We start from the raw sequence: 56,624 nt of genomic DNA, 5'->3' as shown, positions 1-56,624 counted from the left end.
AGCGGCACGTCTGCGTGAACAACGGGGCGGTGATGCCACCCAAGATTCTCTCAATGCTTCGCGGGTGGCCAGGTTGAGCGCCGCGCCAAGGTGCCAGGAGGCGATCACTCTCGATGAGCCCGGCTTGACCCGTATCGCCGACGAGCTTCGCCGGCCCGAGAAGGCGGTGGTGGACAAGATCATGCGTGACGGCGTCGCTGAGCCACCGCAGCCCACTTCATTGCGGTGATGACTCGGTCCGAGATGGAGGGCTCGGCATGCTGGTCGGGCGGGTCGGCTGACGGTTGATCAGCAGGTGCCTGCCGAGCGAGCACGAGGCCGGCGCTCGGCTCGGTCTGTAGATGCAGAGTCCGCGGTTCCGGGAGCCATCGGATCGTCGTCGTGCCGCCGGCTGGTCAGGAGGCTCCAAGGTCGGTGATCCGTCTCTTTGCACGGCGCATGCTCTGGTCCCAACCCCGCTGGAACGCCACTGTCTCCTCCTCCCCCGGAAGGTGCAGCAGCCATCTGCGCAGGTCGTGAGCGGCGTCCCAAAGGTCTGGGCCCGGTCCGTGTCGGCGGCCGCGAGCTCCGGCAGGGACAGGAAGTCATACGTCCGGGAGAGCTGGTCGGCGCTCTGCTCGACGTCGCGTTGGGACGACGTTGAAGCGCCGACGTCCTCGTTGATGTCGCCGGGGGTGATCACTGTGTTCCCTCCTGCCTCTGGGCCGCCTCGGCCTCGGTGTGGGCCAGTGCCCGGTACAGCGTCGAGCGGCCCACTCCGAGATCGCGGGCGATGGCCGCGACGGACTGGGGCTCGGTACGGCGCAGGTGGGACTGCGCGACGGCCAGGACATCATCGTCGACGTCGCGGGGGCGCCCGCCGAACCGGCCCTTGGCAGTGACGGTCTCCAACCCGTCCAGGGTTCTCGCTGACGGAGTCGGCCGCGAGGACGGTGCCGTCCATGATGCGGGTGTCGGTGCGGGCGGTGGCTGAGCCGGTGGTGTCCTGTTCGTCGCTTTGGGTGTAGCCGCCGGGCAGGGTCTGGGTGGCCAGGCCACCGTCGGCGTCGTAGCGGGCGGTGAAGGTGCCGGCGACCGAGTCGGTGACCGACTCGCGGGTGCCGGTGTCGTTGTAGATGCCGGCGGTGGACAGCAGTTGGGCCCGCTCGGCCGAGGCGAGGTTGCTGATGCCCAGCCCGGTCAGTCCCAACCACACCGTCCAGACACGGGTCCTGCATGCCTACCTGCGCTGGAGCAGCAAGAACGCCCGTCACTCCGACGTCCTCGCGGCCCAACGACGCGAACGCGCCCGCATCCGCAGCGAAAGAGGCATCCGCTGGGGCGGCAGACCCCTGTCCACCGCGGCCTGACCACTAAACCCGGTGAACCTTCCCGCTCACAGGACCAAGCTGCGGGCCGGAACGTGACGGAGCCCGGGAGCATGTCCAGCTCCCGGGCTCCAGCTTGCCACCCATTTGCGCACACCGACGGCGTTTAAGAACCGCGGGTCATGTTGAGATCGACGTGTTCTGCCTTTGAACTACAGCGCCACGAGAGAGGCGCCGAGGGGACTTGAACCCCTATCCGTCGATGTTCGCCCACGCTCGGTCGATCCGGTGTTCGGCGGCGAATACTGAGACTGGAGCGAGAATCTGAGTTTCATGGGGCCGCCTCTGCCAGGCTTGGGCCACCCCCGCACGTGGTGCGGGGAGAGGGATTCGAACCCCCAACTGACACCCCTTCATCAGCTTCAACATCAGTTTCAGCTTGCGCTCATCGCGCACCCTCCGCTCGCGACGGAGGGCGTGTGTGGAGGCTACCGGAACAGGTAGCCGAATACCGCGTCGCCGACCCGCTGGTCGGTGACCTCGGTGTTGTTCGCCTCCTCGCGGGCGAACTTGACGGACTGCTGGAGCTTCTCAACGCGGTCGAGGAGCTCGTTGACCCGCCGGGCGGGCAGCGCGCCGGAGAACTTCACCGTGGTCCAGTAACCGACCGGGACGTCCTCGTAGTACACCTCGACCTGCGCCGGGTGCTTCTCCGTGGCCTCGGCCTTCACGTGGTTGCGCGGAACCTTCTTTGTGCGGATGGTCCGCACCGGGTCCGTCTTCCACGAGTCCGTCGAGGGGTCCAGGTTCCAAGACTCGGAGGCGTCGAGCACTGGCAACTTGCGCACGAAGGTGTGCAGGTCGGTGAGTTGCTTCTCCAGGAACAACAGGTAGGGGACGGGCACCTGGGGCAACAGCACCGTACCGTCGACCACCACGTCCGCGACCGCAGACCGGTTCGCCCAGTCCTTCGTCGCGGTCACGTCGAAGAGCCGCGTCAGCGTCCCGGCGGTCGCCCGCAGAGCATCCTCGGCCTTGATCTGCACCCGCGTGGACTCGGGCGGCAACTGCTCGCCCTCCTCGTCCTTGGGCTGGTAGGTCCGGGAGATGCCGGCCAGCAGGGCGGGCTTCTGCACGTCCTGGTGAGCCTGGGTGAGCTCCTGGAGGGCCTTGGACTTGACGCCCTTTTCGACTGCGATGATCTGATTCAGCTTCGCCACACGGCGAACCTAGCAACCCCGCGCCGCACGCACATCCGATTAAACGCCTGCTCCGTCTTCTTCGCCTGAGGGGGAGGGGCGGCGAGTGTGAGCCATGACCGGGGCGCGAAGGTCACCAACCGTAAGGAGGCCGCCCGGCCGGCGGCCCGTGCGGTGCATAGCAAGGCGGAGGACCACGGCTCCTGCAGCCGGCGGAGGCACTCGGCACCGTCCCGCAGCAACTCTGCTTGAGGAGCTGGCAGGAAAAACATTCTGTGAAAGAATATCGGTATTCGGAATGGGATGGTGAGTTGATGTTGTTGTTTGAGCAAATCAAAATCAGCATAGTTGAATTTTTGACGGGTGTTGCTGAGGCTGTCCCGGGGCTTCATGCTTCAACCGTCGATGGCCCGTATGTATACACTAGGGATATTGGATTAAATTTGACGACTCAAGTGATCGGTGGAAGGGTTGAAAGTGCCTGGCACCCCACTCAGATAGAGCGTTGGCGTAGATCGGACGGATCGGGGCGTATTCTGCGAAGAAATTACCCTCCCGGGTTTGTCTCAGCTGGTGCACCCCGGCCGTGGGAAGCAGGCGCGGAACACGATGTGCAGATCGTTGATCGACGGGTTCATGCTGGAGAGTTCAGCACGCTCCAGGACGTTTGGGAAGGCGTCATGCCGTTATCTGACGATCCCGAAATCCTTTCTCGGCAGCTGATTTCCGTGACTGATGGAAGCGCGCAGAGGCAGCTCATGGCCGTGAAAGATATCTATTATGATCTGGGGATTGTGGGGGCGTCGCTCCGTACCGCTATTTTGCGTGTGCTGGCAGGGGTGGATGGCCTAATCCTTATGGGAAGGACATCAGATGGATCCGGACGTGCGGTTTTCGGCATTTCTGCGCCAGTAGATAGCCAGGGGGCTCAGTTTACTTTGCTTCCGGATCTGGTGACAGGGGAATTGAATGGGCATCAAGAAGTCCTGGTGAAGCGTTCCGGGAGACTCGATCTGGAGTCCCCCGGGCTTCTCTCCTACGGCGAGCGGCAGACGTGGGGAAGGACTAGGGATACTGGATCGCGTCCTTGAGTAATGGCAGCCCCGTCCTGGTCGTCGTTCCGCTCCCACAACTACCCGGACCGCTGCATCCGGTCCTTCGCCTACACGCTGCGCATCGACCCGATCTTCACCGCGACCGGCAGAGCCGACGCCCACCGCGTCGCCCGCCCCGGTGTCGTGGTCGGCGTCGACCTCGGGATCAAAGCCGGGCCTCCCGTGCCGTGTCCCGCCGCCAGGGCCCCGACCGCAGGACCTGACAGAAAGCGTCGAAGCGCTGGGGAAAGGCCAACGCCGCCTGCAACAAGGTCCACCATCGGGTCGCGAACCTCCGTGCCGACGCCCTGCACAAGCTGACCACCGCCGTGACGGCCGAGTACGGCACGGTCGTGGTCGAAGACCTCAACGTCGCCGGAATGCTCCGCAACCGGCGCCTGGCCCGAAGGATCGCCGACGCCGGATTCGGGGAGATCCGCCGCCAGCTCACGTGCAAGACCCGCCGCAACGGCTGCCGCATCGTGGCCGCCGACCGCTGGTACCCCTCCTCGAAGACCTGTTCCGGATGCGGCGCGGTGATAGCCGAACTGCCGCTGCACGTCCGGACCTACGCATGCGATGCCTGTCACCTGGTCATCGACCGGGACGGCAACGCCGTCAACCTCGCCGCACTCTCGGCAGCCATAACGACTGGTACCGGAGTGGCCGGAGACCAGGACACCGCCAAGGTGTCGAAGCCTCGTGGAGCCGGCCACAAGACCCGCGCCACCCGACCCCGCCGCAAGACGGGGACGGGGCGGGCAGGTGGCGCAACCCTGCCGCACCAGCGGCAGACAGAAGCGGGAGACCGTACTCAAGCCGAAGCCCTCACGCTCTGGTGACGAGAGGGACCATCCGGGCCGAAATGCCCGGATTGCTGAGGGGTGTTGAGGCTCCCAGCAACGGCATCCGCACTGCGTCCGACCGCCGTCCGGGTTCCAGGTCGTGCCGCGTGTGCTTCAGTCCGCCTTGAGGGCGGTGAGGACGTTCAGCCGGGCCGCCCGGCGGGCGGGCCAGAGTCCCGCCACCACGCCGACGAGTGCGGCGCCCACGAGGGCCACGGCGATGCGGCCCCAGGGGACGACCATCTCGTACCCCTGGATGCCGTCGGAGGCGATCCTGCCCGCGGCCCAGCCGAGGAAGATGCCCGCGCCGATGCCCAGAAGGGCCCCGAACAGCGAGATGAGGACGGACTCCAGGTGGATCATCCGTTTGGTCTGCTCGGGCTGGAGCCCCACCGCGCGCAGCATCCCGATCTCACGGGTGCGTTCGAACACGGACATCGCGAGGGTGTTGACGACTCCCAGGACGGCGATCACCACGGCCATGGCCAGCAGCCCGTACAGCATGTTGAGGAGCAGGGTGATGTCCCCGCCGCCGGCGGAATCGGCCAGGTCATCGGTGTTCCGAAGCCGGATGAGGGGGTTCTGGTCGAGGGCGCGCTGCAGGGACCGCCGTACCGTCTCGCCGTCGCCGTCCTTGGTGTGCACCAGGACCGAGGTGTCCTCGACCTCCTTCAGATGGGGCTGGAGGGTGGCGAGCGGCATCATGGTGGCCGGGAGGAATTCGTCGTTGCGGTAGATGCCTCCGATCCGCAGGGTGCCCCGGCTGCCGTCGCCGTAGACCACCGCAACGCGCCGGCCCATGGTCCATCCGTAGACGTCGGCCGTCGAGGTGTCGATCAGCAGGTTCTTGCCGCCTCCGGCGCCCAGTGCCGCGAGCGAACCCGATGCGAAGCTCGGGTCGAGAAGGTCGCCGATGCTCCGGGTGTCCACACCGGTCAGGTTCACCTCGTCGCCGCCGATCCGGACGGTGCTCAGGCGCTGCGGGCTCGAGGAGGTCACGGCCGTGGACTTCGCCAAGGTGTCATGGACCGACGCCGGCAGGGAGCCGCCTCTCCTCGACGAGATCTCGAAGTCGGCCGTGACGGTGCTCTCGGCCCGCTGGCGCAGTGATGCCGTGGCGGACACCGCGACCACCGTGAGGCCGGTGACCATGGACAGCCCGATCATCAGGGCCGAGGCGGTGGAGGCGGTGCGCCGGGGATTGCGCCGGGCGTTGCGGGGGGCCAGCGTGCCCGGGACACCGAAGCGGCGCAGGAGGGGCCCGGCCAGGGCGATGGCCGGGCCGGAGAGCGCCGGGGTCACCACGATGAGGCCGATGAGCAGCAGGGCGGACGGGAAGAGGACGATGGTGCGGCCCTGGTCGCCGCTGGACGCCGCGGCGACCACGCCGAGCACACCGAGCACGATCAGGGCGACACCGATGGTGTTGCGCCTGCGGAGGCTGCGGACCGGCGGGGGTGTGTGGAGCGCGGACATGGCGGCCACGGGAGGCACGGCGGCGGCGCGGCGGGCCGGCAGATAGGCGGCGAGCGTGGTGACGACGACGCCCACCAGGAATGAGACCAGCACGGTGCCCGGAGCGACGACCAACGGCCCGTCGGGGACGCCGGATCCGGTGGACGCGAACAGTTGCCGCATGCTCATGGCCACGCCGATACCGAGGAGGAACCCTGCGGCCCCTGCGCACAGCCCCAGCAGGGCGGCCTCGATGAGGACGGAACGGGTCACCTGGCGGCGTTCGGCGCCGACGGCCCGCATCAGGGCCATCTCCTGCGAACGCTGGGTGACCAGCATGGTGAAGGTGTTGCCGATGACGAAGATGCCGACGAACAGGGCGATGGCCGCGAAGACGAGCAGTACCTGGCTGAGCCCGTCCGCCCCCTCGGCGGCCTCGGCCCGCTGCTGCTCGCGCATCTGCGCCCCCGTGCTGATGTCGGAGTCCTTGGGCAGCAGGTCGCGCGCCTCGGCCGCGAGGCGCTGCTCGGAGGCGCCGCGCTCGGCCTTGAGGGAGAAGCCGTCGTACTGACCCGGCTTCAGAAGCAGTTTCTGCGCGGTGGCGTTGTCGAAGAACACCGAGGTGCCGCCGGAGCCGGAGGTGTCGTCGGTGCGGACGATGCCGACGAGCTTCTTGTGCAGCACCGGTCCGTCGATGGCCAGCCGGACGGTGTCGCCCACCTTGTAGCCGCCCTGGTCGGCGGTGCTGGTGTCCACCAGCACCTCGTCGGGCCCGGTGGGGGCGCGTCCGGTGGTCAGCGGATGGCGTTCGTCCTTGCCGTCGGCCTGGGGGAAGTAGTTGCCCGCCATGGCCACCTTGCCCTCGCCGAGGGGGTGGCCGTCCTTCGCGGCCACGGCGGCGAATCCTTCGACGGAGCCGGTCACGGACGCCACGCCGGGCAGCCGTTGCAGGCGCCGGAGCGTGTCCTCACCCATGGTTGCGGGCTCGCCGGATTCCTCGTCGAACGGCGGTGTGACCTGAACTGAGACATCGCGCAGGGTGGTGAGGTACCGCTCCTTGTAGGCGTTGGCGACGGTGTCGGTGAAGACGAGGGTGCCCACGACGAAGGCGACGCCGAGCAGAACGGCGAGCATGGTCATCAGCAGGCGGGCTTTGTGCGCGAGGACATTGCGCAAGGCGGTGCGGAACACGGGCGGCCTTCCGGGGTGCCGGGGGAGGGGTGCTCGGAGAGCGGGACGCGCGTCAGGCGCGGGGCGTGCACGCGTCGAGCGCGGTGAGCGAACGTCAGGCGTGGCGTAAGAATCAGACCTGGTGCGCGGGTGCCAGGCGTCCCATGCGCTCCAGGACGGCCTCGGCGGTGGGCGCGTGGAGTTCGTCGACGACGCGCCCGTCGGCGAGGAAGACGACGCGGTCCGCGTACGAGGCGGCGACGGGGTCGTGGGTGACCATGACGACGGTCTGGCCCAGCGCGCTCGTGGAGCCGCGCAGGAACTCGAGGATCTCGGCCCCGCTGCGGGAGTCCAGGTTGCCGGTGGGCTCGTCGGCGAAGACGATGTCGGGCCGCCCGGCCAGCGCGCGGGCGACGGCGACGCGCTGCTGCTGGCCGCCGGAGAGCTGGCCGGGCCGGTGGTCGAGCCGGTCGGCCAGGCCGACGATCTGGATGATGCTCTCCAGCCATTCCCGCTCCGGCTTGCGGCCCGCGATGTCCATGGGGAGGGTGATGTTCTCCACGGCACTCAGGGTGGGCAGCAGGTTGAACGCCTGGAAGACGAAGCCGAGTCGGTCGCGGCGCAGCCGGGTGAGCTGACGGTCGTTCAGGGAACCGATCTCCGTGTCGCCGAGGCGGACCGACCCGAAGGACAGCGAGTCGAGACCGGCCATGCAGTGCATCAGGGTGGACTTCCCCGATCCGGAGGGACCCATGATCGCGGTGAACTGGCTCCGGACGAAGCCGACCGTGACCGCGTCGAGGGCCACCACACGGGTGTCCCCCGTGCCGTAGACCTTCGTCAGGTCGGTGGCGTGGGCCGCGTAGCTCCCGGGGGCGGAAGGGGGCAGGTTTACGTGCATGCCGATCCTCGGTGGACGCTCGATGGATTGCCCCTCGTGGCAGAGGGTGTCGCCGCTGATGGCGACTCCATGAGCCTCCCGCCCGGCCACCCGTCGGCGGATCCCCCATACATCCGGCACCGCATCCCCCGATCGGGGGAGATCGACGGGGGACCGCTGTGCCGTCCCGACCACAAGGGCCGCGGGACCGGACCGCTGGTGCGGCCGGACCGCTCTTACGGCGCGATCGCTATTCGGCACGCCCCGAGCGGAAGGCCCAGGCCGCGACCTCGACCCTGTTGCGCAGGCCCAGCTTCGCCTGGACCGACCCCAGATGGGTCTTGACGGTGCTGGGTGCGATGTACAGCTCGGCGGCGATCTCCGGGTTGGTCAGTCCGCGGGCGATGCCCTGGACGACTTCCTCCTCGCGACCGGTCAGCGGTTCGGCCGGCTCGGACGCGCCGCGTCGCCGCGCCTTGGTGAAGTGCTGCAGCAGACGGAGGGTGATCTGCGGGGCGACCATGGCGTCCCCGCGGAAGGCCGCCCGCACGGCCTCGGTCAGCAGCGCCGGACCGGCGTCCTTGAGGAGGAAGCCCGACGCTCCGTTGGACAGCGCCGTATACACATATTCGTCGAGGTCGAAGGTGGTGACCACGACCACCTTCGGCGCTCCGGGATGACCGCCGCCGACCAGTCGGCGGGTGACCTCCAGACCGTCGGGCGGAGGCATCCGGATGTCCACGAGACACACGTCCGGCCTCAACTCGCGGGCCAGCGACAGGGCCGAGGCCCCGTCGGCGGCCTCGGCCACCACCTCCATGTCGGACTCGGCCGACAGCACCATGCGGAACCCGGCCCGCACCAGATACTGATCGTCCGCGACCAGGATGCGTATGGTCATGCCGTCCTGCCCTCCCGTAACCGCAACCCGGATCGCACGGCGTGCCGCCCGCGTGCCCGGGCGTTCCGTGAAGCCCCGTCAGGGTGCAGCGGTACGGAGGCGTGGACACGCCACCCGCCTTCGGGCCGGTGCCCCGCCTCGAAGGCACCGCCGAGCAGCTCGATCCGCTCCCGCATGCCCATGATGCCGAAGCCGCCGCCGAGCCGCCCGAGGCTGCCGCGGTGCCCGGACGCAGAGCCTTGTCCGTCGTCCTCGACAACCAGTTCGGCGTGGCCTGCCGCGAGCCGGGCGGACACGTCCACCGACCGCGCACCGCGCGCATGGCGCTGGGCGTTGGTCAGGGCTTCCTGCAGGACGCGGCCCAGCCCGCCGGTGACCTCCGTGGGGACGTCCTGCGGCAGCTCCTGCCCGAGGTCGAGGCGGACCGGCAGTCCCGTCGCCCGTACCTCGTGCACGATGCGGGTCAGCACCTCGCCCAGGTTCTCCGGATGCCGCGGGCTCTCGTCACCGCGCATCGAACCGACCAGACGCCGCATCGACGTCAGGGCCTCGCCGCCCGCGTGCTCGACGGCCTCGAGCATCTCGTTCAGCATCCGCGGGTCGGGGGTGCCCCGGCCGGTGACATGGCGCAGGGCCTGCACCTGCACCACGATCGCGGTCACCTGATGGGCCACGGTGTCGTGCAGGTCGCGGGCGAGCGCGAGCCGTTCCTCCTGCCGGACCAGTTGTCCGGTGCGTTCCTGTTGGCCGTCGTAGAGGCGCAGCACCAGGCCGCAGACGAAGGCCAGAGCCAGGGCCAGCGCCAGGGCCAGCATGGTGCTGCCGGAGAAATCGCCGGGATCCGAGTCCCGCAGCACCGGGACGGAGAACACACTGATGGCCAAGGCCGCCACGACCACCGGGGCCCACCGGAGCGTGCAGCGGCGCACCGCCACCGTGAGGAGGACCAGCAGGCCCATGAGTTCGCTGCCGCTGCTCTCGCTGGTCACCATGTTCACCGGCAGCAGGTGGTACGCCACCGTGGCCACCAAGGTGCCGGCGCAAGCCACCAGCGCGGCCCGCGTGACCCATCGGGAATCGCGCACCACGGCCAGCACGGCCATCGCCCCCACCAGGGCCCCGGAGCAGACCGGCACCCAGTCCCCGACCAAGGCCTCCCTGTCGAAGGCAGGGTCGAAGACGATCCGTTCCCGCACGTCCCCATAGACGAAGAAAAGGAACAACAGCGCCAGCGCCGAGATCAGGATCCGCCCCGGCCAACTTCGGTAACCGGCACGCCGGCCGGAGGACACAGCTATTCGCACCCGCGCCACCCTACGCACCTACGGTGGCGATCGCCGCCCACCGCCCGCGCGGGTCGGTGAGCACGGGCGCGGGTCCAGGCGGTCGCCGGGCCAGGACTTCAACTCACCGAGGACCGCGGCAAACCGACCCCGGTCGCATGTTCCCAAGACCGCACGGCGCCGAGCCGGACGCCGAAGCCGAGCTGCCGGCTCGCGCCACGACAGGCCATCGCCGCCGCCTCGCGTCGCGGTCCAGCAGTAAGTTCGCCCGGTTGCCGAGGCCCTGGTGTGCAGGGTGGCGGCGGGGCAGGCTAGCTTGCTCCGATGAGTCTCCTTGATGATGTGGCTGAGCGTGACGGCTGGCGTTGCTGGGTGTGTGACGAACCGGTGGACCCTGACGAGTCGGTGAACGATCCGCGGGGGCCCAGTGTCGACAGCCGGACTGCCGACCGGAAGGCCAAGGTCGCCGAGCGGCTCGCGCACCGTGGGTGCAACACCCGTAAGGGCGCGGTCAAGGTGGTCATCGCCTGGCCGGATCGTCTGTATGTGGTCGAGCCCGCGCCGCTGATCACCGTTGCCGGGAGGCTGGAGCGCAAGGGGGGCCGCGAGATGGTGGGCCGTTGTCCGACCAGGCGGGACGCCCAGGAGGCGGCGGATTGGCTGGTGGACCGGTTCTCCCGGCTGGTGCCGGGGCTGGCGGTGACCGCTGACATCGAGGCGGGCGGCGGCCAGTTCCTCGTCATCCTGGCCACCGGCCGCCGCTGACCGCGGCGGCCGGTGCCGGAGCTCGGCTGGCCGATGGCTGGCCGGTCTTCTTCCAGGGTTTGCAGTCGGTGCTCTGGAACGCCTTGTCGCCTGCGGCGATTTTGACGATGGCCGGGCCCTGGGCACCGCCGTCGGCGATGATGGCGTCCCTCCCGCTGGTCGTGTCGCTCAAGTGCCGAGCAGCAGCCGTACGCGTTCTTGCCCTTACTGCCGTACGTGCCGGCCTGGATGTCCTTGCCCACCAGGAAGGTTCCATCGCCCGGCATCCCTCCCGAAGGCGCGACCTCCTGCTGGGATCCGGCGGTGGCAGCGGAGGAGGCAGCGTCCACTGTCTGTCTGCCCCTGTTGCGGCGGCGGTTGCTGTCGCCGTTGCGGCGGGGGAGTCCTTGGCCACTCCCGCCGCAACGATGCCGATCAGGACTCCCACCGGCAATCCACCGGGAGCGACCGCAGTGTGAGTGAACCATGGGCGGCCGGATGGGCGCGGCCGGCAGGGGATGACGTGTGATCCGATGTCGGTCCCGCCGGCGGGCCTACGGGGCCGTTTCCGCTCATGTTCCGCAGCGTGCGCCGGCCTTGAGCGGGGTGCACGACGGCACAGCCACCGAGTCCGGTGCAGGTCCGGCGCCGCGAGCCCCCGGCTGTACAGGGGTGGCCCGGTCAAGTGGCGAAGTGGGCCGTGGCGCGTGCCGGGTGCGGCGGAGGCCTTCCTCTGCAGGAGTGCGTGGTCCCCCTCACGGCCACGGAGTTCACCGGCGGCCAGCTGGTCGGCATCCCGGAGCTGGCAGGGCCGACCGCCGTCACGTCCTGCACGCTGCGCGCCTACATCTCCCCGGGCGAAAACAGCTTCCCTTTGCCCGGGCGAAAGCAGCATCCTTCTGTCCCGGGCCGCGGTGGGCGGGCGTAGCGGTCGCGGTACGACGGTCACCGTGCCCTGCTGCCCGTGAAGGACGGTGTGCCTGGCGTCGTGTTCGGGGTGGGCTGGCGGTGTGGCCCCGGACCGGCTTCCGGGGCTGGCAGGGCTGGTCGCCGGCCAGGGGGGGGTGCCTCTATGTCCTTCGTCAAGGTTGAAGGGCTCAGGCAGGGGCGGTTTCGGGGGTGCGGGGTTCGTAGAAGGTGCTGTCTCGGAGCATGGCGAACAGGACGCTGATGCGTTGGCGGGCGAGGCGGAGGAGGGCTTGGGTGTGGGTTTTGCCGCGGGCGCGTTGTCTGTCGTAGTAGGCGCGGGAGGCGGGATCGGCGTTCATGCAGGCGAAGGCGGAGAGGAACATGGCGCGTTTGAGCTGCCGGTTGCCGCCTCGGGGCGCGTGTTCGCCGTGGATCGAGGTCCCGGACGACTTGGTTGCCGGGGCGAGTCCGGCGTAGGAGGCCAGGTGGGCGGCGTTGGGGAAGCTGGTGCCGTCGCCGACGGTGACCAGCAGGACGGCGGCGGTCCTGACGCCGACGCCGGGCATCGACGTCAGGACCGGGGAAAGAGACATCCGATGCAGTTGATCTGTCAAGCGGCGATGGTGAGTTGTGGGGCCGGTAGGGTCGGGAATGCGGCTTGTTCGTCGTATGGGCTGCGCTTGGTGAGGCAGTAGTGGAGGCAGCCGAGCATGCGGTTGAAGAGGTTCCGCTGGGCGGCTGTGTGGCGGTCTCCGTCGGCTCGTCGCCGGTCGTAGTGGGCTCGGGCGCCGGGTGAGGCGGTCAGGCTGGCGAAGGCCCAGACGTAGCCGACCGAGGCCAGGCGCTGGTTCTTGACCCTGCGGGCCATGACGGCGAGGCTTCTGCCAGATGCCCTGGTGATCGGTGCGGCCCCGGCGAAGGCTTTGAGGCCTTTCGCGTCGGTGAAGCGGGATCGGTCGTCGCCGATCTCGGCGAGCACCCGGGCGCCGGTGACAGAGCCGAGTCCCGGAAAGCTGGTGATGATCTCGGCGTCCGGGTGCGTATCAAATGACTCCGCTGTGGCTTCGGTGAGGTCTTCGACGCTGGTGCAGGCGGCGTTGAGCTGTCTGAGCAGAGCGACGGTCTGGCATCCCATGGCCTGCTCGACCTGATTGGGCTGGCGCATTTGTGGGACGCGCAAAGCGGCGCGGAGCCGTTCGGCTTCCGTTTCGATGCCGCGCTCACGGCCGCTCTTCTTCAGCAGCGTGCGCAGCTGGGGGCGGGTGAGCTTGGCGGCCTGTTCGGGGGTGGGGGCCGCTGCCAACACGGCGCGGGCGACGCTGCCGCTGATCCCTTCGCGCTTGTGCTGAAAGGCAGCGAGGAAACCGGGGAAGTATTCGCGCAGGTGAGAGCGGAGTTTATTGCCGGCTTGGGTTCGGTCCCATACGGCATCCTGCTGGGCGCGGGCGAGGACGGCGACCGCTCGGGCGAGCTCGCTGTCGTCAGGCAGCGGCCGGTGTGCGGCCCTGTCCGTGCGCAGGATGTTCGCGAGCACCATGGCGTCGAGGTGGTCGGACTTCTTGCGGGTGACCGTGTGGCGGTCACGGTAACGGGCGGCGGCCATCGGGTTGATGGCGTAAATAGGCCGGCCGGTTGCGCGGAGGCATGCGACGAGAAGTCCGCGGGAGGTCTCGATCGCGATAGGGACCGGGGCGTTCACGGCGTCGCCGTGGGTGGTGAGGAGCTCGAGTAGCTGGTGCAGGCCGTCCAGGTCGTCGGCGATCCGAGCCCTGGCTAACAAGGTGCCTTCCTGGTCGACCAGAGCGACGTCGTGATGGTCGCTGGCCCAGTCGACTCCGCAGGTGATGGTCATGGCGTCGTGTTCGTCCTCTCACTCGGGAGCTTGGCTGCTGGTCGCAGCCGTGCGGGGGCACGCGTCTCCCTAATGGAAGGGCTCGATGGCCCTGCATCCGATTAGCCGTTCGTGACCCCAGCGGTCCTCAGGGCCCTCGGTCTGCTCCAGAACTCGACGGCTCCAGGCGTGGTGAGAGGTGATCCCTGTGGACGGCTCAGACCACAAACATCAACGATCCGATCATCGGACTGGATGTGGTGGACGCTCGGCCTCGTGGCGCTGGACGGGCCCGGAGGCCGACTCTTGACCAAGGGATCCATGTCCCAGGGGGTGTGTGCGGCTTCTCCGGAACCGACCACCGCCACGAGGAGAGTGATGCGAGGCCCGCAGTCTCTTTCAGGGCCTCGACGGGCCGGGGTGGGCCTGGCGGTGCCCCGCATCACTGCCCATTAGGGTGGGCCTCCAGCAGGGCGTTGATCTGTGTCTCCAGGGCCCGGCGCTGTTCGTGGACAGCGGTGAGCGAGCGGGCCAGGGAGGGCACGACGATGTCGAGGGTGCCGGTCCCCGGGACCACGACGGTCTGCTCGTCCAGTGCCTCGAAGACATCGCCGATCAACCGCTGGGCCATGCGCGGGGCCTTGGGCCGGATGAGCTCGACGAGCCTGCGGCGGCCGGCTTTGCGCAGTGTGGCGGGGGAGCCGTAGCGCTCCAGCAGCCAGGTGACGGCCTGGTGGTCGAGACGGGGGCCCAGAACGCGCTCCAGCGACGGGTGGAACTGGGTGAGCAGGCCGCGTATCCGGTTGGAAGTGCGGGTGGCCTCGGCCGCCAGGTCCTGGTCGAAGCCGACGAGGACCGTGAGTTCGGCGGTGATCTCGTCGGTGAGTTCCAGCGAGCGCAGGGTGTGCGGCATGGTGCGGGCCGCGTCCGCGATGACCGCAGCGTCCTTCGCATCGGTCTTGGCCTCGCCCGGATAGAGGTCGGCGATCCGCCGCATCGCGAGTCCGGGCAGGTAGGCGACCTTGCAGCCGGTGTCCCGGGCGACCGTGAGCGGGAGGGCTCCGATGGAGGCGGGCTGGTCCACGATCACCAGGACGGTGCCGAACTTCGCGGCCAGTTTGTCGAACACGGCCCGCAGTTTCGGCTCGCTGTTGGGCAGCTGCTTGTCGAAGACTTTCTTCCCGGCCGGGGTGAGCCCGTGCCCGTGGTGAGCACTCTTGCCGACGTCTAGGCCGAGGAACACGCCCACGTCTTCGGTATCGAACATCGCGCCCTTCCAGGGAGTTGATCGTGCCGGCCTCGGCAGTGGTGTCGTACGCGCGCATCCACGTTATGCAGACCTGCCGCCCGCGAACTGTCCGGCGTTGCGCCGGACCGGGTGGTGGCCGGACCTCTGATCAGCGTCTCCGACGGCACCTCCCGGGCCCGGTGACACCACCCCCCAGGTCATGCATTCGACAGGGGGCAACAGCCATGCCGGGCCCGGAGGCCAGCGGCCCTCTTGCAGGACCGCGGAAAACATAACGGGGCGGCGGCAGTTCAGGGGCTGAGGGGGGCCTTCGGGAGGGGCTGCAGCGGTGAGGAAGGCGTCGATGACAAGACTGTGGACGTCGCGGGGTGTGTGGTCTCGGGGGGTGGGGCGGGTTTTGGGGTGCCCGGGTGGGTGCGGAGGCGGGGGCTGTCGGGGAGACGTTGTTGGCGGAGGTGCTCGCAGGGGTCAGGTACGGGGCCAGTTCTGGCTGCCTGTGACCTCGTGCGCGATGCGATGCCATTGCTTTTCTCCGCCGGGCAGGGGCCAGGCCCAGGTCGGCTGTTGCGCGGTGTTCAGGTCGTGAAGGAGGCGGACGAGTTGGGGGCCGGCGGTGGCAGTGCCGTCCGGGACGGCGGGGCCGTGGACGGTGCGGAGTTTGGCGAAGCGTGCCAGTTCGTCCTCGTAGAAGCCCGCGGCTTCCTCGGTGCGCGTGGCCAGGTCATCGCGGGGGAGCGTGCGGTGCAGCTGCAACAACGGTGGCTCGACGGATTCGGCGACTGCCGCGGCGAACCGTGCGTGGCCGTCCAGGATCAGATGGCAGTCCAGGCCGCTGACCCACCACAACAGGACGGGTGGGAGTGTCCCTTCACGAGCTTGCTTGCGGTAGGCCTTGACCCGACTGTCGTCGGCATCGGGCATCGGCCGCAGCGGGAGAATCTCCCACGAGTGGGCATGGAGGAACCAGTCGAGGTAGCCGCGTGGATGGCCGTCGACGAGCATCGAGTTCCAGTATTCGGCGTGCGAGGTGTCGGCGTGGCGCCAGTGCCGGAGCGGGCTCTCGCACGAGAGCAGCCACCGGCCCTCGTGCATCGGGCTGCCCGGCGAGTCGGCAAGGTACTGCGCGAAGCGGTGGGCCCACCGTTGTGGGCTGCCCGCCAGGGCGCGGCCCGCATCGGCACGCAGGGGCGGGATGAAGAAGCGGTACCCGGCGGTGCGGCAGAAGTCGACGCCCCCGTGCTGCTCATCGACGACGGCGAGCAGCACAGGCTGCGACATCTGGGAGACCAGCACGTGCGCACCGGCGGTGAACACGCACAGCCCCGGCTGGTGGCGTCCCTGTACGTCCAGGGACAGGCCCACCCACGTGCCGTCGTCCCGCGTGACATCGGTGCGCTGCATGCCGAGAGCGTAGACGGCTGCTGCGTGGGCTCCGACGGCATTGTGACCGTCCGGCATGACCCGCCGAGACCGCCGAGCAGCAGACGCCACCAATGGACTGTGCCTGACAGATCTCGACCACCCGCCTGCGCGAGGGGACGACGAAGCCCTTCGCATCCGGCGGGCGGCGGACGGTCTTGACGGTGATGTAGAGGCAGGTCTTGGCCCAGGTCACCAGCGTGCCGAACAGACGAGGACTCAGCCCGGCGAACAAGGCTCTCCCAGACGGCTGCGACACCGTGACCACACCTGCCACATAAACAACATCTCATCCGTGGCCGACAGTTACCGGACAGCCCGTAGCCTGGACGCAGCGCCGGCAGAGGGAGCGACAGAGCGTATGAACCCCTTGGAGCCGGATCCCTCTCCCGCGTCTGCGGTATTTCCCATCGTGCCCGCGACGAATCCCGACGGCGGCTGGGGTAGGCAGCGGACTCCGCTGCCCGCGCCACCCCTCGATCTCGACCCCACGCAGAGCGACGGAGCCTTCGGCTACGTCGCACTACGCACGTTCGAGATGTCCACGCTGGCGCCCGAGGAACGTCGAGCCCTGCGCGAAGGGCTTGCCCCCGACGACCGGGCCCACCTCACCCCGGAGACGGCGGGCCCGGAAGGAGAGCGCCTCCTCACGGTCCGCGCGGGGCTGCGGCTACTCCTCGGGCAACTGCTGGACGCCGACCCAGGGGCCGTCGTCATGGACGACGGCCCCTGCCCGCACTGCGGTCGCCTCCATGGCCGCAGTGCGTCCTCACCGGCCGGCCGTCGACTGCACTTCGCCTCTGCCGGGCGAGGGGATCTCGTCGTGTACGCGGTCAGTCGCTTCCCCGTCGGGCTCGGGCTCGCCGTGACCGACGGACCCGACCGCGAGGCCTGGCTGCGGGGCCGCAGCCCAGCCCGGCTCGCCGCGTACCACGATGGGGTGGCCCGGGGACGGTGTTCCCGCCCGCGGGACGGTTCGGCGGAGCACATCGTGCGCTACGTCGATACGGCGGCGGAGTACTGCTGCACCGTATCGGTGGCGTATGAGGTGCCTTTCCGTGAGGACGCCCCCCTTTCCCTGGACCCATCGACCGACTGAGGGCTGCCCGCGAGGACTGAGGACCACGGGGCGGATGACCGGGCGGCCGGTGCCAGGTCGGCCACCACCCCCGCCTTCAGCGCACGCCCGGGACCCGCCACCTGCTCGGCGGAGGAGGCGGCGCAGACGGGGACGGTCCGGCCGCCAGTCCTGGAGCTCGCCGCCCCCGCCTGGACCCAGCACCGCCGCCTGCGCCGAACACCGGGGAACGCGTGTGTCTGGCTGGCCAATCACGCGGAGCGCGGTGGCAGCAACTCGTCGGCGAAGGGGGCGACCGGGCCCGGCCAGGTGAAGGCGAAACGGTGGGAGGGCCGGTCGTACGCCACTGTGGCACCGCAGGGTTCGAGCTTGAAGCGGCGGTGGATCCAGCCGTCGAGGGCGAGGGCAGCAACCTCTGAACGGTAGTCGGCGCGGGGGTACGTGAACGCGTCGACGTCGAGGATCAGGGCCCGGCCGCCGGTCAACTGCTCGGCGTGGAGGGAAGCACCGAAAGCAAACCACGCCGCGTCCAGCCAGTACGGGGCCCGGTCCGCAGGAAGCCGCAGGTACAGGGAGCGTTGATGAGGCGGCCGGTCGGGGGCGGGGCGTCGTCCGTCTCGTACGCGTCGGCGCGCAGATCTGCGGCCAGGCCCATGCCGGCGTGGAGGTAGCGGTATTGGAAGGTGTCGTACATGGCGCACATCCTTCGCGACGAACCGCTTGCCGGCCCAGGGCCCTGGCAGTTGCGGACCCGGCCAAAGTTCGGTGATCGGTATTGAGGTGCATTCGCCTCAGCGGACATAGGCTGACTCAACTATCAGCCGGAGGAGCCTCACACCATGGAACCGACCGTCGACAGGCCAGCGCCGCAGGTTACCGTCGCAGACATCCGTACCCTGTTGGACTCTTCCGCTGAGCTCCCCGTTCTGTACATCAACTACGGTCCCGGCGACGACGGAGGCACCGAAGCGGAGCTGGACGTGTGGGCCGCAGGCCTGGTCCACCAGCCCGACATCGTCCTCACCCACGCGAGTGCTCTGGACCAGCTCGGCGAGGAACCCAGTAGCGAGTCCATCACGGCGTTCCTGCCGAAGGTTCAGAAAGCCGTGGACCAGATGATCTCGGTCCGGGGCCTGTGAAGCAGATCCGCTTCACAAGGGACCCTCTCATCCGGCAAGGCGTCACACTCACAGAACGTGAGCGTGACGCTGCTTGTCACACACCCCGGGAACGTGTCACAACGCATCAAATATGGTCCCCTACGTCCGCTTCCAGGGGTCCATGCGCCCCTCCCGAGCGGGATTCAAGGGCGGACCTCGGCTACACCACCCGGGGGCAGGCCTGAGCGCCGGCGAGCTGTCCGGGGTCGACCTGGCCCGGGTCGCGCTGCGGGCAGCGATGGAGCAGGCCCGGAAGAACGGCTGCGGCCAGAAGACGAAGCAGCAGCCGCGCGTGCTCGGTGCGGTGCGCCGGGACGGTCGCGAACCGATGAAACTCGGAGTGGCCACCGGCGCGCTGGTCACCGAACGGGCATGCAAGCTCCCAGCCGCCGGCGCCCCGCTGCGCCAGGGGTGGGCGGCCATCGCCCCCGAACTCTCGGGGCACGTCACGGCTGTGGGGTACGACGCCGACTCCGGCCATCAGGTCCTTTGACAGCGCGACCGAAGCCGGTGACGTCGATACGGTCTGGGGCGGATCAACTTCGTTCGGAGCTGGTTCGAAGCGCCGGAAGTACGCTGCCAGGGAACCGGCTTCTCGTTCGAGTTCCGCGGCTCGTCGGGCCTTGTTGATGACGGTTTCGATCGTGCCCCGGTGTCGGACGATGCCGGCATCGCCGAGCAGGCACTGTACGTCGTCGGTGAAGTCGGCGATCGTGTGGAATTCGAACCCGGCGAAGGCGATCCGGAACCTCTCGCGTTTGGCCAAGATGGTGCGCCAGCTGAGTCTCGGCGTCTGCGACGACGTCGCCGACGACACCCTCACGCCCGACCAGCGCGCCGAACGCGGCGACTACGTGGGCTGCATCGCCGGTGCCCTCTCCTTCTGCGGTGCCGCGCCGGACTCGAAGCCGCCGGGTTCACCGACGTCGAGATCACCCCGACCCACGCGGTCGCCGACGGCATGGACTCCGCGATCGTCCGCGCCAGGAAGCCGGTGACCGCCGAAAGCGCCCAGCCGGCTGCCGAGTCGAGTGATCCCTGCTGCGGCGTCGACGCCTGCTGTACGGCTGCCGAGACCTCCGTCGACCCCAACCTCACCGTGACCGAGACCGCGTCGGGATGTGGTTGCCAGAGCTGACGCCACCGCTGACTCAGGACTCTTCGCGCCAAAGGGTCCTGACCATGCGCTCGGTGGACAGCGGACAGCATCAAACCCTGTCCACAACGTGGGCTCACCCGTCCAGCCCGGTCGCAGATCAGGGCTGGGTACGGGCGTGGCCAGCATCGGCTCCGGCAGAGTCCACGTCGTACCTGATCACTTTCACCTTGCACCACGCATGCCGGGTGACGGATCCGTCGGCAGGTGGCGAGCAGGGCCGTTCGGACAGGTTCCGTGGGTGCGGTGTTGTGCCTGGTGGTGTTTGACCGCGTCGAGGAGGTCGGTGCGCTGGAAGTCGGGCCACAGGGTGTCGCAGAAGTGGAGGCTGGCGTCGAAAGACTGCCAGAGCATGAACCCGGAGAGTCTGCGTTCTCCGGAGGTTCGCACGATGAGGTCGGGGTTGGGCAGTGCGCCGTTGTAGAGGTACCGGGCGACGTGGTGGGGGTCGGCGCCGCCTTCCGGTCCGAGGGCGGCGATGTCGTGGCGTGTGGCGTGGAGGATTTCGCGGTGGCCGTCGTAGCCGATGGCGAGGTTGACCACGCGGGTGGTGGAGCCCGCCCTCCTGGAAGGCCTCAAGCGGGCCTTCGACCTTGCTGAAGCCCGCCCCGACCTGCTGCGCCAGGAGTCTCGGCCAACTCCTGAACGAGGTTCGAACCCCGACCGTCCTTCCAGGGCCGCCCGAACTTCCGAACGACTCCAAGGCGCGCGGCGGCACATCTGCTCGGCGCGGCCTTTGCTGCCGAACGCCGCGCGACAGGGCCCCTGTTCCGCCCCCACCGCCCTGACCTGCACCTATTTACGCGTCAGAGGCAGTGTCAGTGGCACTGCTACGCTCCCCCTCGGCCCCCGCGCCACGGAAGGTCCTCCGTCCCGCCGGGAACCGCCTCCTCTCGGACCTTCAGGAGTTGTCGGCGGGTTTTCCCCATTTTGAGGCGTCGGCGGTGGTGTTCGGGGATCCTGTTGAGGTACGTGTGAAAACCACTGTAAGGAGACCCCCAGTGCGTCGCCCGACCCGGAAAGCCTTCGCCGCCCTCGTCGCCGCAGCCGGCCTCGCCCTCCCCCTCCTCACCCCCACACCCGCCTCGGCTGCCACCGCCACCAGCCGCTTCGCGAACTACCGCTACGGTGACTGCCTGCGCGAGACCTCCGAAACCGGCCTCAAGGGCGACCGCTGCAGCACCGGACGCGGCAGCCTCCTGTGGCAGTGGAACGGCCGCCTCAACACCAACACCACTCTTAAGAACAACTTCTGGGGCCGCTGCCTCGACAGCAACGACCGGGGCGACGTCTACCCCCTGACCTGTAACGGCGGCTCATACCAGAAGTGGCGCACCGTCCAGCCCGCCGCCCGCAGCGCCATCATGCTCCAAAGCGTCGGCACGGGCCGCTGCCTCTACCAGCAGGACGACGGCTACTACCGCACTGCCCGCTGCGACCGAGGCGCCCAGAACCAGCGCTTCACCATCGGCTGAACGGATCTCCCGACTAGTACTCCAGCAGGATTTCGCTGTCTGACCTGGTCTTTCGCCGGGTGGCGGGAGTGTAGCGGGACTTCGGCCGTGCGGGGGCGGTCTCACGGAGACCGCCCTTCGATCGTGCGACAACGCCGAAGGTAGTGACAGCGGCGGGGCAGCCTCCGAGGGTGATCACCGAATCTGCCGCCGCGCAATGGGACCTCGAACTGGATGACCTCTTCCTGACTATCGGGCATGGCTTCGGCCGAGTTGAGCTCCGCCGCCGGATGCGCGACTACGTGCGCGCACTACTCGCCCCGGTAGCCCGCAAAATAGCTGGCAACTTGCCGAACACGTCGGCCACTCCACCCCCGATGGACTGCAGCACCTGCTCTCCCGAGCCCGCTGGAACCCCGACGACATCCGCGACGACCTGCAGACCTACGTCGCCGGACACCTGGGCCGCCCCGACGGTGTACTGATCCGCTGGGCTCACTCGGCGCGCTGCCCGACACGGAGGACGCTCAGGTAACGGCGTGGTGCCCGTTCGCCCATCCGCGTGCGGATGCGCTCGGCGATGGCGTTGAGCAGGGGCTCGCGGACGTCGCGGTCGAGTCTGCGGTATATCGACAACGAGCGAAGGTGATCGGCAAAGCCGTCCCCGTTGAACCACTGGACGGTTGGGTACCAGCGCACGATCGGTGGGCCGAACAATCCTCCGGGATCGTCGACCAGGCCCCAGCCCTTGTCGGTGGTGCGCACGTCGTCCTCCAGGGGAGGATGACCCCAGTCGGGGTTCCCGGGGCAGAACCGCTCGTGCAGATCGGCGGTCTCGGCGTACACCTCCGGCTCTCCCGGCCGGCGGACAACGACGTGGCCGAGCAGTGCCATCCAACCCCCGGGAGAGAGCACGGTGTGCGCCCGCTGCCAGCCGATCGACGGGTCGACCCAGTGCCACGACGACGCGGCCACGAGAACATCGAAGCGTCGCCCGCGGTCGTCCCACTCCTCAAAGGTCGACGTCTCGACGTCGACGTTGCGAAAGGAGGCGATCCTCTGGCGAGCGAGTGCGGCCATGTCTGCGCCCGGCTCGACGGCGGTCACTGAGTATCCGAGCGCTGCCAGCGAGCGCGTCGCCTGACCGGTGCCGCAGCCCACCTCCAGCACCGACGACCGTTCGTCCATGCCGGTGATGGCGCCAAGGTCCGCGAACAGCTCGTCGGGGTATCCCGGCCGGACCCGGTCGTAGAGCTCCGGCACCTCGTTGAACACCCGGCCGAGGTCGTGTCGGTTCGGGCGCGTCTTCGGATCATCTGTCACGAGCGCACAAGCTATGAGGCTCGTCGACGGGGATGCCACTGATTTAACTGGAATGCCTTCAGCTCGATCCGTTGAGAAGCGGCGACAGAGCCTCGTGTAGATCTTCGAGCTGGCGGTAGTGGAGGGCGGTCATCCCGGCTTCGCGGGCCGCAGTGCCATTGGCTTCGGTGTCGTCGATAAACAAGCAGCGGTCGATCGCCGCGTCGAGACGCTCGGCAGCGGTGCGGTAGACACGAAGATCGGGTTTCGCGACGCCGATGCGCGCGGTGTTCACGACGGCATCGGCGAGGTCGGCGAGCCCTTGGCGTTCCAGGTCCCACTCCAACCGGGTGGTTGCGTTGGACACCAAGGCGACGGGCGCGACCTTGCGTACCTTCTCGAGCAGCGCGACGACTTCTTGATCGACGATGGGCAGGAGGGCGGACCAGGCCCGCACCGACGCATCCGCTCGTTGCCTTGACCCGTGGCGGGTGGCGAGGTCGGCGGCGACCTCCGATCGCCACTGTTCGTCGGTGATCTGCCCGGTGATGGCCGGGTGCAGGCGGGCGGGTGCGAACGCTGCGGCTGCGAGCGCGCCGATGGGAAGTCCGTGCTCTTGCTCCAGCTCGTCGGCGGCCGGCCAATGGCGGATCACGCCGTCGATGTCGCAGAGCACGGCGTCGTAGGGCTGAAGAGGCATGTCACTCCTGGGTGCTGGTTCGGTGGCTGACCTCGGCGGCGTAGGCGGCCCAGTCGTCGGCAGCGGCCCGCTGCCATTTGACGGCGACGGTGACGTCGATGCCGAGGGTTCGTGCGAGGACGGCTGCGGGCAGCTCCGTGGCGAGTTGGAAGAGCACGGTTGAGCGGGCTTCCGCGAGGCAGATGCCGAGTTTGCGAAGTCGTTCGCCCATGGCCCAGGCGCTGATCGCGCGGCCGAGCTGGCCTCCGGGGCACAGCCACGGTGAGTCTGTCCGGTCGAGGACAGGGCGGACTGCGACTCGCTGGAGGGCGAGTTCGGCGACGGGTGCCGGAAGTTCGACCGGGACGGCGCCGAGATGGATGCGGACAGCTCTGTCCGTCTCCTCGATGTGGTCGGCGGTGAGTCGGGAGATCGCGGCAGGCCACTGAGTGGCTTTGTAGGTGAAAACGGGCTCTGGCAGCGATCACGGGGAGCCGTCACGGTCGGTGAAGGGGCTGTTCGATTCCGGACTGCACGCCGGGGTGCGCCTCAGTCCGGATCGCCGCATGTGACGCTCCATCAAGTTTGGTGGGTGCGGGCTGTTTCGTACCGTCCGGGTCGATGCCCAGGACATGGACCACGACGAGATCTCCTGGCAGGACGTGCTGTTCGAGGGCGTCGAGGTGCTGATCACTGCCGCAGCGCACGGGGTGAGCGGGCTGATGGTGCGGCTGGCCGGGCGGAGTGGTGAAGGCGTATGTCCGTCCTGCGGCCGGGCGTCGGCACGGGTGCACGACCGCTATGAGCGACATCTGCAGGATCTTCCGCTGGCCGGGCACGCCGTACGGATCCTGCTGTCCGTGCGACGCTTCGTGTGCGCCGGTCCGGCTTGCTCCCAGCGCACATTCGCTGAGCAGATATCGGGGCTGCCCAGCCCGTACGCGCGGTGCACTGACCGGCTCGGCGAGCTGCTGGACCGAGTCGCGCTCGCCTTGGCGGGCCGCGCCGGGTCCCGGATGGCTACTGCCCTGGGGCTGACCGCGGGGCGGATGGGGCTGCTGAACCGCGTCCGGGCGATGCCTGACCCGCTCTACGACACCCCGCGGGTCCTCGGTGTCGATGATTTCGCCACCCGCCGCGGTGTCCGGTACGCGACGGTGATTACCGATGGTGAGACGCACCAGGTCATCGACGTGCTCCCGGGCCGCGAGGCAGGACCGCTGGCCGACTGGCTCACCGCGCACCCGGGCGTGGAGGTCATCTGCCGGGACAGGGCCGGGGCTTACGCGGAGGGCTCCCGGCTCGGCGCCCCGGAAGCGGTCCAGGTCGCCGACCGTTTCCACCTCTGGCAGGGCCTCGGTCGGGCCGTGGAGAAGACCGTCGGCGCCCACCGCTCCTGCCTGCAAGAACCGGCCCCGGCCCCGATACCGGCAGACGGCACCGAGCCTGCGGTGGCGGCGGATCCGACCGGCCCGCGAGCGGAACGCAAGCGGGCCGCTCACGCCCAGGTCCACGAGCTGATCGCGCAGGGACACAGCCTCCGAGCGATCGCCCGACATCTTGGGTGGGGCCGGAAAACGGTGATGAGGTACGCGCACGCCGCCCGCTGGCAGGACATGATCGTCGGGATGCCGCTGCGGCCGAGCAAACTCGATCCCTACAAGCCCTACTTGCAACGCCGCTGGTCACAAGGGTGCACGAACGCCATCGCCTTGCACCGCGAGATCACCGGACAGGGCTATCCCGACGGATACGCCTCCGTCCGCGACTACCTCGCGGCCTTCCGGCGCAAGGCCGGCACCCCGGCGCCCGCGCCACCCAGCGTCCGTCGGGTCACCGGCTGGCTCACCCGCCACCCCACCACGCTCAGCGAAGAAGAACATCAGTACCTCAAGTCGATCCTGGCCCGATGCCCCGAACTGGAGGCCGCTCACCAGCACATCCGCGACTTCGGCGAGATCCTCACCTGCCGCCTCGGAGCCCTGCTCCCCGACTGGATCGACGCCGTCGTCCGGGACGGCCTGCCCGGACTGACCGGCTACGCCCGCAGCATGAACAGCGACTTCGACGCTGTCACCGCCGGCCTCACCCTGTCCTGGAGCTCCGGCGGCACGGAGGGTGCCGTCAATCGCATCAAAAAAGTCAAAAGGCAGCTATACGGTCGTGCCGAATTCGAACTGCTCCGCAAGCTGATCCTGCTTCAGTAACCGACCGTGAGGGCTCCCCGTGATCGCTGCCAGAGCCGAGAAGTAACACCACTGCGAAGTGGACGACGAGGGGAGCCCGTTGAGTCAGCTGGTCACCGCCCGTATCCGCAGCACGGCCGCCAAGCTCGGCCTGCCCCACCTGGCCGAGAGCCTGAACCAGTACGCCGAGCGGGCCGAGGAGGGCAAGCTCGGCCACCTCGACTTCCTTGACCTGGCCCTGGCCGAAGACCTTGCGGTCCGCGATGACCGGCGTTTCCGGCAGGGCCTGCGGCTGTCGAAGCTGCCACACCACAAGACGGTGGACGACTACGACTTCTTCCTTCCAGCCCGAACCCGACCCGCGCAAGGTCAAAGACCTGGCCACCCTCTCGTTCGTCGACGCGAAGGTCAACGCGGCTCTTCTGGGCCCGGGTGTTATCGCTGGGTTTGTTGCTGATACCGCTCGATGTGACTGGCCATGACGTTCTTTCGATCGATGTGAGGTGGTACGGAGGAACTCGATTGCTGAGACATCCAGCAGCGTTGAGAATTGCTTCGTGAGTGATCATTTGCAGGCGGACTTTTCCGTCAAACCTACGCTCGTCGGGGAGAGGGTGCTCCTGCGCCCGTTCCTCCTCGACCAGGACGCTCCCGTGCTTCGCTCGTTGCTCCAGGATCCGGAGGTGGGCCGCCTGACCGGCAGCAGCCATGGGCCGGCAGATCGCGAGCCTTGGGACGAGGCCGCTGAGGAACGGATGCGTGCGTGGTATGGCACCCGCCACGAGCAAGCGGACCGGCTGGACCTGGCCGTCGTCGAGCGGGCGACCGGCGCCTGCGTGGGCGAGGCGGTGCTCAACGAGTGGGACAGCGGCAATCACAGCTGCAACTTCCGGATCGCATTGGCTGAGGCCGGGCAAGGCCAGGGGTTCGGGAGCGAAGCGGCGCGGTTGATCGTCGGTTATGGCTTCGCGGGCCTCGGGCTGCACCGGATCTCGCTTGGGGTGTTCGCCTTCAATCCGCGTGCCCGACGCGCCTATGAGAAGGCGGGGTTCGTCGTGGAGGGTGTCCGACGCGACGCACTGCTGTATGAGGATGTGTGGGTGGATGACATCGTGATGTCGATCCTCGCTCCCGAATGGGAGCGTCACCACGGCCATCCGGAGACTGCCCAGGGATGACGCCGTATTGTGCTTGGCAGGGCATCAGCAGGGCCCGGTGACTCGGGCTTGTGGCGGTGGGGCGTCTCCGCCGCGGCGGGCGAGTTCGCGGCGGAGGTCGAGATTCTCGCCGTGCGCCTGCTCAAGGGCCTCCCGCAGTGCCTCTACTTCGTCTTGGTGCTGCTTCTTGAGGCGGGCTGGCGCGGCCGATCCACTCCAGGGTGATCAGGGAATCTTGGGTGGGTTCGGGGATGGTGGAGTCCTCGGCCCGCCAGGAGCCCAGGGTCTTGCCGGTGGGGAAGTTCGCCGAGTGGCGGCGAAGACGCCGGGTGGCGGCGTCGCGGCCGGTGACCTCCTCGGATATCGGCAGCTGCAACACCTCGGCGGGGTCCCAGCGTTGGGCTCGGGCGGGGGCCAGGACGTCCGGGGCCGCTTTGGGCATGTCGGGCAGGCGCATGCGGCGCATGAGTTCGTCGAGCTCCTCGGGCAGGGCCGGGGCTTGGGGAAACGTCTGTGCGGGCGGCCGGGCCGTCCGGCGACGGGCGGGATGCCGTCGACGAGGGCGAGGGTCTGGGTGACGTCGTTGACGTTGGCCGCGGTAGTGATGGCCTTGAGTGGGGTGCCGCGTCCGTCGCAGATCAGGTGGTGCTTGCTCCCTGTCTTCCGCCGGCCGATCGGCGACGGACCGGTGTCGGCTCCCCTTGTTTGGCGCGGATGTGGGAGCCGTCCACACGCGCGCGGGACCAGTCGAGTTCGCCGGCGGCGTTCAGCTCCGCGAGCAGACTGCGGTGCAGTCGGTCGAAGACCCCGGCCTGCTGCCACCGCTCCAGGCGCCGCCAGCAGGTCTGGCCCGAGCCGAACCCCAGCTCCAGCGGCAGAAGTTGCGAGGCTATGTCGTTGTAGAGGACGTACAGGATGCCCTGCAGACACAGCCGGTCTGCCACCGGCCGCGGCCCCGGCCCCGGCGACTTCTGCGGCCAGGGCGGGAGCAGCGGCTGGATCAGCGCCCACAAGTCGTCGTCCACGATCCACGGCTGAATGCTTACATCATGTCGAACGGCGGAATCGTCACATCGGTCACGCCCGGCCAGGGCACTTCAACAAGATCGTGTTACGAGCTCTTTGGGTCTGGTACAGGTTCCGTGAGCTGCTCACTCCTTGGAATTGTTGGTCGTGTCCGGGCGGTACGGGCGTGGCTGTGGAACCGCTTCTTGCCCGGTGGCAGGCCGGGCAGGAGACCGGGTCGAGGCGGTCGCCTGCGCCGCGCGACCGGGTCGGACGGGCTGTGCCTACGCCGCCGCGAGGGTGTGCAGGGCTTGTGTGATGGTGGTGGGGTCGAGGGGGCCTATGTGGGATGCCTGGGGAAAGTTGTGTACGCGGAAGGGGTTGCCGGGTGTGTAGGTGTCGGCCTCCGCGATCATCCTGTCCTGGAGTGCGGTGGCGATCGTCCGGTCTTTGCCGAAACGCAGGTAGGTGCGGGGAATGCGTCCCCAGCTCTCAGCCCGGCCGGCCGCTCGGCCCGCGTAGGCGGCGATGGGCTCGTCGCTCTGCATGCCGGCCAGGATCCGGCGGAAGTCGGCGTCGGGGTAGTCCGCGCAGATCATCTCTTTCAGGAGGGCCAGTGCATGGCTGTCGCCTGTGCGGAAGTTCAGCCGCAGCACTCCCAGCCGGACCGGGTCACCCACCGTCAGCTCGACGGGGCTGACGGCGGCTGCGTTCTCAGGTGCCGCCGTGCAGGCGTCCGCTGTGGGAAGGGCACGGCTGGGGCAGAAGGCCGCCATGTAGCAGATGTGGTGAAGCAGGTGCGGGACGGCGTTGGCGACCCGGCTGACCGATACGCCCCCCAGGCTGTGCCCGACCAGCACCACCGGGCCGTTACGGGCCGCGCGCTGCACGATGTCCGTGACGCGTGCCTCGTAGTCGTCCAGCCCGAGGTCCTTCAGTGGGGATGGCTCGACCGCCATCGCTGTCAGGTCCTGGCGCTGATACGACTCCGGGACGAAAGCCTGCGCACCATGGCGCGGCTGGTCCACCGTGACGACGCGGTGACCGCGCAGCGTCAGCTCCCGCGCGATCGGCATCCAGAACGCGCCGGCGCTGTGCGTACCGTGCACCAGGACGTAGGTGGTGGGCCCGCGACGTGGCTGCGCCACCGCTGGTGAGGCTCCGAGCCCGCCGGCCAGGGCCATGCCCCCCGCCGCGAGCCCCAGCCCGCGCAGCGCCGTCCGCCTGGTGGTACCCGTTCGTTGGTCGTTCGTGGCATCCGTCATGCTCCGACGCTATGAGCGGCCCGCTGAGCTCACCAGCGGCCCAGCACCCCGGTGGGGGTGGGCCTGGCAACACCTCTGACATTCGGTGGCCGTGAACGAGGAGTTGTCCCGGCTTCGGAAGGTGTTGTTCTCGTCGTTGCGCGGCGTCGCAATCGTTGCCGCGCGTACGGACGGCGGGGCCGCGGGATCACCGACCATGGCTTTCTCGGCCACTGCTCCACCGTCCGCGACCAGGTCCGGTGCCGGTTCGACCCGGGCGACTACCGCGAGCGCCACGCGGTCGAGTGCGGAATATCGGTTCACGAGGCACCGTGCCGTGGCCACGAGATACGACAGGTGGGCAGTGCGCTACGAGGTGACCGTCCTTATCGCAGCCGTCAACGAGTGGCTGTGATCGAAGCATTCGACATGCGGGCCGGGCGCTACGATGCGGAGCATGGAGTGTTTTGACGCTTGGCGTACACGTCACTGAGGGGCCCGGCTCACGGCCGATCCTGTGGCCGGGCGCGGGCCGACCGATGCCCTGTTCCGTGGGTATCAAGCTCTCAGCCTGAGAGGCACCACTTCCATGCTCATCCGCGCGTTCACCCAGCAGGACCTGACACCACTCACCGAACTCACTATCGCCACCTTCCGGCCGTTCTACGAGGAGTCCTTCCGCCCCTTGATGGGCGAGGACGTTTTCACTGTTCAGCACGGCAACTGGCGCGACGACTACCGCAAACAGATTGCCGAACTCCACGCGCCCGATCGGCACGCATACATCGCCGTCGCCGAAGTCGAAGGCACCATCGCGGGCTACGTGGCGTGGAACGTCGACCATGCCCGCAAGAAGGGTGAGGTCACCATCCTCGCCGTCTCGGCCGAGCATCGACGCCACCACGTGGCTACCGCACTGTGTGAGGACGCCTTCGACCAGATGCGGGTCCTGGACGCCGAGGTCGTCGAGATCGGCACCGGGGGAGACCAGTTCCACGCACCGGCCCGAGCCCTCTACGAGGCCCTCGGATGCACTCCTCTCCCGCTCACGGTCTACTTCCGTCAGCTCTGACACCTCCCGAACGGGCGCCCTGGCTAGGCTCGGCACCCATGACAGTTCTGATCACGGTGTGGGGGGCATCTCCCGGTGTGGGCAAGTCGACGTTGTGTGCCGGGCTGTCTCAGTGGCTGGCTGATATGGGACTGCGGGTGGACCACTTCCGCGAGGAGGAGATCTTGACCCGGCCGCAGTTCGCCGGGGTGGCCGAGGAGTTCAAGGCGACAGGCACAGTGGAGCCGGGGACACTGATCGCGGCGACGGCGAGGTTCGTCGATGCGGTTGTGGCGAGCGGCGATGACGTGGTGATCGCGGACGCGCTGATGCCGTTCGTGCCGACGCTGCTGGCCATGGGGCACGGCGAAGAGACGATCGACGCCTTCATGACCGGCCTCACCGAGGTTCTCGCACGGGTCGGGCCGGTCATGGTCTTTCTCGACGGGAATGCCGAGTCCGCATTGTCTCGAGCGGCGACGCGGGAAGGCGAGCAGTGGCTGGACTGGTACGTCGGGAAACTCGCCAGCTACGAGGTAAGTCCTCCCGTGGCCGACGCCGTTTCGGCGGTGGCGTACCTGCGGCATGAGCGTGCAGTGACACTTGGCGCTGTCCGGCGGAAGGACTGGGGTCTCATTGTGATCGAACAAGCTGACGAGCTGCCCCCGGATCAGGTATTGCGGGTCGCGCAAGGGAGCCTGAGACCATGGCTCGGAAGGACCGCCACACACGGATAGGACGGGCCCGACAATGCGACTCGGCCGACCTCAGCTGCGCCAGAACCGTGTCCCAGGTCCGTCAGCTGCCCACCGGCGATGACGCTTCCACACCGTCTGCCAGGGCCCGGACGCTTCGCCGGTAGGTCTCTCCAGGGGATTCCGGTGCAGTGCCGGTAGATGATCCCTTCGATGATGCGGCGGTGATCGGCGAACGGGCGCCCTGCCTTCCCTGCGTTGCGGGGAAGGCGGGGCGCCAGGCGCGCCTACTGCTCGTCGGTCAGCAGGCGTATGCGCCCGCTCGTGGTCACCGCGGCTGGTAGGCGGTGACCAGCACGGAGACGGTGACCTCATCGGGCAGGAGGCCGTCATCGTTCAGGTCTGCACGGCTCACGTGGCGTGCGCTCGGTGTCATCGTCACCAGATCCAGGGCATCCAGCCTGGTCAAGGGTGCGGTGTACTCCACTTGTTCGGTGACGGTGCCCTCGAAGAATGGGTCCAGTGCCCGGTGCAGGCGCTGTTCCTTGGCCGGGTCGATCGTGACCATCGCAGGCAGCCGGTCACGCAGCCGCGGCCAGGTGCCGCTCGGTCGCGAGGGCAGGGGGAAGCGATACGGGCACGAGGCACTCCTGGCAACGGTGAAGGGAAGAGACCGTGCCTGCGCGTGCTCGGAGCCTCACGGCCTCCGGAAGGAACGGGCAGCGTCGGGCGCGCGGTTCATGCAGCAGGCACACCGAGGAGGGCGACGCCGTCCGGCATCGCCCTCAATGTCTTCCGATCACAGGAAGCAGCAGTGCGGGGTGCTCATGAATGCCACGTCATGAGTCTTCGAGCATCCGCGAAGCCCCTGATTCCTCAACGAAGTTGAGAGACACGTCCTAGTTCGCAGAATTGTCCGGGCGGGGTTCACCCGCCAGTCCCCGTTGATATCTCATTGGGCAGGGAACGTTCGGCCTGCACGCCTCAGCGGCGGATCGGCGCACGGTGACCGTCGTCGATGACTCCTGCTGCGACCGAATGGATTGGATGTCCCGGGAGGGGGGTCCAGGGCGCTGGGCCGGGGTGCGGCGTGTCTAGACCGCGGTTATTCCTTCCATGCCGGACTCGGCGAAGGGGGGCAGTCCGGTGGCCGTGGTGACCTTGGTGAGGGAGCCGTTCCTGCCGATACGGAAGCCGTCGATGGTGCCGGAGGTCCCGTTCTGTACGTACAGGAACTTCTCGTCCTGCGTCACCGCCAGGTCGATGACGCCCTGGGACATCGCTGACGGCGGGGTGGCGATACCGACCTCGTTGGTGAGCGCGAGCCTGCCGTGCTGGTTGGTGCGGTAGCCGGTGACGGTCGAGTTGCCGGTGTTGCCGCCGTAGAAGAAGTCACCGGCGCGTTCCAGCCAGCACAGCGTGTTCTGCCCGTTGGCCAGCGGCTTCTGGACGACCTTGAGGCGGCCGTCGGCGAGCACCTTGTACGTACTGACCGTCGATTTCTCCGCTTCGGCCACCAGCATCCGGCCCGCCTTGTCGAAGGTGATCGCGAACGGCACGCCGCCGGCCGAGGCGTTGATCCTCGCCCGGTGCGCGGGGCGTCCGTCACCGCGCATCGGGAACACCTCGATGGTGTTGGCCGACTTCGTGGTGACGACCAGTTCACGGCCCCGGGGAGTGAAGACGACCTGGCCGGGTGAGCTGCTGAACAAGGGCACCTTGTCGTTCTTCAGCCCCAGGGAGCGATACGAACCGCCCAGCGGTTCGATCCCGTTGGCCGTGATCTTAAAGCCCTGGACGCTGCCCTCGCCGCCCGCGTTCATGACGTAGGCGAGGTTGCCGGACACCGCGATGGACGAGGGGAAGTCCCCGCCCGAGCGCACCACCCGCCGGTCCGTCAGTTTCTGCCCCTCGACCCGGAACGAGGTCACGGTGCCACTGCCCGCGTTGACCGCCAGCAGCAGATGCGAGCGCCGGTCGTAGACGAGTGAACCCTGGGAGGCGAGGGAGTCGGTGGGGGCGTCGACTTGGTCCCCGCCCTTGCCGCCGGTCGCGTAGGTGCCACCGGGGGTCAGTTTGCCGTCGTCACCGCGCTTGAAGACGTGGATGGTGTTTCCGGCGAGCTCGTTGCCCTGTACGAAGACGGCGTGATCAGCTCCCGCCTTGGCGCTCTTCGTCGTCACGCTATCGCGTGCGCGGGGCGCTTCTCCCGCCGAGGCGATGGCCACCGTGGTGGCGACGGCCGCCGTGGCCAGGATGCCCGCTCCGGCGATGGTCATACGGACCTGCGACGTCGACCTGCGCCTGGAATGCCTGCTCACGTCGGACTCCTCATGCCTGGCCGCCACCACAGGTCGGTGACGTGCAGAGCCAGAGTTGACCGTGGGACGGGTGGTCCGGTGGTGTTTCGGTGGCGCGTCAGCTTCTCGTAAGAACTTCCTCGGTCGTTTTCACGGTGGTCGGCTTCGTGGTGGGGGCGGCACGGATCACGGTGGCGGGCGTGGCCACGGCAAGGTGCGGGGTGGTGTCGTGGCGTGTGCACGGCCGGTACGCGCGCCGGCTTGCTGACGCGCCCATCGGCGGAGCCTCGGCCATGGTCGAACTCGTGGTGCGACGGTTCAAGTGCCTCAATCCGCAGTGCCCGGCGGTGACGTTCGCCGAGCAGATCGAGGGTCTGACCAGCCCGCATGCCCGGTACACGCCGCTGCTGCGCACGCTGCTCACGTCGATCGCCGCGTCACTGGCGGGCCGGCCCGGGGCACGGCTCGCGGCCGCGCTGAGCATCCGCGTCGCCAAGGACAAGCTCCTGGAACTCCTCCGCGGGTTACCGAAGTTACCGCTCGTCAGCGTGCGCGTCCGCGGGGTCGACGACTTCGCGCTATGCAAGGGCGACTCGTACGCCACAATCCTGGTGGACCTGGAAGAACGGCGTCCGGTCGATGTGCTGCCGGGCCGGGACGCCGAGCCGCTCGCCGACTGGCTGCGCGGCCATCCGGAAGTCGAGGTGATCTGCCGTGACCGGGCCGGCGCCTACGCCGAAGGTTCCCGGAGCGGGGCTCCGCAGGCCCGGCAGGTGGCGGACGCCTGGCACCTGCTGCGCAACCTCGCCGAAGCGGTGGAGAAGACGGTCGGTGCCCATCACCAGTGCATCCGTACGGCGTTCACGACACCCCCGGCCGTCACGGAGTCCGCCACGGCTTTCAAAGGGACGGCGGAGCCACCGCCGGAAGGGATGCCGTTCGTCCCGCCGGACGGCACCCGGGACGTCCTCGGGCGCCCGAGGCGGCTGGTGGCCCGCACCACCGAGCGGTACACAGCGGTGCAGCATCTGATGTCCGAGGGCAAGTCCCTGACCGCGATCAGCCGCCAGCTACGGCTGGACCACTCCACCGTCCGGCGCTTCGCCCGTGCCCGGAATCTCGACGAACTGCTCGTCAAGGCCGTCAACCGGGCATCCATCCTCGACGAACACAAGCCCTACCTGCACATGCGCTGGTCGGAGGGCTGCCACGACATCCCACAGCTGCACCGCGAACTGCGCGCACGTGGCTTCACCGGCGACATCCAGTGCGTCCGCCGCTACTTCCGCCCTTTCAAAAAGCCGCACAGCCCCAAGCCGAAGAACCCGCCCGCGTCCGCTCCCGAGCTGCGGCCCGCACCGAAGCCTCGGCGCGTCGTCCGCTGGATCATGACCAGCCCCGGACACCTCGCCGAGACCGACGCGGCCGAGCTCAAAGAGATCCGGGCCACCTGCCCCCACCTCGATGCCGTGGCACGCCACGTGCGCGCCTTCGCCGACATGATGCGCGATCTGCGCGGCGACGACCTGCCCACGTGGATGGATCGCGTCCTCACCGATGACCTGCCCGCTCTGCACTCCCTGGTCAACGGCATGAAGCGAGACCTAGACGCCGTCACCGCCGGCCTGTCCACGCCCTGGAGCTCAGGCCAGGTCGAAGGCCACGTGACCAGGGCCAAACTCCTCAAGCGCATGGGCTATGGGCGCGCGAACCTTGACCTTCTTCGCCGACGCATACTCCTCGGTTCGTGAGATCACCCGACCATTCAGGTGCCACTGCTATCGTCCGCCGCGTGACTCGTGACGAGGAAATCCTGGACTCGATACGGCGGGACTCCGGTCTCGCCGAGCTGCTGTGGCACGTCTGCGAGTTTGATCTCTCGCGTGACGATCACGGGGAGCCTGTCCGGCTCTCGTCTGGGCTTGCTCTGCAGGGTGTTGCCGGTGATTTCACTGGCGGAACCTTCTTCCTCTGTGGTGAAGGCAGCGAGGGCCGGCCCGTTCTCTATGCCAGCTCCGAAGGACAAGCCGGTTTGATCGGCCAGAGCCTGACCGAGGCGTTGGAGATCATTGTTGGGTTGCCGTCCTGGTGGGACTGCCTGAAGTTCTCTGGATCTGGTGATCTGACGACCATGCAGACTACTGCCGACCACCTTTGCCATGACGAGCTCAGGGACCAACCCGAGTTCGGCGCGGATCGAGTACGCCTGGCTGCGGCACTGGGCTTGGAGCTCGAATCGGTCCCGTCCCTGTTGACTCGCCTGCATACTGCGGTCTCTGGCACGACGCCTGACTTCATCCTCACCGTCGAGACGGGAGAGGAGTACGAGTCGCTCTTCGGTCCCTGGCTGCCGAGCCGCAATCCCTCCTGGCAGTGAAAGACGAAAGTAGGGCTGCCCTTTGGAGCCGGTGATCAAGGTGCAGCCGCGGATGTACACACACGAGCGGATCAGTTCGCAGACCGTCGACGGCAATCATCACAAGATCTCCGACAGAGCCGAAATACGTGACCGTCGACACCCTCGAAATCCGGTTGAGTCTGAGCGGCCGGAAGTGGTTGGGTCCTGTTCAATGCTTCGCTGACACGGCCCGGCACAGTGCGAGGCGCAAGGTCCGAATCGCAGGGCGGTTCAGCCCGCGGGTCGTTGTGTGATGGAGGTTGTCGCGGTGGCTGGTTATGGGGCGCTTTCCGACGTGTACGAGTGGCTGATCGGGGACGACAGGTTGACCCCCGCCACGGCAGCCGCGGTGTACTACAGCGATGTCGTGGGCTCTGTGCCGCCCGACGCACGCGTCCTGGACTGCGCGTGTGGAACCGGCCAGCTCGCCGTAGGTCTCGCGAGTCTTGGCCTTGACGTGGTCGCCGCGGACGCTAGTGATGGGATGGTTCGCCGGACCGAGAAGGTCGCCGACGAGCAGGGTGTCTCGCTTCGAGCCCTGCGCGCGAGTTGGGACGAGCTGCCCGACCACCTGGAGGACTCCACGTTCGATCTGGTGTTCTGCGTCGGCAATTCGCTCGGGCACGCCCAGGGTGCAGCCGGGCGCCTGACCGCACTGGAAGCGATGTCGCGGCTGCTGAATCCGGGCGGACGCCTTGTGCTCCACTCACGCAACTGGGAGCTGGTGCGCTTGGCCGGCTCACGCGTAGAGGTCCGCGGTCGACTCGTCCGCCGCAACGACCGCGATGCGGTCGTCAGCTACTACTGGCAGATCGAGCAGCGCTGGGAGCAGGAACACTTCCTTGAGATCGTGGTCGCCCAGATCGAGCCGGATGGGGCAGTGCGAGCCTGCTCGGAGCGGTTGTCCATCTGGCCCTACCGGTACGAGGACCTCGTGGCGCAGTTGCGGAGCGTCGGGCTCACGGTGCAGTCCACCACCTTCGACCCCGCAAGCGAGGGATACCTGGTGGTCGCCGGCCGCGGCTAAAGGGTGTCCTACCTTTCAAGGCGTGGGTCTGATCTGATCGTTCGTAGGATCAGAGGGGCCCGGGGGCTCCGGGTATGGCTGTAAAGGCTGAGCCGACAGATGGCTTACGGGACTTGGCCGCCCAGAGCCCCGCGACGACTCGACCGCTGATTGGGAGACGCGACTCGATCGCTGCTGTAGGACAACGTCGGCGAGGTCGTCTGCGGGATCAATGTCAGACGAACTGGCGGAGGGGCATATGTCCGAGATCTGGGCCGGGGTGGACATCGGCAAGACGCATCATCACACCGTGGTGATCAATGCAGAGGGCGAGCGGTTGCTGTCCCGCCGGACCCTGAACGACGAGAGTGAGCTGCTGGCGCTGATCGGCGAAGTGCTGGCGATATCCGACGATGCGCTTTGGGCCGTCGATCTCAACCACGGGGGCGCCGCCCTGCTGATCGGCCTGCTCATCGCCCACGACCAGCCAGTCGCCTACCTCACCGGCCTGGCGGTTCACCGAGCCTCGGCCACCTATCGGGGCGAGGGGAAGACCGACGCGAAAGACGCCTTCGTCATCGCCGACCAGGCCCGCGTCCGCCGGGACCTGGGACTGCTCAGGCCCGGGGAAGAGATCGCTGTCGACCTGCGCACCCTGACCACCCGGCGCCTTGACGTGGTCTTCGACCGCACCCGGCAGATCAACCGCCTCCGGGCCCAACTGCTGGAGATATTCCCTGCGTTGGAACGGGCGCTGGACTTGACCAACAAGGGTCCTGCGATCCTTCTGACCGGCTACCAGACGCCGTCAGCGATCCGCCGCGCAGGCGCGAAGCGGATCGAGACCTGGCTGAAGAACCGCAAGGTCAAAGGTGCCGCCGCACTCGCTCACATCGCCGTGGAAGCCGCCCGGGCCCAGCACACCACGCTGCCCGGCGAGAAACTGGCCGCCGCGATGGTGGCCCGCCTCGCGAAGGCGGTGCTGGCCCTCGACGAGGAGGTCGCGGAACTCGACGCCCTGGTCGAGGCCCGGTTTTGCGAACATCCCCACGCCGAGGTGATCCGCAGCCTGCCCGGTATGGGGCCCAGGCTCGGCGCCGAGTTCATCGCCGCGACGGGTGGCGACATGGATGCCTTCGGCAGTGCCGACCGCCTGGCCGGCTTCGCCGGCCTGGCCCCGCAGCCCCGCGACTCCGGCCGCGTAAGCGGCAACCTGCGCAGACCCCGCCGCTACCACCGCGGCCTGCTGCGGGCCATGTACTTGTCGGCGATGGCCAGCCTCAAGTCCTGCCCCGCCTCCAAGACGTACTACCAGCGAAAGCGGAGCGAAGGAAAGGGGCACAAGCAGGCTCTCCTCGCCCTCGCACGTCGACGCATCAACGTTCTGTGGGCGATGATCCGCGACAGCGAGTGCTATCACTCCTCACTTCCCACCACAGAAGCGGCTTGACATAAGCATTGGGAAGTCCCGTAATCGCTGGATGGTTGTTCCAGAAGGGGCTTCAGGGTGCGGTGGCTGACAATCCTGATTGAGTCGGGGACGTAGTTGCCGGGTCTGGTGTGGCCAGCCATCTGTTGATGCGGGTGACCGCGTCCTTCACGCTGGTGCGCGGGGCGCCCGAGGCTTCGAGCGAGGTAGCGGCCATGGCAGCGAGCTGGAGGTCGGTGAGGGCGAGCGCCGTTCGGGCTGTTTCGTACTCCTGCAGCAGACCCGGGCCGAACAGCAGAGGGTCGTCGGCATTGAGGGTGCACCGGACACCTGCTTGCAGCAGCAGCGGCAGGGGGTGCGCGGACAAGGAGGGGACGACTCCGAGGGCGACGTTGGAGGTGGGGCAGACATCCAGGACTATGCCGTCCGTGGCCAGGCGGTGGAGAAGAGCCGTGTCTTCGATGGCCCGTACGCCGTGGGCGATCCGTCGGGCGCCGAGTACGTCGAGTGCGGCGCGCACGCTGGCCGGGCCGGCAAGTTCCCCTGCATGTGGGGCGGGAATCAGCCCGGCATCGCGGGCGATGGCGAACGACTCAGCGAACGACTCGGTGGTCTGGCGGGTCTCGTCTCCGGCCAGGCCGAAGGAAACCACTCCATTACCTGCTCGTCTCGCCGCGAGGCGGGCCGTCTCGACTGCTTTCGACGGGTCCGCGTTGCGCCGTGCGAACACCAGGATGCCGAACCCGACGCCCAGCTGGGCTCCCGTGCGGCGGCCTTCGTCAATCACCTCGTCCAGCAGGTCGAGCGCGGCGTCTGGATCGTCCTGGTAGGTCAGGGGGTTCATGTGCGGCTCGATCCATACCGCTCCGTCTGCGGCAGCGTCCTGGACCACCTCGCGTACCAGTCGCAGAAGGTTCCTGCGTGGGCCCTCACGCACCAGCCGGGCCGCGGCGCCGTGCAAGGCATTGAAGTCCTCGAACGAGGTGAAGCTGTCGCAATTGGGCGGTCGTTCACCACGCTCTCCCGCCAGCTCTGCGAGCGTGGCGGGACGCATCGCACCTTCGAGGTGCAGATGGAGATGAGCCTTCGGTAGACGGTCGAGACTTCGCATGGCACCTCACTTTATGTTCAGCCCCCGTGACGGCCGTTGGGGGATGCAACCATCACGGCGTGGCCGGTGTGATTACGGCGTCGGAGCTTAGTTCGGTCAACACGTCCTCTTCGGATACATCGGCACCCATCAAAGCGGCTTGCAGGTGACGGTCGCCGGCCTCGTCCGCTCGGGCCCCGATGGACGGGACGCGGTGCGCACGGCTCTGAAGGAACGGGAGACCTGCGGTTACCTGGTCCGCGAGCGCCAACCCCGGACGGACGGCGCCCTCGGCGAGATCGTGTACTCCATCACCGGCCACCCCGCCTTCGTGGAGGCCCTCCTGGCGGAGTCCGCCACGGTGCACCACGCCTTTCACACCTCGCAGGCACCTGCGGCTGGCCGGGGCGATGACGGCAGGGGCATCCGCCGTGGCGTGATGGCCGGCGGGCCCAGCGCAAGAAGGCCGCGCACGTCCTGGTCCACAAGCTGCTCGTCCAGGGCCACTCCCGCCGGGCGATCGCTCGGCATCTGGGCTGGGGGCCCAACACCGTGCTGCGCTACGCACGTGCTGCTACCTGGCAGGACACCCTCCGGGAGAACCGTCCCCGGCCCAGTCGTCTGGGCCCCTACATGCCCTATCTGGAGCGACGGTTCGCTGCGGGATGCACGAACGTCACGTGCCTGCATCGCGAACTGATCGCCGAGAACGCGCCCGTCACCTACCAGATGGTCCGTGCCTGCATTGCCACCCTGCGCGCCGCGCCGCCGCAGGCGCCGCCTCCTCCGCCGACCGTGAGGCGGGTCACCGGCTGGCTCACCCGTCACCCGTCAACCCTGAGCGAAGACGAGCATGCCGCGTTGAAGGACGTCCTGGCGCGCTGCCCCGAACTGGATACCGCGGCCGAACATGTCCGCGGTTTCGGCGATATCCTCACCCATCGCCTCGGCTCCACGCTTCCCGCCTGGATCGACGCTGTCGACGCCAGCCAACTGCCCGGCCTCACCAACTTCGCCCTCCACCTGCTTCGAGACCTCGATGCGGTGACCGCCGGCCTCACCTTGCACTGGAGCTCCGGCGGCACGGAAGGAGCCGTGAACCGCATCAAGAAGATCAAGAGGCAGCTCTACGGACGTGCCGGATTCGAGTTACTCCGCAAGATGATCCTGCTCCAATAGCGTCTCGCCCCAGGCTCTGCAGCCAACCCTGATCACGTCAGCGAGGGTGGTGGGCTGAGAAGATCGCCGCCAGGCCACAGATTCCGTCGAGACCGCGAAGGACAGGGATGTCGAAGAGATTGCCCATAGACCGGGCCGAGGAGCGACTTCAACATGAGCTGAGCCGTGGGCAGCAGCCTCTGGCCGAGTTGGACTTGGACGAGGCGTGGCTCAGGTTCGTACGCTTCGGCTCCCAACGATTCGACACCGCGGACACGTCGGACGCTGATGGCCTTCTCCTCCAGTACGGGACCCACTCCTTCGAGGGCCCGCGAGTCTTCACGCTGGATCTTGCCCGGCAGTTCGAGATCAACGACGCTTCCGGCGAGCATGATCATTACATCCAGCTCCACTGCGAACTCCGATACGAGCCCGTCCCTCAACTTCGGGCGCTGGGGCACTTCGAGTCCTGGTTCTTCCACGACACGGACGACGAACTCGACCACTGGGCCGACGGCCTGGGACTCCACGACTTCTGGGCGACCCTCCGCAGCTTCCATCCCATGGAAATCAGGGTCTACCAAGAACAGGTGTGATCAAAGCTGCGAAGCGGCCTGCTCAGTAACGCTCCGCGACCGCTCCCCAAGATCTGTGCCAGAACCGAGTTTCGATGTCACTCAGCGGCGAAGCGAGGGCTCGGACTCCGGGGTTGAGGAGCCGTTCGGCCCGGAACAGGGCCGAACGGCTCCTCTTTTGTTGCCGTGGGCGGGGGAGGATGGCGGTGGGGTGTCGGGCTCCGCCCGGACGGCGGGGTGACACGCGGCGGCAGCTCCCCCGAAGTTGTGGCTGCCGCGCTGGGATGCCCTGTCGGGGAAGCCGCGGCGGGGTCGGTGCCGCCGAGGCTGTGGCCGGTGGTTTGCGGGAGGCCACCGGCTGCGTGCCCGCGCGGCCAGCCCGCGCGGGCACGTCCTTTAGATGAAGCGGGCGTTCTGGCAACGGTGGAGTGTGGCGGCCGCCGCCCGTCGGTGAGAGCGGCGGCCGCCGGCGCGAAGGCTCGCGTCTTCCCAGGGCGCGAGACCTCGCGCGGGATCGTCCTCACGGCCGTTGGGGCGAGCGGGAGTTCGCCCCGCCGGGCCGCAGGACGAGGGACCGGGGCCGCGGACCGTTCGCGGGATGCGGGCTCCGGTTTCCCTGCCGGTTCGGTTGTCTCTCCAGGCCCGGGGGCTGGGGGCCAGAAGGCGGGCCCGCGGTAGCGGGCCAGGCCGGTTCCCGAGAACGGAACCGGGTCGTCTCTTGGGAATCCTAGAACGTGCTGACGGCCTGGCAATAGCCGGTGATTCAGCCGGTGGTGGCTTGTTCGGCCCGTGCCCGGGTCTGGGCGAGGCGGTTGGAGTCGGTGTCGGTCTCGATGATGGCCGCGTCGAAGGTCAGGCGGTCGACGATGGCCGTGCAGAGCCTCGGATCACTGAACGTCTTCGTCCAGCCGCCGAAGCTCTCGTTGGAGGCGATGGCGACGCTGTTCTTCTCCTCCCGTTCGGTCAGGACCTGGAACAGCAGCTCGATCTGGCCAGTACCGGGAGTAATGGCAATCTTTCGCCCCTATGCGGCCGACTCGATCGACTTCGACGTGGACCTTCGGGAACTCCAGGGCCAGGTGCGACTGAACGTGTTGTGCGGGTTCCTGCGGGCGATCGGACGTTCCTTGGACAAATCTGTAGTGCTCGCGCCGGAGACTGACCCCGGGCACCCGGTGCTCGGCTTCGATGTCGCCGGGGGTGGCGGGTCGTAGTCCGGCGACGGACTGGGAGAGCCAGGCGGCGACGGCGCCGTAGGCGTAGTGGTTGAACGACAGCATCATGCCCGCATTCTCGACGTCGATGGTGCCGTCGGGCTGGATGGCGTCCCACCGTTCCCACATGGTGGTGGCACCGCGTTCGACCTGGTAGAGCCAGCCCGGGCACTCCGGGTTGAGCAGGAGTTGGTACGCCTCGTCCGTGTGGCCTGTGCGGGTGTGGGCGGGCAGTACGAAGGGTGTGCGGAGGAAGCCTGTGGCGATGCGTCCGCGGTTGGCGCGTACCAGCGCGGCGAGGGCTTCGCCCACCGCGGCGCGTTCGGCGGTGGGCACGATGCCGAACTGGAGGGCGAGGGTGCATCCGTTCTGGGTGGTGCGGGCGTGGTCGCCCCACTTGTGCCAGGCGGTGTCGGCGGTACGCCGGTGCAGGGCGGCGTACCGGTCGGCGTCGTCGGCGTGGCCCAGTTCGCGGGCCGCGTCAGCGAGCAGGTGGGCGCTGTGCGCGACGAAGGCGGTGGCGACGAAGGAGGAGTCGGTGGTGGCGCACGACGGGTCCTTCGGGGGAGCGGCCGGGTCGAGCCAGTCACCGAGTTGGACACCCTGAGGAGAGGGAGTCGACTGCCTCACACAAGGGCTATGTCGTAATCGCTGGAGGATGTGAGGCGCGGTTTCTATGCCCAGCGCATGCCGATCGCGGACAGCTGCTCCACCCGCTCCGGCGTCAGCGTCGCGGCCCTGGTCCGCTGATTCCCGATCCAGGCCCCCAGCTTGTGCTCCCGTTCCTCCTGGTCCTCGGTGACGATCCGCTCGATGTGCTTCCCCGGGACCTGAAGGTGCCCCTCGCGCTCGTAGTACTGCTTGGCGGCAAGGAAGTTGAGCGCCCACTTGTCGGCCTGCGTACGGCGCGGCGGCGGCTTCTCGTCCTCGGTCGCGTGCTCGATCCCGAGGGCCTGTTCGCACATCCACTGTTGGACGGTGGTGAGTTGGTCCCATCCGAGTCGCACCGACTTGACCCACCGCCCGAGGTCCTCGCCTTGGCGCAGGACTTCGCCCGCCTCGGTGGGCAGTGCCTCGCCCGCGTCCAGGTGCATCCGGACCAGGTGGAAGCAGCGCTGCCACGTCACCGGCCAGCTCGGGCACCAGGACGCGTCGATCTCCTGCAGCTGCTCGCGCCGTTCATCCGACAGCGCCCCCGCCGACGACTCCACCGGCAGCCCCTCGGCACCTCGCTGCTCGATCTCGGCAGCCTTGCGCGCAGCGGCCCGCGCGTTCTTCAAAAGGATGCCCACCCGGTACCCCTGGTAGGTGGCGTCCAGCGGGACCAGGAGGTGCCCGTGTTCGGCGGCCCACCCGCGCGCGGCGGACAGGCCCTCCTCCCACGCGACGTCGAAGTGCGACCAGACCATGCCCAGCTTTTCCAGCTGGGCGATGCGGTCCTCGTCCATGTCCCCGCGGGCGTAGAAGCGGCGAGCGTCGGCGGTCCACTGCCCAAGCGGGAATCCGGCGAGCGAGGCCGGCCACCCCTCGCCTTCCGCCTCCTGGTCGTCGAAGGCAGGCACGCGGAACGTGAACGGCACCTTCAAGTCGCCGTGCTCAGCCGCCTTTTCCTACCAGCACCTTGATGCGGCAAGGATTTGTGTGTGATCAGCTCGTTGTCCACGGCGGTCTCCATGATGGCCTTGAGGAGCCGGTATGCCTTGGCCGTCATCGTCGGCAGCAGCTGCCCGCAGGCGCACGGATGACGGGCCGTTCCGTCCGGTGCCCCGTACGCGGAGAGGGGGCGCCGAACGGAACTACGCCGTCCGGGAGGTGGGCACCGCTCAGGAGGTGAGCAGCGAGAGGTTCACCGTGTTGGCCATGGCCTGCATGCCTGCGCTGTTGGGGTGCAGATGGTCGCCGCTGTCGTAGGCGGGGAGCAATCGCGCCGGGTTGGCCGGGTCCCGGAGCGCCGCGTCGAAGTCGATCACCGCGTCGAAGGCGCCGCTGGTGCGGATCCAGTCGTTGACCTGGGCGCGGATGGCGGCCTTGGCTGCGGTCTGCGTGGAGTTCGGCAGGATGGTCCCGCCGATGATTCGGACACCGGCCGTGTGCGCCTGGTCGATCATGGTCTGGTAGCCGGCGATGATCTGGTCGGCGGTGGTGGGGATGGCGGTGTTGTTGATGTCGTTGATGCCCTCCAGCAGGATGACGTCCTTCACGCCCGGCTGGGTCAGGACGTCGTGGGAGAACCGGGTCACGGCCGCGATGCCCTGCTGCGCTGTCGGGCTGTCGGTGACCACGCGGTTGCCGCCGATGCCCGCGTCGACCACGCCGAGGCGCTGGCCGCCGGTCTGGGCCTGCAGCCGCCGGGCGAGGTAGTCGGGCCAGCGCTGGTTGGCGTTGTCGGTGGCACTGGAGCCGTCGGTGATGGAGTCGCCGATGGCAGCGACGGTTCCCTTGGCCGTGGGTGACACGACGTCGAGTCCGGCGACGTAGAACCAGCGGGCTGTGGTGGTGGTGAAGTTCGTCGCGGCCTCCTCGGCCGCGTGGTTGCCGGTGCCCGCGGCGGACAGGTAGGAGGTCTGGTGGGCGTCGTTGTGGTAGGTCGAGGCGCCGGTGGTGCCCGGGAGGTAGACGCTCACCAGCAGGTTCTGCTCCGCGACGACCTGCATCGGGATGACGTCGCTGGTCATTTCCTGCCCGGCGGGGATGGTGGGCGTGGCCGAACGGCCGAAGGTGACGGTGTGTGTGGTGCCCGCGACCGGGGTGGCGCCGCTGGACTGGGCGGCCACCGTGACGGCGCCTACCGAGAGGGCGGTCGTGCTGCGGAGGTTGGACAGCCGGATGCGCAGCCCCGCGCCGGAGGTGTTGTTGTGGACGACCATCCGGATGGTCTGCTGGGTGAAGGTCTGGCCGCCGCTGACCATGGCCGGGCCCCAGGTGGCGGAGCGCGGGCGCTCGGTCAGGCTCCACTGCTGGTTGGTCGTGTTCTTGCAGGTCCACTGGATGATCGCGTGGTCCTCCGCGGTGGAGTTGTCGGAGACGTCCAGGCACAGGCCGCTGCGGGCGGAGACGATCGCCGAGCCGCTGAAGGTCCAGCTCTGGTTGCTGGAGCCGGTGCAGGTCCATTGGATGATCGGGGCACCCGCGGTCGTGGAGCCGTTCTGGACGTCCATGCACTTGCCGCTGTTGAGGTTGACCAGCGAGAAGGTGCCGTCGCCGTGGTCGACCGCCTCCCACAGCTGGCCGGGGCTGCCGGAGGCGGTCTTCTGCACGACCGCCGCTGCGTTGGCCAGGGAGTTCGACAGCACGGCGGCGTTCTTGCCGCTGTTGGCCGCTGTCAGCGCGTAGACGTGGCCGCCCTGCGGCGCGCCCGCGGCCGAGGCGTCTGCCGCCGGGGCGAGGGTGAGTCCGACAGCGGCCAGACAGGTGGCGGATGCCGTGGCCGTGAGTCTGGCGGCGAGTCTTCGGGAGGTGTGCATGTGCGGCCCTTTGCTGGGTGGGACGTGCGGCTCTTCCGCGTGGGGACGTGCGCGTCTTCTTCGTGGGGACGTGCGGGTCGGAGGGGCCCCGGCCCACAGCGGCCACGCAGGAGGCATGTCGTGGCGCTGTGGCCCGGGAAGAGGTACAGGCGGCGGGGCCGTGACGGGTGGTCAGGAGGTGGGCTGGAACGTCCACAGCAGGTTGTTGTTGGTCACCCAGGTCCACTGCTTGGTCACGGACCCGGAGGGGACCTGTCCGCCGCCGTCGAGGACGAGTCCGGTGGTGCGGTTGGCGATCGAGTACTGGCCGTTGCCGCGGTCGGTTATCTTCCACTGCTGGTGGGGGCCGCCGTTCCAGGCCGCTTGCTGGGCTGGAGCGCCGTTGCTGGTCGAGCCCCAGCCGTCGGCGACCATGCCGTTGGCGCGGTTGACCAGCCTGTAGTAGCCGTCGCCGAGGTCGACGGCCTGCCAGTGGAGGTTGGGGTTGTCGATCGGCGTCCACTGCTTGAGGTTCGAGCCGCTGGCGACGTTGCCGCCGCTGTCAAGGGCCAGACCGTCCGTGATGTTGATCAGACGGAAGTACGCGGCGGGATTGAAGGTGACCTTCAGCGAGACGATGGCGTCGTTGTTGCCGGTCACCCGCAGGTCGGGATTGTCCGCGGTGAACGTCCAGGCCGTGCCGGTGAAGTTGTCGCCGGAGTAGCCCGTCACCCGGTAGCCCTGGGGCACCCTCAGCGAGGAGATGGTCGCGGACCCCACCCCCGCGGCCGACAGCTGGGAAGAGGCGTAGCTGCCCAGCGTCAGGACGGCGCTCGCCGAGGAGTAACTCACGTCCTGGAACACGGTTACCCGGGCTGCGCCGGCGGCCGTGGGGATGCCGCTGACCTCGACGCAGACCACGGAGTCATTGGCGTCCGGGGCGGTAGCCGGCACGGTGACGCTGATCTGGCCGCCGCTGACGGTGTAGGTGAGCGAGGCCGAGGGGTTGTTCATCAGGTAGACGCGGCTGATCGTGTTGGTGACTGCCGGGATCTGCAGCACGCCGCCCGCGGGCCAGGTGAAGACGTGGGCGAACAGCTTGCCGTCCTTCTTGGTGGCCCTGCCCCAGGTGGGGTCGGTGGTGAAGGGGCTTGCCGTGGCTCCGTGCACGCTGTCGCCGTACGTCCCCATCCAGGAGGCCAGGCCGCGCAGGATGGTCACGGATCCGGCGGTGACCGAGCCGTCGCTCTTGGGGCCGATGTTCAGCAGGAAGTTGCCGTCCCGTGAGACGCAGGTGACGAGCTCCTGAAGGAAATCCCTGACGGGGCGGTAGGAGTTCTCTTGGCCCGCGTTGTAACCCCAGGCGCCGTTCATGGTGTCGCATCTCTCCCACTGGCGGTCCAGCGGCGCGTTGGGGACACCGAACTCCGCGACCGTGTAGTCGCCCAGACCGAGGTCCCGCTTGACCCGTTCGTTGACGACGAGTCCGGGCTTGCGGGCGATCAGCCAGTTGTAGAGGTCGACACCGTCCGACCGGAGCCACCAGTCCTGGAGGGTGGGGCTGGAGGGTTCGCCGAACCAGTCGCCGTCGAACCACAGGAGCGCCGGGTCGTAGCGGTCCAGCAGCTCCTGCAGTTGGGCTTTCATGTCCGCGATATAATCCGTGCGGGCAGCCTGCGAGGCCATCGTGGTGAGACCGCTTCGGATGGTCTGGGAGGGGTGGTTCCAGTCCAGGATCGAGTAGTAGAGCCCGAACTTGACACCTCGTGCCTCGCACTCGGTCTTGAGCGCCGCCAGCAGATCACCCTGGACACCGGCGTAGTCGTGCAGGTTGTACAGCTTCGTGCCGGTGGTGTCGGTGAAGCTGGGGACGTTGGAGTCCCACATGGCGAAGCCTTCATGGTGCTTGGCAGTGATCACCAGGTACTTCATGCCGGCGTCCGCCGCCAGTTGGGCGATGGTTGCCGCATTGAACGCGGTGGGGTTGAAGTGCGCGGACACCTGGGTCTGGTAGTTGGCCTTGGACCAGCTCTCGGAGCTGAAGGCCCACTCACCGTGGCCGAGGTAGGAGTAGGACCCGAAGTGGATGAACATCCCGAACCGGGCCTGGTACCACCAGTCCATCTTCGAGGAGACCGAGTACGCCTCGGCGGCGGTGGGCCACAGGGCCTGCGGCAGTCCGAAGGCCACGGTGCCGCCGGCGAGGGCGGCGGCCTTGATGAGGGAGCGCCTGCTGAGGGGAGCGGAGGTCATGTGCGGCTCCAGAAGGGGTGAAGAACACGGGGCGTGCCGACAGTCGTTTGTCCGTGACGCAGCCTGGACGGCGGGGAACGGCGGCTCGTGTCCGCTCAGGCCACATCTTCTCGGACATCGGATGTATTTAAGCGGTGCGCCCCCATGTCTTGTCTAGAGCTAGGGACAGAATTGAGAAATCTCCTCGTCGCTCTGCCCCCGATCAGGTCAACACGCGGGAATAGATCGGATCTATCACGGTCGATGCGTGGAAAATGCACACGGCGTCGCAGCGCGGCCACCTGACCGCACTGCGAAACCGTCATGTCCGCTCCGGCGGCTACGCGTCCCCCAGCACGATGATGTCGAGGGTCCTGGGCCCGTGTACGCCCTCCACCCGCTCCAGCTCGATGTCGCTGGTCGCCGAGGGGCCTGACATGAGTGTCAGCGGCCGCGACGGGTCGAGGCGGCGGAGCGCATCGGGCACGTCGGGTGTGATCTGATCGGCCCGGACCAGGCAGATGTGCTGGTCCGGGAGCAGCGTCAGGGCCCGCCGTCCCTGGCCCGGGCCGTGGTGGAGGACCACGGTGCCGGTGACGGCGATGGCCGCGGCGACCGTGGTGACCACGGCGTCCGCCGTGTCGAGCTGTCCGACGGTCAGCGGCGGGACGTGCGGCAGCCGTGGGCAGCGCTCTGAGCCGTACCGGAGCACGTTCCCTGGCGGTGCCGTCCGGGCTTCCCGAAGGCCTGGTCCCGGACGGCCCCTGGTCGCTGCCGGCGGCACCGGCTGCCGGAACACGGACCACTGTGACGCGGTACTCGGCGGCACGCTCGGCGAACAGCCCCACGACGTCCTCTCCCGCGTGGTCGGCGCGGCGACCACGCGGACGCGGCAGATCGTCGGGGCGCTCGGAGCCGGGAACACCGGACAGGGCTGCCCGAACCGCGCTCAGGACGGTCTCGCGGCCGTTCATCACTCGGTGCATGCGCACCAGGGGGTGCCAGGCACCGTCGCGGATATCGCGGTGCCCACCGGTAGGTCCGGGAGGAGCGCACGACCTCGTCGGTGCGGGCGGCGCGCCTGGCCGTGCGCACCCGATGTTCGCGGCGCGGTTCACGGCGAGCGGAGACGTGTGGGCTGCGCCGATGAGTTTCGGGCCGGCGGACGGTCCTATGGACGTATCCGCCGTCGGCCGCGACACGAGAGGCAGAGCCTGATGAACCACCTGACCGCACTGTTGGAGAAGTACGTCGCCGAGGGAGCCTTCCCCGGAGCGGTCGCCCTGGTGGACCGCTCCGGCGAGGTAGAGGTCACGGCCGTGGGATCGACGGAGCCCGCAGGATCGGCGCCGATGCGGGCCGACACCATGTTCCGGCTCTCCTCGGTCACCAAGCCCGTGACCGCCGCCGCGGTACTGGCGCTCGTCGACGACGGTGTGCTCACCCTGGATGCGCCGATCGCGCACTGGCTGCCGGAATTGGCGTCCCCGAAGGTCGTCCGCACTCCCGCGAGCGAGCTGGACGACGTGGTGCCGGCCAGCCGTCCCCTCACCGTGGAAGACGTCCTGTCGTCCCGCTCGGGATGGGGCTTCGGAGCCGACTTCACCGCGCCCGCCCTTCAACCCCTGTTCGCGGACGTGGCCGTGTACAACGGAGGTCCGCGGTCGCCGCTGAGTCCGGACGAGTGGGTCGCCGCCCTCGCCGGCATTCCCTTGCTGCGGCAGCCCGGAGAGGCGTTCCTGTACAACGCCAGCTCTGACCTGCAAGGCGTGCTGGTGGCACGGGCCTCGGGGCGTGGGCTGCCGGAGTTCCTGGCCGAGCGGATCTTCGAGCCGCTCGGGATGAAGGACACGGCCTTCGCCGTACCGGCATCGGAGCGCGACCGCCTCACCCCCTACTACCTGACAGCCCCTGACGGCACCCACACCTTCGCCGATGCCGCCAACGGCGCTTGGTCCACCCCGCCCGCCTTCGCCTCGGGCGCGGGGGGCCTGGTGTCCACGGTCGCGGACTGGCACGCCTTCGGCCGCATGCTGCTGGCCGGCGGCGGCACGATCCTCTCCCCGGAGTCCGTACGCCTCATGACGACGGATCACCTCACCGCGGACCAGCGCGACGAGGGCACCCTCTTCCTCCAGGGCCAGGGGTGGGGCTACGGCGGGTCGGTCGACGTCACCGCCGCGGAGCCCTGGAACACCCCCGGCCGCTACGGATGGGTGGGCGGCACCGGCACCGCCGCGCACATCGACCCGTCGACCGACACGGTCACCGTCCTCTTCACCCCCTGCGGCCTGCCCGGTCCTGCCTTCCCCAGGTGGATGCGCGACTTCTGGACCTATGCCGCGACCGACTGAGTGTCTCCGTGGGTGGTCCTCGGCCGTTCCGAAGCGGTGTACGCGGCCTACAGCCCTGGACGGGAGGCGAGCATGGCAGCGCCGATGCCCGTCCCCCGGGTGCAGGGGGGTTGGCCAGGCTGCGGTCGTGAGCGGGCGTCCGCCCCAGCGGATGCCTCCCGAACGAGCGACCCTGCGGACGCTGCTGATCAAGCCGGAGGTTAAGGATCAAGCTCAGGAAATGCGAGAGTCCTGGTGTCCGTGAGCCAGTACTCGTCGGGTTGCTCCCAGCGCCCCGTTCGTCACGTCAGGCGTCGGTGCGTAGCGCCTGACGAGCGGCTTCCTGAAAGAGGCGATACGGATCCGCTTCGCATCGGCTGCCTCGCGGAACCGAGTTTCCTGATCCTCTTGAGGCGGGCAGCCGACACGGATCGCAGTGCGTGCCCACTCGGAACAGAGAACGTGCCATTCCCGCATGGCGTGATGCAGCAGTTCTGCTTCAGTGGCCACCGCAGTCGGACCGATCATGCTCACCCGTGACGCCGTGGCGCTGAGACCCACCCAGCACTGATGCATCTCGAACAGGCAGTCCTTCCACACCGCGGGGGAGCCCTCCGGGGCGGTCAGCTCATCGAAGAGTTTCCATAGCTGTCCGTTGAGCACGCGGACAGCGGACACATAGGCCGAATAGGCCTCGACACGCACGTCGTGCAGCCACCTGTATCGCTCCTCCTCGAGCTGCTCGCGCTGATGCTGTCTTTGACCGCGAACTGATATCCACCCACCCCCAAGCGCTCCCAAGGATCCGACGACAGTCCCGAGCACCCCCACCACCGCTGCATCCATACGAGGGTTATGGGTACTTTCGACTGCCCATAACCCGATCGCCCGGCTCTAGCCGGCCACACGAATGGGCCCCGACAGCGCCGGTCAAGGCTGGCTTCTGCAACAGCGCCCAACAGATCGGCCATTTGCGACCGGCTACCCGCACGTCCTGAAACTCGCCGCCCGCGTCCGGCGCGCCAGCCTCGCCCGGGCCGCGCACAACACCTTCGTCGCCGCCGCCTGTCCCGTCTCGATGCGGCCGCCCCGGTTTCGGCGCGCTTGCGGACCGGCGCATCGTGCACCTTCGGCGCCGCTGGGATGGCGACGGCGATGAACCCGCGACCTACTTCATGGAGGTCGGCTCCGACGGCCGCAGATTGCGTCAGGTAGAGCTCGCCGCCGACGGGACCGCGCTCAAGAGCGGTCCCAACGACTGGACGTTCAATCCGCCCGTTGTGGACCTCTTTGACCCTGAGTGGGCGGACAAGGAAATCCACCCGGACGAGTTCGAGACAGCATGGCTCCGAGCACGGCACGTCGACAGCCAGTAATAGGGGGCGACGCCACCGTGCAGCAGAGCCAGGACGGACCAGATCAACTGAGACGGCGAGTGAAGCGGACCAGATCAATCGAGATCGGGGCCCGATCACCGAAGACGGGACACCGCCGGGCGCCTCGCACGAGCCTGACCGCCATGTCCTGTGCCACTGGATCTTGACCGTTTGCCATCGGACTTTGACGGACACGAGTTTGTGTCATCGGAGTGTGATCGCCGACCTGCACTTATGTGCAGTGTCCCGTAAACGTGCAGGTCGGAGCGTTGCGATCGTCGTGCAGGCTGCTCGTTTTGTGGGGACGGTGGGGTCAGGAAGGCTTGACCGCCGAGACTGGGGTGACGGTCACCTTGTTGTCGCACTCGGCCCACACCCCGTCGTTCAGGGCGACCTGGTGCTTTCCGGAGTGCGGCAGCCCGATGACCATCGTCGGATACGCCTTCGGGGTCTTGCCCGATACGCAGTAGCCGTCGCCCTCCCCCTGGACCTGGACGAAGGTCAGCTTCACCCAGGCCTTGCCGTGCGGTCGGACCGTCACGGTGGCCGCCCTGCCGGTGGGGGTGACCTTGAGCGGGGTGTTGTGGGCGGGGGAGCCGTTGCTGGCGCCCGCGACTGTCGGGTGGCCCTTCAGGATGCACGTCTTCCGGGAGGCGTTGGTGAACTGCACGACCGCCGCTCCGGTCCCGGTCCCGACGGGCGGGTGGGTGGCCTGCCGGGCGCTGACCTGGAGGGCGGAGGCGGGGCAGGCGGGCGGCGGGGTGGAGGTGGTGGTGCTCGCCGCCATGGCGGTGCCGGGCAGGATGCCGGTCACCGCCGCCGCGACGGCCGTGAGCGCCGTCGTCGCCAGAGCCGCCCTGTGAATGCTGTTGCTGTGCCGCATGCTGTAGTCCCCCTGAGTCGTCGCGTCCGCGGGTTTCGGTCGTCGGTTGTTGCCCCGCGGTACGCGTGGTCGTGGTGGTACGTGAGTGCAGACAGGGCGGGAGAGCGGCAGGGTTCCGTACGGCGACTATCTGTGACGGAACGGTGACGGCAGGCTGCACCCGTGCAGACGGCCGTCAGAGCAGACAGAAGGACCTCCAGCGCGCCCTGGGTTTTGCCACGCCCCGGCGCGCACCGCAGGTGCGCTGAGTCGCTGACCTGCGGTGATCAAACTCCGATGACACAAACTCGCGTCCGTCAAAGTCCGATGGCAAACGTTATTCCAGCAAGATCCACTGGCGAAACTCTCCGCATCCGCGGACAGCGGCGCCCATGAATCATGGTCACTTCGCCACTCAAGATTCCTCATCGCAGGTCAGAGTGACCCCCTCAGGGACGACTCAGTGACACAGGACATCCGTCAACTCAAGCGCTCAACCGCGTTCGATGGTCGATAGTGCGTCACGCTGGTTCGACGGGGAGCCACAGCTCGCACGTCGCGGTGCTGAAATCGTCCGCGCGCTCGAGGACCGCGACGACCGAGGGGCCCGAGCGCAGCCGCCACGGGTTGGAGGGGAACCACTCGGTCGCGGTCGCCGCCCAGGTCGTCTGCAGGGCCTGCGGATGCGGTCCGCCGGTACGGAAGACTGCCCACATCCCAGGTGGTACCTCGATGGTGTCGAGCCCGTCCGGGACCGATGTGTCCCGGCTGAGGGCGACTCCGTGCAGGTAGGTCAGTTCACTGCCCTCACGGCTGTCGGGATCGAGGTCGGCGGTGACCTGCAGCAGTCCCTTCGGTTCGGTGTCGCTGAGGGCCTTGAGCCGCAGATGCTCCTCCGGCGGCAGCGCGGCGATGTGCTCCTGGATGTGCGGGTTGACGCCCTGGTGAATGAGCGGAACCCGGGTTGCGTGTCCAGTCAGCCGGAATGCGGGGCGGTCGACGAGGCGGGTGTCCATGGGGGTACTCCCTTCAACAGTCAGGCGGAACCTGAGCTGCGGTTGTGTGCGCAGAGGGCCTCCGTTGCGGCGCACGTCACCGGGGCCGGCACCGTGGACCGCCCGGAACGCGCGTCCGAACGCCTCGCTGGAGCCGTATCCGTGCCGGACGGCGATACCCAGCAGATCCCCCCTGCCACGGACGACGTCGGCGGCGGCAACTGTCATGCGGCGCCGGCGCACGTACTCCGACAGCGGCATACCGGCCAACGACGAGAACATCCGACGCAAGTGGTACTCGGTGGTGCCGAGCGCCGCGGCCACCTTGCCGACGTCGAGCTCCTCGGCGAGGTGCTCCTCGACAAGATCGACAAGGTGGTTGAGTGCCGAGATCATTAGGAAGCCTCCCTTTCGACTCCCACCCTGGCAGCAGGCACCCTGGCAATACCCGACCGCTGCGATCCGATCCGGTCAGGCGCCTGGACTGACGCGGTTCGCCACTTGATCGCGTCCCGCCGGGTGGTGTAGTCGGTCAGCGGACCGGAACTCGCAGGTCACGCCGGGGACTTTGACCGGCCGGAGCGCTCACGACACCTCACCGGGCCGCTTTGTGCTCCGCGTCCGACGGAGAGGGCATCGCGAGCCGGGTACCTGAGCCCGAAGCGTGTGATCGCTTACACCACCTCGCAGGATGCGACCTCCGCCCCCGTCGGATGCCCTTCTCGCTGAGGATCACCAGGCCTGGTGGCCCTCCGAAATCCTGAAAACCCTCTGGGCAGCGATGTCGGCGAGACACGACCCCCTATGGGCTGGCCGTGACCATCGACGGGAAGGAAACCCGCCGGCAGATCCGGCCCGCGCCCACGGCGTCGACCTGCCGATCAGCCAGCCGGTCGTCGGTGTTCTGTTCGTGCTGTGGAAGCCGTTCCGTATGGCGCCCGCCTGTGCCGATGCGCTGGATCACCGGCATTGCTGTCCTGAGGACCCCTCTCGCCTTTGTTGATCACCGACCGGACGGCTTGTCTCGTGAAGGCGCGGGGTCATTACGACAGTTTGAGGTCGGCCCACTGCAGATTCATGGCCTGCCAGGTCGACGCGTTCGCGGGCTTGATCACTACTGTCCGGCTGCCCGCGGCGGACACCGTGACCGTGCCCTGGACCGTGATGTAGTCATCCCAGTTGGAGGTTCGCGCCACCTCCACCGTGGTGCTGCCCACGCCGGTGTCGAGGGTGAAGGCGGTGGCGCCGTAGGCGGCCGAGACCCGCGCTCGTACGGTATACGTGCCCGCGGCCGGGAACGTCACGGTCCAGGAGGCCGTGGCGCTCGTGCTGGTCCAGTAGCCGATGTCGGGCGGGTCGTTCTCCAGCTTGATGGCGCTGCCGGAGAGGGTGGCGGTCGCGGCGGTGAGGGCGAGCGCGCCGTCGGCACCCGGGGTGAGAGTGATCCCGCGGACGTTGACCGACTGCCAGGTGACGGACTTGTCCGGGCGCAGGTAGACGGTGCGGTAGCCGGATTCCGGGACGGTGATCTTGGTGGTGACCGTGGTGTAGGTCGACCAGGAACCGGTGCTGGGCACCACGATCGCGGCGGAGCCGATGCCCGCGTCCAGGGCGAGCCGGGAGGCGGTGGTCGCGGCCACGGTGGCGGTCGCCGTGTAGGTGCCGGGAGCGTCGAAGCGGACCCGCCAGGTGGCGTTGTCGCTGGAGCTGGCCCAGTAGCCGATGTTCGCGGGGCTGTTCTCCAGCTTCATGCCGCCGTTGTCGAGGGCGGCCAGGGCCGGGGTCAGGGCGAGGGATTTGTCGCTGCCCGGCAGGACCGGGGTCTGGACGGGCGTGGTGAGGGAGGAGGTCGGCTTCGTTGCGATGCCGCCGGAGTTGACCTCGCTGGCCACGGCGATGCTGCCGCCGACCGTGTTCACGGCCACCAGACGCACGTAGCGGGCGCTCACCGCGCCGAACCGCGCCTGCTTGACGTTCTTGTCGCCCGCCCAGCTGCCGGATACGGCCCGGGTGAAGGTGCTGCCGTTGGTGCTGGTGTGGACCTCGTACGAGGTGATGTTGCCGGTGGTGACATACGCCCCGGCGCTGTCCTTGTCCTCCCTGGGCAGGTATTCGAGGGTGTCGAGGTTGGTGAAGGTGGCGCCCAGGTCGAGGGTGACGGACTGGGGCAGCGAGCCTGTGGTCTGCCACAGGGACTGGAACTTGGTGCCCTTGGGGTGGTCGATCAGACCGTCCACGGCGTTGGCGGCGGTGCCGCTGGTGGCGGTGACGGCCGCCGGGGTGACCGCGTGCAGCAGGACGTCCTTCTGCGCGGGCAGCGCCGGCCGGGAGGTGTCCGGGGCCCACGCCGCACCCACCTGGGCGAGGCGGTTCACGATGTTGGTGTCCAGCAACCCGTCAGGGTTCGGCGGGCAGTTGAGGATGAAGGTGCAGTGGACGGGCTCCAGCACCTTCAGGTGGCTGTCGACGATGCTGCTCACGGACAGCGGTGTCGCGGTCGGCGTCGAGGGATGCCAGAACCAGCCGCCGGTGATGGTCTGTCCCTGGCAGCTGGCGTAGGTGTTGTTGGCCGGCGCTTTGACACCGAGCGGTTCCTCGTAGAAGAGGATGTCCTGCTCCCAGGGCTCGCTGTGGCCGTTGATGTCGACGATGAGGAGGTTCGGCTGCATCGCCTTGATGTGCTCGCGGATCTCCCCGTACGGGATCTGCCGGTGCCCCGCCTGCCAGGCCCAGCCGTCGAAGACCAGGACCGGGATGGTGCCGTAGGTGCCGCCGAGCAGTTCGGTGAGCTGGGCCTTGATGAAGTCGATGTCGGCCCGGGAGACGGAGCCGGAGGCGATGCCCTGGTTGCGGTCCCAGATGGAGAAGTACATCCACGGCTCCACACCCGCGGCCCGGAAGGAGTCGACGTACTTGCGCACCACGTCCTGCTTGTACGAACTGTTCATGACGTTGTAGCTCGTCTGCTTCGTGGGCCACAGACAGAAGCCGTCATGGTGCTTGGTGGTGAGGATCGCGTAGGTCATCTTCGCCGACTTCGCCGCCGCGGCCCACTGTCCGCAGTCGAGCTTGGTCGGGTTGAAGGACAACGGGTCCTGGCCGGGCGACACCCACTCGGCATCGTGGTAGGACCCATGTTGTAGTGGATGAACATGCCGAACCGCATGTCCACGAACTTCTGTTGCAGCGCCTGAAGGTTGCCGGCCGTCGCGGCCGAGGCGGTCCCGGCGGTCAGGAGCGAGCCCCCGAGACCGCCCGCCGCGGCCATCGTGCCGACCGTTGCCATGCCCTTCAGCACGTCCCTGCGCCGAAGGTTCCTTGCGTGGTGCTCGTCCACGGCTTCTGCCCTTCCTGGGTGCCTGTCAGCTGACTCGCAGAATGATTGAACAGGTCATGACATTCCCAATTGATCGGAGGGCTGCGTGACCCAAAGCTTCTGGTACGGCTCGATTGCCCTGTTTTTAAAGTGTACGGCTTGACCAATCTGGGGTGGCTCGACGAAAGATAGGATGTTAGTCCTGAGGCGTCAACAGGCGGGGACGTAATCGTCACTGAGCGCTCACCGGCGCGCCGGATGCCGGGGAAGCCGCCATGTCCGGTTCGGCGGGAGGCCGCGCGGGAAGCGACTCGCCCTTGGCGAGCACCTCGCCGCGCAACGCGCCCATCGGTATGGATCATGCTTCGTCGTTGACACCGCTGCCGGCTCCGCGACTGCCGGACGCTGCCCGCCGCCGAAGCCACGATCCGCCTCGCTCGGTCG

General features: G+C 68.3%; 51 protein-coding genes and 11 pseudogenes (1 of these 62 cut by a window edge). 25 read left to right on the top strand and 37 right to left on the bottom strand.

All coding sequences use genetic code 11. The features are described from left to right. Window positions 1–229, top strand: partial view of a hypothetical protein gene (locus OHT57_RS01435; protein WP_328743964.1) — the final stretch only. The gene continues 833 nt to the left of window position 1, outside the view; the window shows 229 of its 1,062 coding nt (coding positions 834–1,062); its start codon lies off the left edge, out of view; it ends in the stop codon at window positions 227–229. A 449-nt stretch (window positions 230–678) separates the two neighbouring features. Here the strand turns inward: OHT57_RS01435 and OHT57_RS01430 are convergent, their stop codons facing one another. Next, window positions 679–891: a helix-turn-helix domain-containing protein gene (locus OHT57_RS01430; protein WP_328743963.1), complete on the bottom strand. Its 213-nt coding sequence runs from the start codon at window positions 889–891 to the stop codon at window positions 679–681. After that, window positions 833–1,189 carry a hypothetical protein gene (locus OHT57_RS01425; RefSeq protein WP_328743961.1) on the bottom strand — a complete coding sequence of 119 codons (357 nt, stop codon included), beginning with the start codon at window positions 1,187–1,189 and terminating at the stop codon, window positions 833–835. The genes OHT57_RS01430 and OHT57_RS01425 overlap by 59 nt, the downstream gene beginning before the upstream one ends. Here OHT57_RS01425 and OHT57_RS01420 point away from each other — a divergent pair. Next, a pseudogene (locus OHT57_RS01420) lies at window positions 1,131–1,349 on the top strand (IS630 family transposase); the annotation flags it as partial. The gene OHT57_RS01425 and the pseudogene OHT57_RS01420 sit on opposite strands and share 59 nt — an antisense overlap. Before the next feature lie 446 nt (window positions 1,350–1,795). On the opposite strand, the gene OHT57_RS01415 reads toward OHT57_RS01420, so the two are convergent. Next, a complete protein-coding gene (locus OHT57_RS01415) occupies window positions 1,796–2,527 on the bottom strand; it encodes a DUF7873 family protein (protein ID WP_201050557.1) in 732 nt (243 codons plus the stop codon). A gap of 254 nt (window positions 2,528–2,781) precedes the next feature. On the opposite strand from OHT57_RS01415, the gene OHT57_RS01410 reads away from it, so the two are divergent. The 3 genes and pseudogenes from OHT57_RS01410 to OHT57_RS01400 form a co-directional block, all read left to right on the top strand. Then, complete coding sequence (locus OHT57_RS01410; protein ID WP_328743959.1) at window positions 2,782–3,597, top strand: hypothetical protein; 816 nt, start codon at window positions 2,782–2,784, stop codon at window positions 3,595–3,597. 3 nt (window positions 3,598–3,600) lie between these two features. Then, window positions 3,601–3,921, top strand: a complete 321-nt coding sequence (locus OHT57_RS01405) for an AbfB domain-containing protein (protein ID WP_328743958.1) — start codon at window positions 3,601–3,603, stop codon at window positions 3,919–3,921. Beyond that, a pseudogene (locus OHT57_RS01400) lies at window positions 3,837–4,442 on the top strand (RNA-guided endonuclease InsQ/TnpB family protein); the annotation flags it as partial. The gene OHT57_RS01405 and the pseudogene OHT57_RS01400, both read left to right, overlap by 85 nt. Before the next feature lie 117 nt (window positions 4,443–4,559). On the opposite strand, the gene OHT57_RS01395 reads toward OHT57_RS01400, so the two are convergent. From OHT57_RS01395 to OHT57_RS01380, 4 genes are all read right to left on the bottom strand, one after another. Further along, window positions 4,560–7,091 carry an ABC transporter permease gene (locus tag OHT57_RS01395; RefSeq protein ID WP_328743956.1) on the bottom strand — a complete coding sequence of 844 codons (2,532 nt, stop codon included), beginning with the start codon at window positions 7,089–7,091 and terminating at the stop codon, window positions 4,560–4,562. Window positions 7,092–7,203: 112 nt separating this feature from the next. After that, window positions 7,204–7,971 (bottom strand): ABC transporter ATP-binding protein, encoded by a 768-nt coding sequence (locus tag OHT57_RS01390; protein ID WP_328743955.1) that lies wholly within the window; start codon window positions 7,969–7,971, stop codon window positions 7,204–7,206. 229 nt (window positions 7,972–8,200) lie between these two features. Next, window positions 8,201–8,851, bottom strand: a complete 651-nt coding sequence (locus OHT57_RS01385; RefSeq protein ID WP_328743954.1) for a response regulator transcription factor — start codon at window positions 8,849–8,851, stop codon at window positions 8,201–8,203. Next, entirely contained in the window at window positions 8,848–10,155 is a 1,308-nt protein-coding gene (locus tag OHT57_RS01380; protein ID WP_328743953.1) for a sensor histidine kinase, read from the bottom strand. Before OHT57_RS01380 ends, OHT57_RS01385 begins: the two co-directional genes overlap by 4 nt. 303 nt (window positions 10,156–10,458) lie before the next feature. Here OHT57_RS01380 and OHT57_RS01375 point away from each other — a divergent pair, with 303 nt between their 5' ends. Next, window positions 10,459–10,899 carry a hypothetical protein gene (locus OHT57_RS01375; RefSeq protein WP_328743952.1) on the top strand — a complete coding sequence of 147 codons (441 nt, stop codon included), beginning with the start codon at window positions 10,459–10,461 and terminating at the stop codon, window positions 10,897–10,899. On the opposite strand, the gene OHT57_RS01370 is transcribed toward OHT57_RS01375, so the two are convergent. From OHT57_RS01370 to OHT57_RS01350, 5 genes and pseudogenes are all read right to left on the bottom strand, one after another. Beyond that, a complete protein-coding gene (locus OHT57_RS01370) occupies window positions 10,874–11,071 on the bottom strand; it encodes a hypothetical protein (protein WP_328743950.1) in 198 nt (65 codons plus the stop codon). The two genes, OHT57_RS01375 and OHT57_RS01370, sit on opposite strands and share 26 nt — an antisense overlap. A gap of 904 nt (window positions 11,072–11,975) precedes the next feature. Then, window positions 11,976–12,374 (bottom strand): annotated as a pseudogene (locus tag OHT57_RS01365) (transposase); the annotation flags it as partial. Window positions 12,375–12,397: 23 nt separating this feature from the next. Next, window positions 12,398–13,639, bottom strand: coding sequence for an IS110 family transposase (locus OHT57_RS01360; RefSeq protein WP_328743949.1), 1,242 nt, complete (start codon window positions 13,637–13,639; stop codon window positions 12,398–12,400). A 433-nt stretch (window positions 13,640–14,072) separates the two neighbouring features. Then, window positions 14,073–14,885: pseudogene (locus OHT57_RS01355) on the bottom strand (IS110 family transposase); the annotation flags it as partial. 450 nt (window positions 14,886–15,335) lie between these two features. Then, window positions 15,336–16,268: a hypothetical protein gene (locus OHT57_RS01350; RefSeq protein ID WP_328743948.1), complete on the bottom strand. Its 933-nt coding sequence runs from the start codon at window positions 16,266–16,268 to the stop codon at window positions 15,336–15,338. Window positions 16,269–16,698: 430 nt separating this feature from the next. Between OHT57_RS01350 and OHT57_RS01345 the strand changes: the two genes are divergently transcribed. Next, window positions 16,699–17,385 (top strand): hypothetical protein, encoded by a 687-nt coding sequence (locus tag OHT57_RS01345; protein WP_328743947.1) that lies wholly within the window; start codon window positions 16,699–16,701, stop codon window positions 17,383–17,385. 230 nt (window positions 17,386–17,615) lie between these two features. On the opposite strand, the gene OHT57_RS01340 is transcribed toward OHT57_RS01345, so the two are convergent. After that, entirely contained in the window at window positions 17,616–17,849 is a 234-nt protein-coding gene (locus OHT57_RS01340; RefSeq protein WP_328743946.1) for a hypothetical protein, read from the bottom strand. Beyond that, on the bottom strand, window positions 17,846–18,058 hold the full coding sequence (locus tag OHT57_RS01335) for a hypothetical protein (protein WP_328743945.1): 213 nt from the start codon (window positions 18,056–18,058) through the stop codon (window positions 17,846–17,848). The genes OHT57_RS01340 and OHT57_RS01335 overlap by 4 nt, the downstream gene beginning before the upstream one ends. Window positions 18,059–18,263: 205 nt before the next feature. Here OHT57_RS01335 and OHT57_RS01330 point away from each other — a divergent pair, with 205 nt between their 5' ends. Beyond that, complete coding sequence (locus OHT57_RS01330; protein ID WP_328743944.1) at window positions 18,264–18,503, top strand: hypothetical protein; 240 nt, start codon at window positions 18,264–18,266, stop codon at window positions 18,501–18,503. 181 nt (window positions 18,504–18,684) lie between these two features. Here the strand turns inward: OHT57_RS01330 and OHT57_RS01325 are convergent, their stop codons facing one another. After that, window positions 18,685–19,290: a DNA-3-methyladenine glycosylase I gene (locus OHT57_RS01325; protein WP_328743943.1), complete on the bottom strand. Its 606-nt coding sequence runs from the start codon at window positions 19,288–19,290 to the stop codon at window positions 18,685–18,687. 19 nt (window positions 19,291–19,309) lie between these two features. Between OHT57_RS01325 and OHT57_RS01320 the strand changes: the two are divergent. Next, window positions 19,310–19,662: pseudogene (locus OHT57_RS01320) on the top strand (arsenite S-adenosylmethyltransferase); the annotation flags it as partial. A 183-nt stretch (window positions 19,663–19,845) separates the two neighbouring features. On the opposite strand, the gene OHT57_RS01315 reads toward OHT57_RS01320, so the two are convergent. Then, window positions 19,846–20,259 (bottom strand): undecaprenyl diphosphate synthase family protein, encoded by a 414-nt coding sequence (locus OHT57_RS01315; protein WP_328743942.1) that lies wholly within the window; start codon window positions 20,257–20,259, stop codon window positions 19,846–19,848. Window positions 20,260–20,681: 422 nt separating this feature from the next. Here OHT57_RS01315 and OHT57_RS01310 point away from each other — a divergent pair, with 422 nt between their 5' ends. Both OHT57_RS01310 and OHT57_RS01305 read left to right on the top strand, forming a co-directional pair. Further along, window positions 20,682–21,155 (top strand): RICIN domain-containing protein, encoded by a 474-nt coding sequence (locus OHT57_RS01310; RefSeq protein ID WP_328743941.1) that lies wholly within the window; start codon window positions 20,682–20,684, stop codon window positions 21,153–21,155. A 170-nt stretch (window positions 21,156–21,325) separates the two neighbouring features. Next, window positions 21,326–21,621, top strand: a pseudogene (locus OHT57_RS01305) (transposase); the annotation flags it as partial. Between the two features lie 8 nt (window positions 21,622–21,629). Here OHT57_RS01305 and OHT57_RS01300 read toward each other — a convergent pair. Genes OHT57_RS01300 through OHT57_RS01290 form a run of 3 tightly spaced genes read right to left on the bottom strand, consistent with a single transcriptional unit; the run spans window position 21,630 to window position 23,347 of the window. Then, a complete protein-coding gene (locus OHT57_RS01300) occupies window positions 21,630–22,496 on the bottom strand; it encodes a class I SAM-dependent methyltransferase (RefSeq protein ID WP_328743940.1) in 867 nt (288 codons plus the stop codon). A gap of 19 nt (window positions 22,497–22,515) precedes the next feature. Then, a complete protein-coding gene (locus tag OHT57_RS01295) occupies window positions 22,516–23,136 on the bottom strand; it encodes an HAD-IA family hydrolase (RefSeq protein ID WP_328743939.1) in 621 nt (206 codons plus the stop codon). Between the two features lies 1 nt (window position 23,137). Then, window positions 23,138–23,347 carry a hypothetical protein gene (locus OHT57_RS01290; RefSeq protein ID WP_328743938.1) on the bottom strand — a complete coding sequence of 70 codons (210 nt, stop codon included), beginning with the start codon at window positions 23,345–23,347 and terminating at the stop codon, window positions 23,138–23,140. Window positions 23,348–23,747: 400 nt separating this feature from the next. Between OHT57_RS01290 and OHT57_RS01285 the strand changes: the two genes are divergently transcribed. The 3 genes and pseudogenes from OHT57_RS01285 (at window position 23,748) to OHT57_RS01275 (ending at window position 26,479) form a co-directional block, all read left to right on the top strand. Further along, window positions 23,748–25,322, top strand: a complete 1,575-nt coding sequence (locus OHT57_RS01285) for an ISL3 family transposase (protein ID WP_328743937.1) — start codon at window positions 23,748–23,750, stop codon at window positions 25,320–25,322. Window positions 25,323–25,401: 79 nt separating this feature from the next. After that, a pseudogene (locus OHT57_RS01280) lies at window positions 25,402–25,732 on the top strand (ATP-binding protein); the annotation flags it as partial. A 126-nt stretch (window positions 25,733–25,858) separates the two neighbouring features. Next, the gene (locus OHT57_RS01275) at window positions 25,859–26,479 is read left to right on the top strand and encodes a GNAT family N-acetyltransferase (RefSeq protein WP_328743936.1); all 621 of its coding nucleotides are present in this window, start codon (window positions 25,859–25,861) and stop codon (window positions 26,477–26,479) included. Between the two features lie 121 nt (window positions 26,480–26,600). Here OHT57_RS01275 and OHT57_RS01270 read toward each other — a convergent pair whose 3' ends face one another. From OHT57_RS01270 to OHT57_RS01260, 3 genes are all read right to left on the bottom strand, one after another. Beyond that, on the bottom strand, window positions 26,601–26,924 hold the full coding sequence (locus OHT57_RS01270) for a hypothetical protein (protein WP_328743935.1): 324 nt from the start codon (window positions 26,922–26,924) through the stop codon (window positions 26,601–26,603). A 172-nt stretch (window positions 26,925–27,096) separates the two neighbouring features. Continuing rightward, window positions 27,097–27,483 carry a transposase gene (locus OHT57_RS01265; protein WP_328743934.1) on the bottom strand — a complete coding sequence of 129 codons (387 nt, stop codon included), beginning with the start codon at window positions 27,481–27,483 and terminating at the stop codon, window positions 27,097–27,099. A gap of 264 nt (window positions 27,484–27,747) precedes the next feature. Then, window positions 27,748–28,647: an alpha/beta hydrolase gene (locus tag OHT57_RS01260; RefSeq protein ID WP_328753082.1), complete on the bottom strand. Its 900-nt coding sequence runs from the start codon at window positions 28,645–28,647 to the stop codon at window positions 27,748–27,750. A 649-nt stretch (window positions 28,648–29,296) separates the two neighbouring features. On the opposite strand from OHT57_RS01260, the gene OHT57_RS01255 reads away from it, so the two are divergent. Together OHT57_RS01255 and OHT57_RS01250 are read left to right on the top strand one after the other, a co-directional pair. Continuing rightward, complete coding sequence (locus OHT57_RS01255; protein WP_328743933.1) at window positions 29,297–29,779, top strand: GNAT family N-acetyltransferase; 483 nt, start codon at window positions 29,297–29,299, stop codon at window positions 29,777–29,779. A gap of 38 nt (window positions 29,780–29,817) precedes the next feature. Then, entirely contained in the window at window positions 29,818–30,495 is a 678-nt protein-coding gene (locus tag OHT57_RS01250; protein WP_328743932.1) for a hypothetical protein, read from the top strand. A 57-nt stretch (window positions 30,496–30,552) separates the two neighbouring features. On the opposite strand, the pseudogene OHT57_RS01245 reads toward OHT57_RS01250, so the two are convergent. From OHT57_RS01245 to OHT57_RS01235, 3 genes and pseudogenes are all read right to left on the bottom strand, one after another. Then, a pseudogene (locus OHT57_RS01245) lies at window positions 30,553–30,734 on the bottom strand (transposase); the annotation flags it as partial. Window positions 30,735–30,781: 47 nt separating this feature from the next. Beyond that, entirely contained in the window at window positions 30,782–31,021 is a 240-nt protein-coding gene (locus OHT57_RS01240; protein ID WP_443053408.1) for a hypothetical protein, read from the bottom strand. Between the two features lie 526 nt (window positions 31,022–31,547). After that, entirely contained in the window at window positions 31,548–32,774 is a 1,227-nt protein-coding gene (locus tag OHT57_RS01235) for a lactonase family protein (protein WP_328743931.1), read from the bottom strand. A gap of 89 nt (window positions 32,775–32,863) precedes the next feature. Here OHT57_RS01235 and OHT57_RS01230 point away from each other — a divergent pair, with 89 nt between their 5' ends. The 4 genes from OHT57_RS01230 (at window position 32,864) to OHT57_RS01215 (ending at window position 37,607) form a co-directional block, all read left to right on the top strand. After that, complete coding sequence (locus tag OHT57_RS01230) at window positions 32,864–34,504, top strand: ISL3 family transposase (RefSeq protein ID WP_443053407.1); 1,641 nt, start codon at window positions 32,864–32,866, stop codon at window positions 34,502–34,504. 41 nt (window positions 34,505–34,545) lie between these two features. After that, window positions 34,546–35,130, top strand: coding sequence for a hypothetical protein (locus OHT57_RS01225; RefSeq protein WP_328743929.1), 585 nt, complete (start codon window positions 34,546–34,548; stop codon window positions 35,128–35,130). A gap of 274 nt (window positions 35,131–35,404) precedes the next feature. Beyond that, a complete protein-coding gene (locus OHT57_RS01220; RefSeq protein ID WP_328743928.1) occupies window positions 35,405–36,178 on the top strand; it encodes a class I SAM-dependent methyltransferase in 774 nt (257 codons plus the stop codon). 238 nt (window positions 36,179–36,416) lie between these two features. After that, window positions 36,417–37,607, top strand: coding sequence for an IS110 family transposase (locus OHT57_RS01215; RefSeq protein WP_328743927.1), 1,191 nt, complete (start codon window positions 36,417–36,419; stop codon window positions 37,605–37,607). 52 nt (window positions 37,608–37,659) lie between these two features. Here the strand turns inward: OHT57_RS01215 and add are convergent, their stop codons facing one another. Next, entirely contained in the window at window positions 37,660–38,697 is a 1,038-nt protein-coding gene (add, locus tag OHT57_RS01210) for an adenosine deaminase (RefSeq protein WP_328743926.1), read from the bottom strand. 612 nt (window positions 38,698–39,309) lie between these two features. On the opposite strand from add, the gene OHT57_RS01205 reads away from it, so the two are divergent. Next, window positions 39,310–39,855 carry a transposase gene (locus OHT57_RS01205; protein ID WP_328743925.1) on the top strand — a complete coding sequence of 182 codons (546 nt, stop codon included), beginning with the start codon at window positions 39,310–39,312 and terminating at the stop codon, window positions 39,853–39,855. Between the two features lie 107 nt (window positions 39,856–39,962). Then, complete coding sequence (locus OHT57_RS01200; RefSeq protein WP_328743924.1) at window positions 39,963–40,430, top strand: hypothetical protein; 468 nt, start codon at window positions 39,963–39,965, stop codon at window positions 40,428–40,430. 742 nt (window positions 40,431–41,172) lie between these two features. Here OHT57_RS01200 and OHT57_RS01195 read toward each other — a convergent pair. Beyond that, window positions 41,173–41,394 (bottom strand): annotated as a pseudogene (locus OHT57_RS01195) (ATP-binding protein); the annotation flags it as partial. Window position 41,395: 1 nt separating this feature from the next. On the opposite strand from OHT57_RS01195, the pseudogene OHT57_RS47330 reads away from it, so the two are divergent. Next, window positions 41,396–41,623 (top strand): annotated as a pseudogene (locus OHT57_RS47330) (hypothetical protein); the annotation flags it as partial. An 18-nt stretch (window positions 41,624–41,641) separates the two neighbouring features. Here the strand turns inward: OHT57_RS47330 and OHT57_RS47325 are convergent. The 5 genes and pseudogenes from OHT57_RS47325 to OHT57_RS01170 all read right to left on the bottom strand — a co-directional run. Next, window positions 41,642–42,253: pseudogene (locus OHT57_RS47325) on the bottom strand (alpha-L-rhamnosidase-related protein); the annotation flags it as partial. 44 nt (window positions 42,254–42,297) lie between these two features. Further along, a complete protein-coding gene (locus OHT57_RS01185) occupies window positions 42,298–43,185 on the bottom strand; it encodes a helicase associated domain-containing protein (RefSeq protein ID WP_443053406.1) in 888 nt (295 codons plus the stop codon). Between the two features lie 261 nt (window positions 43,186–43,446). Beyond that, on the bottom strand, window positions 43,447–45,087 hold the full coding sequence (locus OHT57_RS01180) for a GDSL-type esterase/lipase family protein (protein WP_328743922.1): 1,641 nt from the start codon (window positions 45,085–45,087) through the stop codon (window positions 43,447–43,449). Window positions 45,088–45,258: 171 nt separating this feature from the next. After that, window positions 45,259–47,319, bottom strand: a complete 2,061-nt coding sequence (locus OHT57_RS01175) for an alpha-L-fucosidase (protein WP_328743921.1) — start codon at window positions 47,317–47,319, stop codon at window positions 45,259–45,261. A 319-nt stretch (window positions 47,320–47,638) separates the two neighbouring features. Then, complete coding sequence (locus OHT57_RS01170) at window positions 47,639–48,010, bottom strand: LutC/YkgG family protein (protein WP_443053405.1); 372 nt, start codon at window positions 48,008–48,010, stop codon at window positions 47,639–47,641. Window positions 48,011–48,515: 505 nt separating this feature from the next. Here OHT57_RS01170 and OHT57_RS01165 point away from each other — a divergent pair. After that, window positions 48,516–49,652: a serine hydrolase domain-containing protein gene (locus OHT57_RS01165; RefSeq protein WP_328743920.1), complete on the top strand. Its 1,137-nt coding sequence runs from the start codon at window positions 48,516–48,518 to the stop codon at window positions 49,650–49,652. Window positions 49,653–49,865: 213 nt separating this feature from the next. Here OHT57_RS01165 and OHT57_RS01160 read toward each other — a convergent pair whose 3' ends face one another. Beyond that, window positions 49,866–50,336, bottom strand: a complete 471-nt coding sequence (locus OHT57_RS01160; protein ID WP_328743919.1) for a hypothetical protein — start codon at window positions 50,334–50,336, stop codon at window positions 49,866–49,868. Window positions 50,337–50,752: 416 nt separating this feature from the next. Between OHT57_RS01160 and OHT57_RS01155 the strand changes: the two genes are divergently transcribed. Next, entirely contained in the window at window positions 50,753–51,007 is a 255-nt protein-coding gene (locus OHT57_RS01155; protein ID WP_328743918.1) for a hypothetical protein, read from the top strand. 313 nt (window positions 51,008–51,320) lie between these two features. Here the strand turns inward: OHT57_RS01155 and OHT57_RS01150 are convergent, their stop codons facing one another. From OHT57_RS01150 to OHT57_RS01135, 4 genes are all read right to left on the bottom strand, one after another. Beyond that, window positions 51,321–51,890 carry a DUF4232 domain-containing protein gene (locus tag OHT57_RS01150; protein ID WP_328743790.1) on the bottom strand — a complete coding sequence of 190 codons (570 nt, stop codon included), beginning with the start codon at window positions 51,888–51,890 and terminating at the stop codon, window positions 51,321–51,323. Between the two features lie 500 nt (window positions 51,891–52,390). After that, a complete protein-coding gene (locus OHT57_RS01145) occupies window positions 52,391–53,260 on the bottom strand; it encodes an AraC family transcriptional regulator (protein ID WP_328743917.1) in 870 nt (289 codons plus the stop codon). Window positions 53,261–53,666: 406 nt separating this feature from the next. Continuing rightward, complete coding sequence (locus OHT57_RS01140; protein WP_328743916.1) at window positions 53,667–53,828, bottom strand: hypothetical protein; 162 nt, start codon at window positions 53,826–53,828, stop codon at window positions 53,667–53,669. A 79-nt stretch (window positions 53,829–53,907) separates the two neighbouring features. Beyond that, window positions 53,908–55,974: an alpha-L-fucosidase gene (locus OHT57_RS01135; protein WP_328743915.1), complete on the bottom strand. Its 2,067-nt coding sequence runs from the start codon at window positions 55,972–55,974 to the stop codon at window positions 53,908–53,910. Window positions 55,975–56,624 lie beyond the last annotated feature (650 nt).

It is taken from the genome of Streptomyces sp. NBC_00285, assembly GCF_036174265.1.
GTDB lineage: Bacteria > Actinomycetota > Actinomycetes > Streptomycetales > Streptomycetaceae > Streptomyces.
The sequence above is the reverse complement of the archived record's forward strand: the minus strand, read 5'-3'. Positions and strand labels throughout refer to the sequence as shown.

Bases quoted from the DNA above. Each gene is read 5' to 3' on its own strand.
- OHT57_RS01220 (WP_328743928.1), top strand. From the start codon at position 35,405: ATGGAGGTTGTCGCGGTGGCTGGTTATGGGGCGCTTTCCGACGTGTAC.
- OHT57_RS01205 (WP_328743925.1), top strand. From the start codon at position 39,310: ATGCCCTATCTGGAGCGACGGTTCGCTGCGGGATGCACGAACGTCACG.
- OHT57_RS01390 (WP_328743955.1), bottom strand. From the start codon at position 7,971: ATGCACGTAAACCTGCCCCCTTCCGCCCCCGGGAGCTACGCGGCCCAC.
- OHT57_RS01250 (WP_328743932.1), top strand. From the start codon at position 29,818: ATGACAGTTCTGATCACGGTGTGGGGGGCATCTCCCGGTGTGGGCAAG.
- add (WP_328743926.1), bottom strand. From the start codon at position 38,697: ATGCGAAGTCTCGACCGTCTACCGAAGGCTCATCTCCATCTGCACCTC.
- OHT57_RS01240 (WP_443053408.1), bottom strand. From the start codon at position 31,021: ATGGTCACGATCGACCCGGCCAAGGAACAGCGCCTGCACCGGGCACTG.
- OHT57_RS01200 (WP_328743924.1), top strand. From the start codon at position 39,963: ATGTCGAAGAGATTGCCCATAGACCGGGCCGAGGAGCGACTTCAACAT.
- OHT57_RS01150 (WP_328743790.1), bottom strand. From the start codon at position 51,890: ATGCGGCACAGCAACAGCATTCACAGGGCGGCTCTGGCGACGACGGCG.
- OHT57_RS01145 (WP_328743917.1), bottom strand. From the start codon at position 53,260: ATGATCTCGGCACTCAACCACCTTGTCGATCTTGTCGAGGAGCACCTC.
- OHT57_RS01290 (WP_328743938.1), bottom strand. From the start codon at position 23,347: ATGGGCGAACGACTTCGCAAACTCGGCATCTGCCTCGCGGAAGCCCGC.
- OHT57_RS01385 (WP_328743954.1), bottom strand. From the start codon at position 8,851: ATGACCATACGCATCCTGGTCGCGGACGATCAGTATCTGGTGCGGGCC.
- OHT57_RS01175 (WP_328743921.1), bottom strand. From the start codon at position 47,319: ATGACCTCCGCTCCCCTCAGCAGGCGCTCCCTCATCAAGGCCGCCGCC.
- OHT57_RS01295 (WP_328743939.1), bottom strand. From the start codon at position 23,136: ATGCCTCTTCAGCCCTACGACGCCGTGCTCTGCGACATCGACGGCGTG.
- OHT57_RS01165 (WP_328743920.1), top strand. From the start codon at position 48,516: ATGAACCACCTGACCGCACTGTTGGAGAAGTACGTCGCCGAGGGAGCC.
- OHT57_RS01375 (WP_328743952.1), top strand. From the start codon at position 10,459: ATGAGTCTCCTTGATGATGTGGCTGAGCGTGACGGCTGGCGTTGCTGG.
- OHT57_RS01260 (WP_328753082.1), bottom strand. From the start codon at position 28,647: ATGGCCCTGGCCGGCGGGCTCGGAGCCTCACCAGCGGTGGCGCAGCCA.
- OHT57_RS01215 (WP_328743927.1), top strand. From the start codon at position 36,417: ATGTCCGAGATCTGGGCCGGGGTGGACATCGGCAAGACGCATCATCAC.
- OHT57_RS01350 (WP_328743948.1), bottom strand. From the start codon at position 16,268: ATGCAGCGCACCGATGTCACGCGGGACGACGGCACGTGGGTGGGCCTG.
- OHT57_RS01360 (WP_328743949.1), bottom strand. From the start codon at position 13,639: ATGACCATCACCTGCGGAGTCGACTGGGCCAGCGACCATCACGACGTC.
- OHT57_RS01405 (WP_328743958.1), top strand. From the start codon at position 3,601: ATGGCAGCCCCGTCCTGGTCGTCGTTCCGCTCCCACAACTACCCGGAC.
- OHT57_RS01180 (WP_328743922.1), bottom strand. From the start codon at position 45,087: ATGCACACCTCCCGAAGACTCGCCGCCAGACTCACGGCCACGGCATCC.
- OHT57_RS01335 (WP_328743945.1), bottom strand. From the start codon at position 18,058: ATGTACGACACCTTCCAATACCGCTACCTCCACGCCGGCATGGGCCTG.
- OHT57_RS01255 (WP_328743933.1), top strand. From the start codon at position 29,297: ATGCTCATCCGCGCGTTCACCCAGCAGGACCTGACACCACTCACCGAA.
- OHT57_RS01270 (WP_328743935.1), bottom strand. From the start codon at position 26,924: ATGCGCCGCATGCGCCTGCCCGACATGCCCAAAGCGGCCCCGGACGTC.
- OHT57_RS01285 (WP_328743937.1), top strand. From the start codon at position 23,748: ATGGACCACGACGAGATCTCCTGGCAGGACGTGCTGTTCGAGGGCGTC.